General features: G+C 72.7%; 42 protein-coding genes and 2 riboswitches (1 of these 44 running past the window's edge). Of the genes, 22 read left to right on the top strand and 20 right to left on the bottom strand.

Translation table 11 applies throughout. The features are described from left to right. Positions 1-166 precede the first annotated feature (166 nt). The 11 genes from ABD292_RS19985 to ABD292_RS19935 all read right to left on the bottom strand — a co-directional run bounded on the left by ABD292_RS19985 (position 167) and on the right by ABD292_RS19935 (position 9282). On the bottom strand, positions 167-436 hold the full coding sequence (locus ABD292_RS19985) for a hypothetical protein (protein ID WP_344209292.1): 270 nt from the start codon (positions 434-436) through the stop codon (positions 167-169). Continuing rightward, entirely contained in the window at positions 433-1266 is an 834-nt protein-coding gene (locus ABD292_RS19980) for a toxin glutamine deamidase domain-containing protein (protein WP_344209290.1), read from the bottom strand. The genes ABD292_RS19985 and ABD292_RS19980 overlap by 4 nt, the downstream gene beginning before the upstream one ends. A gap of 92 nt (positions 1267-1358) precedes the next feature. Beyond that, on the bottom strand, positions 1359-1616 hold the full coding sequence (locus ABD292_RS19975; protein WP_344209288.1) for a Txe/YoeB family addiction module toxin: 258 nt from the start codon (positions 1614-1616) through the stop codon (positions 1359-1361). After that, positions 1613-1873: a type II toxin-antitoxin system Phd/YefM family antitoxin gene (locus ABD292_RS19970; protein WP_344209286.1), complete on the bottom strand. Its 261-nt coding sequence runs from the start codon at positions 1871-1873 to the stop codon at positions 1613-1615. The genes ABD292_RS19975 and ABD292_RS19970 overlap by 4 nt, the downstream gene beginning before the upstream one ends. Before the next feature lie 47 nt (positions 1874-1920). Next, positions 1921-3297 (bottom strand): L-serine ammonia-lyase, encoded by a 1377-nt coding sequence (locus ABD292_RS19965; RefSeq protein ID WP_344209284.1) that lies wholly within the window; start codon positions 3295-3297, stop codon positions 1921-1923. A 58-nt stretch (positions 3298-3355) separates the two neighbouring features. Then, positions 3356-3745: a glycine cleavage system protein GcvH gene (gene gcvH / locus ABD292_RS19960; protein ID WP_344209282.1), complete on the bottom strand. Its 390-nt coding sequence runs from the start codon at positions 3743-3745 to the stop codon at positions 3356-3358. Then, positions 3742-4827, bottom strand: coding sequence for a glycine cleavage system aminomethyltransferase GcvT (gcvT, locus tag ABD292_RS19955; RefSeq protein WP_344209280.1), 1086 nt, complete (start codon positions 4825-4827; stop codon positions 3742-3744). The genes gcvH and gcvT overlap by 4 nt, the downstream gene beginning before the upstream one ends. 34 nt (positions 4828-4861) lie before the next feature. Next, positions 4862-4956, bottom strand: a riboswitch (glycine riboswitch). Then, positions 4957-5054, bottom strand: a riboswitch (glycine riboswitch). 54 nt (positions 5055-5108) lie between these two features. Beyond that, positions 5109-5801, bottom strand: a complete 693-nt coding sequence (locus ABD292_RS19950) for a gamma-glutamyl-gamma-aminobutyrate hydrolase family protein (protein ID WP_344209278.1) — start codon at positions 5799-5801, stop codon at positions 5109-5111. Positions 5802-5811: 10 nt separating this feature from the next. Next, positions 5812-6576: a 3-oxoacyl-ACP reductase gene (locus ABD292_RS19945; protein WP_344209276.1), complete on the bottom strand. Its 765-nt coding sequence runs from the start codon at positions 6574-6576 to the stop codon at positions 5812-5814. Positions 6577-6580: 4 nt separating this feature from the next. Beyond that, a complete protein-coding gene (locus ABD292_RS19940; protein ID WP_344209274.1) occupies positions 6581-7921 on the bottom strand; it encodes an aldehyde dehydrogenase family protein in 1341 nt (446 codons plus the stop codon). Between the two features lie 2 nt (positions 7922-7923). After that, the gene (locus ABD292_RS19935; RefSeq protein WP_344209272.1) at positions 7924-9282 is read right to left on the bottom strand and encodes a glutamine synthetase family protein; all 1359 of its coding nucleotides are present in this window, start codon (positions 9280-9282) and stop codon (positions 7924-7926) included. Positions 9283-9352: 70 nt separating this feature from the next. Between ABD292_RS19935 and ABD292_RS19930 the strand changes: the two genes are divergently transcribed. Genes ABD292_RS19930 through ABD292_RS19920 form a run of 3 tightly spaced genes read left to right on the top strand, consistent with a single transcriptional unit; the run spans position 9353 to position 11260 of the window. Next, entirely contained in the window at positions 9353-10111 is a 759-nt protein-coding gene (locus tag ABD292_RS19930) for a FadR/GntR family transcriptional regulator (protein WP_344209270.1), read from the top strand. A gap of 52 nt (positions 10112-10163) precedes the next feature. Then, entirely contained in the window at positions 10164-10922 is a 759-nt protein-coding gene (locus ABD292_RS19925) for a hypothetical protein (protein ID WP_344209268.1), read from the top strand. Then, a complete protein-coding gene (locus tag ABD292_RS19920) occupies positions 10919-11260 on the top strand; it encodes a hypothetical protein (protein ID WP_344209266.1) in 342 nt (113 codons plus the stop codon). Before ABD292_RS19925 ends, ABD292_RS19920 begins: the two co-directional genes overlap by 4 nt. Here the strand turns inward: ABD292_RS19920 and ABD292_RS19915 are convergent. The 3 genes from ABD292_RS19915 to ABD292_RS19905 are packed head-to-tail and all read right to left on the bottom strand — an operon-like array spanning position 11227 to position 13543. Next, complete coding sequence (locus tag ABD292_RS19915) at positions 11227-12018, bottom strand: SGNH/GDSL hydrolase family protein (RefSeq protein ID WP_344209264.1); 792 nt, start codon at positions 12016-12018, stop codon at positions 11227-11229. The two genes, ABD292_RS19920 and ABD292_RS19915, sit on opposite strands and share 34 nt — an antisense overlap. Then, positions 12018-12593, bottom strand: coding sequence for a PadR family transcriptional regulator (locus ABD292_RS19910; protein ID WP_344209262.1), 576 nt, complete (start codon positions 12591-12593; stop codon positions 12018-12020). The genes ABD292_RS19915 and ABD292_RS19910 overlap by 1 nt, the downstream gene beginning before the upstream one ends. A gap of 59 nt (positions 12594-12652) precedes the next feature. Continuing rightward, positions 12653-13543 (bottom strand): hypothetical protein, encoded by an 891-nt coding sequence (locus tag ABD292_RS19905; RefSeq protein WP_344209260.1) that lies wholly within the window; start codon positions 13541-13543, stop codon positions 12653-12655. Between the two features lie 141 nt (positions 13544-13684). On the opposite strand from ABD292_RS19905, the gene ABD292_RS19900 reads away from it, so the two are divergent. Beyond that, positions 13685-14197 (top strand): SigE family RNA polymerase sigma factor, encoded by a 513-nt coding sequence (locus ABD292_RS19900; protein ID WP_344209258.1) that lies wholly within the window; start codon positions 13685-13687, stop codon positions 14195-14197. Continuing rightward, the gene (locus ABD292_RS19895) at positions 14184-14930 is read left to right on the top strand and encodes a hypothetical protein (RefSeq protein ID WP_344209256.1); all 747 of its coding nucleotides are present in this window, start codon (positions 14184-14186) and stop codon (positions 14928-14930) included. The genes ABD292_RS19900 and ABD292_RS19895 overlap by 14 nt, the downstream gene beginning before the upstream one ends. A gap of 5 nt (positions 14931-14935) precedes the next feature. Here ABD292_RS19895 and ABD292_RS19890 read toward each other — a convergent pair whose 3' ends face one another. The 3 genes from ABD292_RS19890 to ABD292_RS19880 form a co-directional block, all read right to left on the bottom strand. After that, a complete protein-coding gene (locus ABD292_RS19890; protein WP_344209254.1) occupies positions 14936-16357 on the bottom strand; it encodes a nickel/cobalt transporter in 1422 nt (473 codons plus the stop codon). Then, complete coding sequence (locus ABD292_RS19885) at positions 16354-17550, bottom strand: tetratricopeptide repeat protein (protein WP_344209252.1); 1197 nt, start codon at positions 17548-17550, stop codon at positions 16354-16356. The genes ABD292_RS19890 and ABD292_RS19885 overlap by 4 nt, the downstream gene beginning before the upstream one ends. Positions 17551-17699: 149 nt before the next feature. Then, entirely contained in the window at positions 17700-19076 is a 1377-nt protein-coding gene (locus ABD292_RS19880) for a DUF4331 domain-containing protein (protein ID WP_344209250.1), read from the bottom strand. 265 nt (positions 19077-19341) lie between these two features. Between ABD292_RS19880 and ABD292_RS19875 the strand changes: the two genes are divergently transcribed. The 16 genes from ABD292_RS19875 (at position 19342) to ABD292_RS19800 (ending at position 38723) form a co-directional block, all read left to right on the top strand. After that, positions 19342-21069, top strand: a complete 1728-nt coding sequence (locus ABD292_RS19875; protein ID WP_344209248.1) for an ABC transporter ATP-binding protein — start codon at positions 19342-19344, stop codon at positions 21067-21069. A 64-nt stretch (positions 21070-21133) separates the two neighbouring features. Beyond that, the gene (gene hutU / locus ABD292_RS19870; protein WP_344209246.1) at positions 21134-22783 is read left to right on the top strand and encodes a urocanate hydratase; all 1650 of its coding nucleotides are present in this window, start codon (positions 21134-21136) and stop codon (positions 22781-22783) included. 80 nt (positions 22784-22863) lie between these two features. Further along, positions 22864-23736, top strand: a complete 873-nt coding sequence (locus ABD292_RS19865) for a MurR/RpiR family transcriptional regulator (protein WP_344209244.1) — start codon at positions 22864-22866, stop codon at positions 23734-23736. 61 nt (positions 23737-23797) lie between these two features. Further along, positions 23798-24484: an SDR family oxidoreductase gene (locus tag ABD292_RS19860; protein WP_344209242.1), complete on the top strand. Its 687-nt coding sequence runs from the start codon at positions 23798-23800 to the stop codon at positions 24482-24484. A 26-nt stretch (positions 24485-24510) separates the two neighbouring features. After that, complete coding sequence (locus ABD292_RS19855; protein ID WP_344209240.1) at positions 24511-25701, top strand: allantoate amidohydrolase; 1191 nt, start codon at positions 24511-24513, stop codon at positions 25699-25701. After that, positions 25692-27017, top strand: coding sequence for a formimidoylglutamate deiminase (locus ABD292_RS19850; protein WP_344209238.1), 1326 nt, complete (start codon positions 25692-25694; stop codon positions 27015-27017). Before ABD292_RS19855 ends, ABD292_RS19850 begins: the two co-directional genes overlap by 10 nt. Positions 27018-27067: 50 nt before the next feature. Next, complete coding sequence (hutI, locus tag ABD292_RS19845; protein ID WP_344209236.1) at positions 27068-28255, top strand: imidazolonepropionase; 1188 nt, start codon at positions 27068-27070, stop codon at positions 28253-28255. A 67-nt stretch (positions 28256-28322) separates the two neighbouring features. Then, complete coding sequence (locus ABD292_RS19840; protein ID WP_344209234.1) at positions 28323-29264, top strand: sigma-70 family RNA polymerase sigma factor; 942 nt, start codon at positions 28323-28325, stop codon at positions 29262-29264. Positions 29265-29387: 123 nt separating this feature from the next. After that, positions 29388-30149: an MOSC domain-containing protein gene (locus tag ABD292_RS19835; protein ID WP_344209232.1), complete on the top strand. Its 762-nt coding sequence runs from the start codon at positions 29388-29390 to the stop codon at positions 30147-30149. Positions 30150-30310: 161 nt separating this feature from the next. Beyond that, positions 30311-31621 (top strand): ammonium transporter, encoded by a 1311-nt coding sequence (locus ABD292_RS19830; RefSeq protein WP_344209230.1) that lies wholly within the window; start codon positions 30311-30313, stop codon positions 31619-31621. After that, the gene (locus ABD292_RS19825) at positions 31618-31956 is read left to right on the top strand and encodes a P-II family nitrogen regulator (RefSeq protein ID WP_329583889.1); all 339 of its coding nucleotides are present in this window, start codon (positions 31618-31620) and stop codon (positions 31954-31956) included. The genes ABD292_RS19830 and ABD292_RS19825 overlap by 4 nt, the downstream gene beginning before the upstream one ends. A 96-nt stretch (positions 31957-32052) precedes the next feature. Beyond that, positions 32053-34278, top strand: coding sequence for a [protein-PII] uridylyltransferase (locus ABD292_RS19820; RefSeq protein WP_344209227.1), 2226 nt, complete (start codon positions 32053-32055; stop codon positions 34276-34278). A gap of 149 nt (positions 34279-34427) precedes the next feature. Beyond that, positions 34428-37334 carry a sensor histidine kinase gene (locus ABD292_RS19815; protein WP_344209225.1) on the top strand — a complete coding sequence of 969 codons (2907 nt, stop codon included), beginning with the start codon at positions 34428-34430 and terminating at the stop codon, positions 37332-37334. Between the two features lie 21 nt (positions 37335-37355). Next, entirely contained in the window at positions 37356-37778 is a 423-nt protein-coding gene (locus ABD292_RS19810; RefSeq protein ID WP_020546575.1) for a roadblock/LC7 domain-containing protein, read from the top strand. Positions 37779-37804: 26 nt separating this feature from the next. Further along, positions 37805-38167, top strand: a complete 363-nt coding sequence (locus tag ABD292_RS19805; RefSeq protein WP_091093418.1) for a DUF742 domain-containing protein — start codon at positions 37805-37807, stop codon at positions 38165-38167. Then, on the top strand, positions 38148-38723 hold the full coding sequence (locus tag ABD292_RS19800) for a GTP-binding protein (RefSeq protein WP_329583880.1): 576 nt from the start codon (positions 38148-38150) through the stop codon (positions 38721-38723). Before ABD292_RS19805 ends, ABD292_RS19800 begins: the two co-directional genes overlap by 20 nt. Positions 38724-38727: 4 nt before the next feature. On the opposite strand, the gene ABD292_RS19795 is transcribed toward ABD292_RS19800, so the two are convergent. After that, a complete protein-coding gene (locus ABD292_RS19795; protein ID WP_344209221.1) occupies positions 38728-39516 on the bottom strand; it encodes an ABC transporter permease in 789 nt (262 codons plus the stop codon). Further along, on the bottom strand, positions 39513-40463 hold the full coding sequence (locus tag ABD292_RS19790; RefSeq protein ID WP_344209219.1) for an ATP-binding cassette domain-containing protein: 951 nt from the start codon (positions 40461-40463) through the stop codon (positions 39513-39515). Before ABD292_RS19790 ends, ABD292_RS19795 begins: the two co-directional genes overlap by 4 nt. A 79-nt stretch (positions 40464-40542) precedes the next feature. Here ABD292_RS19790 and ABD292_RS19785 point away from each other — a divergent pair, with 79 nt between their 5' ends. Beyond that, positions 40543-41307, top strand: a complete 765-nt coding sequence (locus ABD292_RS19785) for a TetR/AcrR family transcriptional regulator (protein ID WP_344209216.1) — start codon at positions 40543-40545, stop codon at positions 41305-41307. Here ABD292_RS19785 and betA read toward each other — a convergent pair. Beyond that, a protein-coding gene (gene betA / locus ABD292_RS19780) for a choline dehydrogenase (protein ID WP_344209213.1) crosses the window boundary here: on the bottom strand, positions 41300-41947 show its end. Its footprint extends 978 nt past the window's final position; 648 of the gene's 1626 nt are visible here — the last part of the coding sequence; its start codon lies beyond the right edge, outside the window — the gene reads right to left on this strand; the stop codon is at positions 41300-41302. The genes ABD292_RS19785 and betA overlap by 8 nt on opposite strands.

Below are 41947 nucleotides of genomic sequence, written 5' to 3'. Positions count from 1 at the left end.
GGCGCACCCGCGGCTGCGCGGGGGCGGCGCGGCCCCCGGTGGGGGCCGCGCCGGCGACTCGCAGAGGATGGCGGCTTCGAGCCGTGGCGCGACTCGGCGGGGGGGTGGTCGCGCCGAGCCGTGGCGCGACTCAGTGAGCGATGGCCGTGCCGAGCCGTGGCGCGACTCAGCGGGGGATGGGGCCGGGCCAGAGCTCGGCGACCGTCTCCGGGTCGAGGAGCGGCCGGGGGGCCACCTCGCCGGTCGTCTCGTCGATGACGACACACGCGCCGCCGATCGTCTCCGGCAGCCGGGCCGGGTCGTCGGGTTCGAGGTCGCGGATCCAGGCGACGTAGCCGTCGTGGAAGCCGTACACGCCGACGGAGACGGCCTCCTCCGCCGGCAGCGCCCCGTTGACGTACTCCTCGGCCAGCGCCCTGGCCTGGTCCAGGTTCACTGCGGCCTCCCGTGCCGGTCGAGGACCACGCAGAACACCCCGGTCACCGTCAGGTAAGGGGGCTCCACCGACATGTGCCCCCGCTGGGCGTCGATCCAGATGACCTCGCCCTCGGCGTTGACCGCGTTGTAGGCGTGGCTGCCGCCGCCGGGCCAGCGCACCACGATCACCGCGCTCGCCCCGTGGCCGGCCTCCGTCAGCCGCCGCGCGATCATCGGGTAGGCGTGCCGCCCCTGCCCGGTGTACTCCAGCCGCTGCCCGACCCAGCGTTCGATCCTGGCCGTGCTGCCGCGCTCGCCGGTGAGCACGGGCCGGCCGATGCGGTCGTGCTCGGGCACCCGCGCCGCGGCCGTGGCCGGCTCGCCGTGCCAGGTGGACAGCACGGCGAGCGCGCAGTCTGCGGCGTTGGCGGCGCGGAACGGGTCGTCGGCGGGGCCGCAGCCGTTGATCAGCCTGATCCAGGTGCCGCGCGGGTCGGGGAACCGCGCCCCCGGGGGCAGGGCCTCCATGAGGTCGCGCTCCGCCTGCGGATCGGGCCTTGCCAGCCCGCCGGGCACGTCGTACGGCCGGCACTCGGCGAGCGGCGGCGGCCGGTGCGGCCGGTCGAACCAGTCGTCCCCGTCGCCCTCCGGCCTCGCCCGTGGCTCCTCACCGACACCGGGCGAGTCCTCGCCGGCCCCGAAAAGGTCCTGCTCGCCGGGGGCCGGCGCGTGCTCGTCCAGCTCGGCGGCCCGCTCGTAGTCGAGCCACCGCACCCCGTCGGCGACGACGGGGTTGTACCGCCCTTCGGGGAGGACCCAACGGACACTCGGCTTGCGCTCGCGGAACACGGCCTGCCTCCTGTCATCCCTTCGACCACCGATCGTAGATGGGTCGTCACGGAACGGAGGGGGAAAGTGCAAAGTTCCGCTGGTCAGGTCTCCTATTCGTAGTGGTAGCGGGCCTGCAGGATGACGACCTCGTCGTCCATGGGCAGGTAGACCAGTCTGTGCTCTTCGGTGATGCGCCGCGACCACGCGCCCGTCAGGGCGTACTTCAGCGGCTCGGGCTTGCCGATGCCCTCGAAGGGATCACGCAAGGCGTCCTCGATCAGCCGGTTGATCCGCTTGAGGATTTGCCGATCGGCCGTCTGCCAGTGGACGTAGTCCTCCCAGCCCCTCCCCGTGAAGGCGACCTTCACCGGGAGCCCTCGTCGTCCAGCAGTTCGTGCCTCTCGTGGCGGCCCGCGAGAGCCTCCTGGTACGACTCGATCAGTCGACGGGCGTTGGCCGGCGAGCGAAGCAGGTAGGCCGTCTCCCGGAGCGCCTCGTATTCCTCGGCGGCGACCAAGTAGGCGTTTCCGCTCTTGGACACGATCTCCACGGCGGTGCGGTCGTTGTTGACCTCTTCGATGAGCGGGAACAGGCGTCGGCGGGCCTCGCTGGCGGTGATGGACATGACCCTCCCTCTGAGTGGTACAGCTTTACGGTACCACTCAGAGGTCGTCAGCACTCGATGACGTTGACGGCGAGGCCGCCGCGGGAGGTCTCCTTGTACTTGTCGAGCATGTCGCGGCCGGTGTCGCGCATGGTCTTGATGGCCTTGTCCAGGGCCACGTAGTGGCGGCCGTCGCCGCGCAGGGCGATGCGGGCCGCGGTGATGGCCTTGTTGGAGGCGACGGCGTTGCGCTCGATGCACGGGATCTGCACGAGGCCGCCGATCGGGTCGCAGGTGAGGCCCAGGTTGTGCTCGATGCCGATCTCGGCGGCGTTCTCCACCTGCTCCGGTGTGCCGCCCATGACCTCGGTCAGCCCGGCGGAGGCCATCGAGCAGGCCGAGCCCACCTCGCCCTGGCAGCCGACCTCGGCCCCGGAGATGGAGGCGTTCTCCTTGAACAGCACGCCGATCGCGGCGGCCGTCAGCAGGAAGCGGATCACGCCCTCGTCGTCGGCCTGCGGGACGAAGCGGGTGTAGTAGGTGAGCACGGCCGGGATGATGCCGGCCGCGCCGTTGGTGGGGGCGGTGACGATGCGGCCCCCGGCGGCGTTCTCCTCGTTGACCGCCAGCGCGAACAGCGTCACCCAGTCCATCGCCTGGAGCGGGTCCTTCTCGGGCGACTCGGCCTGGAGGCGGCGGTGGAGCTGGTTGGCGCGGCGCTTGACCTTGAGCCCGCCAGGCAGCACGCCCTCGCGGGAGATGCCTCTGCGCACGCACTCCTGCATGACCCGCCACAGGTTGAGCACGCCCGCGCGGATCTCCTCCTCGGTGCGGCCGAACGCCTTCTCGTTCTCCATCATCAGCGCGGAGATCGACAGGCCGGTGTTGGAGCAGTGCTTGAGCAGCTCCTCGCCCGTGGTGAACGGGTAGGGCAGCACGGTGTCGTCGGGCTTGATGCGGTCGGCGCCGGTGGCGTTCTCGTCCACGACGAAGCCGCCGCCGACCGAGAAGTAGACCTTCTCCCGCACGGTTCCGCCGTCCGCGTCGTAGGCGGTGAAGCGCATGCCGTTGGGGTGCTCGGGGAGGGAGATCTTGCGTTCGAAGACGAGATCCTCGCCCACGACGAACGGGATCTCGCGGCGGCCGTAGAGATGGACGGTGCCGGAGGCGCGCATGGCGGTCAGGCGCTCGTCGACGGTGTCGACGTCCACCAGCTCCGGCTTCTCCCCGGACAGGCCCAGCAGGACGGCCTTGTCGCTGCCGTGGCCCTTGCCGGTCAGGCCGAGCGAGCCGTACAGGATGGCCTCGACGCGGGCCACCCGCTCCAGCAGGCCGTCCTCGTGCAGGCCCCGGGCGAACTTGTGCGCGGCCGCCATCGGGCCGCCCGTGTGCGAGCTGGAGGGCCCGATGCCGATCTTGAAGAGGTCGAAGACGCTGATCGCCATTGATGTGCGCCCTTCATGGGACGGAAGCCGGGGCCCGGGCGGGGCCCCGGCGGGGAAATCAGGACTCGCCGGAGGTGAGGGCGGTGTACTCCTCGGCAGAAAGCAGGTCCTCGGGCTCGCCCTCGATGCGCACCCGGAACATCCACCCTTCCCCGTAGGGGTCGCTGTTCACCAGGGCCGGGGTGTCGGCCACGTTCTGGTTGACCTCGACCACCTCGCCGCCCACGGGCGAGTAGATCTCGCTGACGGACTTGGTGGACTCCACCTCGCCGATCGAGTCGCCGGCCGCGACGCTCGCGCCGACCTCGGGGAGCTGCACGTAGACGACCTCACCCAGGGCCTCGACGGCGAAATCGGTGATGCCCACGGTGACGGTCAGGCCGTCGTCCAGCCCGGCCACCCACTCGTGTTCCTTGGTGTAGCTCAGCTCGTCAGGGATGTTGCTCACTTCTTCCTCCTGTAAAAGGGCAGCTCTACGAGGTCCACGGGTTCTTGGCTGCCCCGGATGTCCACTGCCAGGCCTTCACTCGCGCCGGTGTCGACGTAGGCCATCGCGATGGGCTTGCCCAGGGTGTGGGAAGGCGCGCCGCTGGTGACCTCGCCGACGACGGCGCCGTCCTGCGTCACCGGGTAGCCGTGCCGCGGCACCCGGCGGCCCCGCGCGACCAGGCCGACGAGGCGGCGTCCCGGCTGGTCGTCCTTGACCGCCTCCAGCGCCGCTCGTCCGACGAAATCGCCGGGCTTGTCGAATTTCACCACTCTGCCCAGTCCCGCGTCGAACGGGGTCAGCTCCGCGCCGAGCTCGTTGCCGTACAGCGGCATGCCGGCCTCCAGCCGGAGCGTGTCGCGGGCGGACAGGCCCGCGGGCGCGAGCCCGTACGGCTCCCCGGCGGCGGTGAGCGCGTTCCAGAGCGGCACGGCGTCCTGGTTGGCGACGAAGAGCTCGAAGCCGTCCTCGCCGGTGTAGCCGGTGCGGGCGATCAGCGCCTCGCGGCCGTCGACCAGGCCGGGCAGGCCGGCGTAGTACTTGAGCCCGGCGAGGTCGGCGTCGGTCAGCGTGGCCAGGATCTCCTGCGCGCGGGGGCCCTGGACGGCGATGAGCGCGTAGCGGTCGGAGCGGTCCTCGACCGCCGCGTCGTACGCCTTGGCCCGCTCCTGGAGCTCCTGGGCGACCTTCTGGTAGTTCGAGGCGTTGGCGACGACCATGAACTCCTCGTCACCGAGCCGGTAGACGATGAGGTCGTCGAGCACCCCGCCCCGCTCGTCGACGATCATGGTGTACCTGGCCCGGCCGGTGGCGAGCGCGGACAGGTGGCCGACCAGCGCGTAGTCCAGCGCCTCGGCGGCCTGCGGGCCGGTCACGAAGATCTCGCCCATGTGGGAGAGGTCGAACAGCCCGGCCGCCTCGCGCACGGCCTTGTGCTCGGCGGACTCGCTGCCGTACCGGAGGGGCATGAGCCAGCCGGCGAAGTCGGTGAGGGTGGCGCCCAGGCTCTCGTGGACGTCGCGTAGCGGTGTCGGTCGGGACATGTGTCGCACCTCAGGACAGGAGTGGATGCCAGCATCCTCCCCCTCTGTCATCGATGCCTGAGAGCTTCGCCCGATTTTTGCCGGACTTTCACCTTCGGCGAGGCCAAGAGCCTGCTTTCCAGAGGCCACCTCGTCCGTGCGGTCCTTTGCCTTGAGAGGTTCGCGGGGAGGGCTTGCTCCTTCAGGGACCCTGACCGGCTGTCAGAGTGCTCTCCCGCACGGTTTCGACGGTGATGTCCGCCAGCCTAGTGGGGGTACGGGGCATTTGTCGCCTACGGGTCTCAGCAGGCCGCGACCAGCGCCTCGAACAGCGCGCCGTCCTCGGCCTCCTCCGGATGCCACTGCACGGCCATCGCGAACGCCGCCCCCTCCAGCTCCACCGCCTCGACCGTGCCGTCCTCGGCGGTCGCGGTCACGGTCAGGCCGGGGGCGAGCCGGTCCACGGCCTGGTGGTGGTAGTGCGGGACCGTCACCGGCTCCGTGCCGAGCGCCTTGGCCAGGCGGCTGCCGGGCACCGGCGTCACCGGCAGATGGCCGAACACGCCCGGCCCCGGCGCGTGCCCCGTGTGCCCCGCCACGTCCGGCAGGTGCTGGTGGAGGGTGCCGCCGAGAGCCACGTTGAGCACCTGAAGGCCACGGCAGACCCCCAGGTACGGCAGCCCGGCGTCCAGCGCCCCCGCCAGCAGCGCGAACTCCGCCTCGTCGCGGAAAGCGCGGACGTAGCCGGTGCGCTCGTGCGGCCGGGCGCCGTACCTGGCCGGGTCGATGTCGCCGCCGCCGGCCAGGACGAGCCCGTCGAGACCGCGCAGCGCCCCGGCGGGCTCGCCGGCCGGCGGCAGCACGACGGGCTGGCCGCCGGCCCGCACGACCTGCTCGACGTACAGGTACGGCAGCAGCGCCACGGTCACGTCCGTCCAGACCGTGAACGTGGCGGGCTCCACGTAGGAGGTGATCCCGATCAACGGGCGACGCACGACGGACCCCCTAGAGCGGCGTCACGTAGGCGCCGCTGATGCCGCCGTCCACCAGGAACTGGCTGGCCGTGATGAAGGAGGAGTCGTCACTGGCCAGGAAGGCGACGGCCGCCGCGATCTCCGACGCCTCGGCGAAGCGCCCGAGCGGCACGTGCACCAGCCGCCGCTGCGCCCGCTCCGGGTCCTTGGCGAACAGCTCCTGGAGCAGCGGCGTGTTCACCGGTCCGGGGCAGAGCGCGTTGACCCTGATGCCCTCGCGGGCGAACTGCACGCCGAGCTCCCGCGACATCGCCAGCACCCCGCCCTTGGAGGCGGTGTAGGAGATCTGCGAGGTCGCCGAGCCCATCACGGCCACGAACGACGCGGTGTTGATGATCGAGCCCTTGCCCTGCCGCCGCATGTACGGGATCGCGTGCTTGCAGCACAGGTAGACGCTGGTGAGGTTGACCTCCTGGACCCGGCGCCAGGCGTCGAGCCCGGTCTCCAGGATGGAGTCGTCGTCGGGCGGCGAGATGCCGGCGTTGTTGAAGGCGACGTCCACACTGCCGTAGGTCTCGTGCGCCGTGGCGAACACCCGCTCGACGTCGTCCTCGCGGGTCACGTCCGCCTCGACGAACAGGCCGCCGACCTCGTCCGCGGCCTTGACGCCCGCCGCCGCGTCGATGTCCACGCAGACGACCCGCGCCCCCTCCTCGGCGAACCTGCGGGCCGTGGCGAGCCCGATGCCGCTGCCCGCGCCGGTGATGACCGCGACCCGATCCTGCAACCGCTGCACTTGCTCACTCCCAGGAGATGAAGACGTTCTTGGTCTCGGTGAACGCCGCGAGGGCGTCCGGGCCGAGCTCCCGGCCGAGGCCGGACTGCTTGAAACCGCCGAACGGGGTCCAGTAGCGGACCGACGAGTTCGAGTTGACCGACAGCGCGCCCGACTCGACCGCGCGCGCCACGCGCAGCGCCCGCCCGACGTCGCGGGTCCAGATCGAGCCGCTCAGCCCGTACGGCGTGTCGTTGGCGACGCGGATCGCGTCGGCCTCGTCCGTGAAGCGGGCCACCGACACGACGGGACCGAAGATCTCCTCGGTGAACGCGGGATCGGTCACCTCGGGCGTCAGCACGGTGGCGGGGAACCAGTAGCCCTTGCCCGCCGGGCACTCGCCCTGGAGCCAGGGGTCGGAGACGAACCCGCGGACCCGTTCCCGGTGCTCGGCGCTGATCAGCGGGCCCATCTCGGTGGCCTCGTCGAGCGGGTCGCCGACCCGGACGGCGCGTACGGCGGGGGCGAGCAGCGCCATGAACTCGTCGTACACCTCGGCCTGCACCAGCAGCCGGGAGCGGGCGCAGCAGTCCTGGCCGGCGTTGTCGAACACCGCGTACGGCGCCGCCGCGGCCGCTTTGGCGAGGTCGGCGTCGGCGAAGACGATGTTCGCCGACTTGCCGCCCAGCTCCAGCGTCACCCGCTTGACCTGGGCCGCCGCCTTGGCCGCGATCTCCTTGCCGACCTCGGTCGAGCCGGTGAACACGATCTTGGCGACGTGCGGGTGCTCCACCAGCCGGGCCCCCGCGACCTCCCCTGCCCCAGGCAGCACCTGGAGCACCCCCTCGGGGAGGCCCGCCGCCAGGGCCAGCTCGGCCAGCCGCAGCGCGGTCAGCGGGGTCTGCTCCGCGGGCTTGACGACGACGGTGTTGCCCGCGGCCAGCGCGGGGGCCACGCCCCACGACAGGATGAGCATGGGGAAGTTCCACGGCACAATCACGCCCACCACGCCCAGCGGCTCCTGGAAGGTGACGTCCACGCCGCCGGGCACCGGGATCTGCTTGCCGTGGTTGCGCTCGGGCGCGGCGGCGTAGAAGTGCAGCACGTCGCGGACCGCGCCGGCCTCCCAGCGGGCGTTGCCGATGGTGTGCCCGGCGTTGTCCACCTCCAGCCTGGCCAGTTCCTCGGCGTGCTCGCCCACCAGGTCGGCGAAGCGCCGCAGCAGCCGCGCCCGGTCGCCGGGTGCCACCGCGCGCCAGGACGGGTACGCCTTCCTGGCACGCTCCACGGCCCGGTCGACCTCGGCCGCGTCGGCGAACTCGACGTCGGTGATGACGTCCTCCGTCGCCGGATTGACGATCTTCATGCTCACATCCGTTCGAAACCGCGGAACAGCTCCCAGTCGGTCACCGCCGCGTCGTAGGCGGCCAGCTCCACCCGCGCGTTGTTCGCGTAGTGCCCGACCACGTCCTCGCCGAACGCCTCACGCGCCGGCTTCGACCCCTCGAACAGGGCCAGCGCGTCGCGCAGCGTCGCCGGCACGGTGTCGGCGCCGGAGTCGTAGGCGTTGCCCGCGTACGGGTCCTCCAGCGCCAGCTCGCCGTCGATGCCGTGCAGCCCGGCCGCGACCAGCGCGGCGACCGCGAGGTACGGGTTGACGTCGCCGCCCGGCACCCGGTTCTCGATGCGCAGCGAGAGCCCGTGGCCGACCAGGCGCAGCGCGCACGTCCGGTTGTCCAGGCCCCACTTGACGGCCGTCGGCGCGAAGCTGCCGGGGACGAAGCGCTTGTAGGAGTTGACGTTGGGGGCGAGCAGGAGGGTCAGCTCGCGCAGGCAGGCGAGCTGGCCGGCGATGAAGCGGGCGCCGAGCCGCGACAGGCCGTGCGGCCCCTCGCCGGCCATCACCGGCTCGCCGCTCGTGGAGCGGAGCGAGATGTGGATGTGGCAGGAGTTGCCCTCGCGCTGGTTCGGCTTGGCCATGAAGGTGATCGCCCGGCCCTCCTGGGCGGCGATCTCCTTGGCGCCGTTCTTGTAGATCGCGTGGTTGTCGCAGGTCCTGAGCGCCTCGTCGTAGCGGAAGGCGATCTCGTGCTGGCCCAGGTTGCACTCGCCCTTGGCGGACTCGACGTACATGCCGGCGCCCTCCATGTCGCGCCTGATGCGGCGCAGCAGGGGCTCGACGCGGGCGGTGCCGAGGAGCGAGTAGTCCACGTTGTAGAGGTTGGCGGGGGTGAGATCGCGGTAGGCGCGTTTCCAGGCGTCCTCGTAGGAGTGGTCGTAGACGACGAACTCCAGCTCGGTCCCGACGTAGGCGACCAGGTCCCGCTCGGCCAGGCGGGCGAGCTGGCGGCGCAGGATCTGGCGGGGCGAGGCGGTCACGTCGCCGCCGTCCTCCCAGGCCAGGTCCGCCATCAGCATCGCGGTCCCCTCCTGCCAGGGCACCCGGCGCAGGGTCGCGAGATCCGGCTTCATGACGAAGTCGCCGTAGCCCCGGTCCCAGGACGACATGGCGTAGCCGGAGACCGTGTTCATGTCGACGTCCACGGCGAGCAGGTAGTTGCAGCCCTCGGAGCCGTGGTGCAGCACCTCGTCCAGGAAGTAACGCGCCGAGAGCCGCTTGCCCTGCAACCTGCCCTGCATGTCGGCGATGGCGAGGAGCACCGTGTCGATCCGGCCCGCGCTCACCTCGTCGCGCAGCTCGTCCACGCTCAGGAAGCCTTCGTGCACGTTCAGGTCGCTCCGATCTGGCCTGAGGCGCTTTCCCGTTGATTGGGCTAGTCTCAGACCATTGATGTGCATGGTGGATCGTCTGTCAAGACCCGAGGACATGTTGGACGAGTCGGCGCGACTGATGACGGTGCTGCGCCCGGTCCGGGCCGGCAACGCCTTCGAGGAGACCGTGGAACGGCTGCTCCAGGCCATCAAGCTGGGCGTGGTGCCGCCGGGCGGCAAGCTGCCCCCGGAGCGCGAGCTCGCCGTGCGGCTCGGCATCAGCCGGGTCACCCTGCGTGAGGCGATCCGCGCCCTGTCCGACGCCGGCTACCTCGACGTGCGCAGGGGCCGCTACGGCGGCGCGTTCGTCACCTACGAGCCGCCCGCCCCCGACGCCCGCGAGCTGCGCCAGGCCGTCGCCGAGATGGGCCACGACGACCTCGCCGACGCCCTGACCTTCCGCCTGGCCGTCGAGTGCGGCGCCGCCCAGGTGCTGGCCGGCATGGAGCTCGCCGGCGAGCGGCGCGCCCTGCTCCTGCGTCGGCTCGCCGAGCTCAACGAGGCGTCACTGGAGGACTACCGCCGCCTCGACACGGCCTTCCACCTGTCCATCGCCGAGCTGACCGGCTCTGCGCTGCTCGCCACGGCCTGCGCCGACGCCCGCTCCCGGGTCAGCGACCTGCTCAACGCCATCCCGATGCTCCAGGTCAACCTGGACCACGCCGCCGTCCAGCACCGGGCCATCGTGGACGCCATCCTCGCGGGCGACCCCGAAGCGGCCCGCCGCGCCATGACCGAGCACCTGGAGGGCACGGCCGCGTTGCTGCGGGCGTTCCTGGCATGACGGAAGACGCGTCACGGTAGGGGCGATCGCCTCGTACCATCGTTTTAAGGTTATGGGGGATTGGTTTCAGCACACCATCGTCGCCACGGGACGGCTCTCGCTGTTCTGTTTCTTCGTCATGCTCATCGTGGCGTTCATCGCGACCCGCATCAACGTCCGGCTGATCAGGGCCAAGGTCGGCTGGTTCCGTGACGTCAACGTGGGCGAGATGCACATCCACCACGTCGTCTTCGGCGTCGTGCTGATGCTCGTCGGCGGCGTCACGCAGATCGTCCTCGCGCCCACCTCGCAGGTCGGGCACGCGGTGGCGGCGGGCGTCTTCGGGGTCGGCTCGGCGCTGGTCCTGGACGAGTTCGCGCTGATCCTGCACCTGCACGACGTGTACTGGGAGGAGGAGGGGCGGACCTCGGTGGACGCGGTCTTCATCGCGGTCGCCGTCACCGGCCTGCTGCTCATCGGCCTCCGGCCGCTCACCTGGGACTACGGGACGCCTCTCGTCAATCCGGCCGTGCTCATCGTGGGCAACCTGGTGCTGGCCGTGATCACCCTGCTCAAGGGGAAGATCTGGACCGGCATGGCCGGGCTGTTCGTGCCGCCCATGCTGCTGGTGGGCGCGATCCGGCTGGCCCGGCCGGGGTCGCCGTGGGCGCGCTGGGTCTTCGCCCGGCGCTCGCCGCGCAAGATGGCGCGGGCCCTGCGCAGGGAGGAGAAGTGGCGGCGGCCGGCGATCCGGGCCAAGATCGCCTTCCAGGAGTTCCTGTCCGGGCGGCACGACCTGCCGTCCACGCGACGCGCACGCCGGCGCACGTGAACGCGGACGAGATCGGGCTCGCGGTGCGGGCGCTGCACGAGCGCGGCCACGCGGGCGACCTCGTCGAGGTCGCCGCCGCACGCCCCCTCTGCTCCTTCCGAGAGCTGGAAAGCCTCGGCAGGCGGCACCTCGAATCCTTCTCCGTGCACGAGCTGGCCGACCGGCTGGAGTTCGCCGAGCTCATCGCCGACGAGGAGTTCGAGGCGTACGGGCTGGACGAGGAGGGCGTGCGGGCGGTCCGGCGCTTCGCCAGGGAGTGGCTGGAGGACATCAGGCTGCGCCGGGCCGACGACGGCGACGTGGACTACGACGCCGAGGACGTCCCCGGCGTCGACTGATCCACCGGGGTGAGCAGGGGCCGCTTGGCGGTGCGGCCGTCGCCCGAGGAACGGCCGCGCAGGCGCCGGCCGATCCACGGCCCCGCGAACGCGCCCAGCCAGCGGGCCTGCTCCGCCGCCGTCCGCCAGGCCGGCACCGCCGGCAGGAGCGGGAACGGGTCCATCCACGTGCCGTCGCTGCCCGGCAGCTCCAGGGCGTGGGCCACGGAGGCGGCGATGCGGGCGTGCCCCTCCGGGCTGGCGTGCAGCCGGTCGGGGCTCCACATCCGGGCGTCCTCGACGAACCGCATCCCGAAGGTGTCCACCAGCGTCACCCCGTGCCGGGCGGCGGCGTCCCTGATCCGCGCGTTCAGCGCGAGGACGCGCGGCAGCAGCGGACGGGCCAGCGGCATGATCGCGCCGATGTCGGGGAAGGTCACGCTGACCACCCGGGCCCCGGCGGCGGTCAGGGCCGCGAACATCTCCTCCAGCGCCTGCGCCACCCGCGCGGGGTCGAAGCCCGGCCGGATGATGTCGTTCATGCCGGCCATGACCGTGGCCAGGTCGGGCCGCAGCGCGAGGGCGGCCGGCAACTGCTCGTCGCGGATCTGGCCGGCCAGCCTGCCCCGGACGGCGAGGTTGGCGTAGCGCAGCTCCGGGTTCGCGCCGGCCAGGATCTCGGCCAGGCGGTCGGCCCAGCCGCGGTGGCCGCGCAGGTCGTCGCCGTCGCCGAGCCCCTCGGTCTGGCTGTCGCCGAGGGCGACGTAACGGGCGTACATCAGGGCTGCTCCTTCCTGACGCGGGCGGCGCGCTCCTCCAGCGCGCGGGCGGTGTCGAGAGACCAGTCGCGGATCTCCCGCTCCAGCCTGCAGCCCGCCAGGCACGAGAGGTAGGGCCCGACGCGCTCGCCCTCGCGCAGGAACGTCTCCTCGTCCAGGTCGCCGCGGAAGTGCAGCAGCGTGCGCTCGAACAGGGCCAGCTTGGCGGCGGCCGCCGCGGCCCGCTCGCGGAGCTGGGCGATGACGGGGGCGGGGTCGAGGGCGTCCACGGCGTGCACCCGCACCACCAGGTCGTCGCGGAGCAGCAGCGGCTTGGGCGGGGCGGCGGCGAAGGCGGCCAGCTCGTCGAGGCCGGCGCCGGTGACGCTGAACACCCGCTTGTTGGGGCGGCCCCGCTGGACGACCTCGCGGCCCGCCACCAGGCCGTCGGCCTCCAGCTTGGCCAGCTCGGCGTAGAGCTGCTGGGGGGAGGCGTACCAGAAGTCGGCGACGCCGACGTCGAAGATCTTGGTGAGCTGGTAGCCGCTGTGCTCGCCGCTGAGGAGGGCGGCGAGGACGGCATGGCGGAGGGCCATCGTCACTCATGCCCATGAGTAGTCATGGGCATGACTATAGGCAGGGCGGGCGCGTGACGCTAGGGCAGGGCGGGGACGGCGGGCGGGTCGTTGGTCCAGCCGACCTTCACCAGGGTCTCGGTGTGCTCCTTGCCCGGGACCTGCTTGCCGTCGTTCAGTGCCTTCTGCTCCCGCGACAGCAGCAGCATCGTGCCGGTGTCCACGATCAGCCTGGTCCTGGCCGAGGACTTGGTCTTCTTGTCCGCCCTGTCGATCAGGACCACGGCGCCGGATCTGCCCAGCGTGTCCTTCGCGAGGCCGTCCGCGCGGACGCCCGGCATCGTCAGCAGCGCCTGGTAGGCGGCGGCGCGGACCTCCTTCGTGACGGGAAGGGAGTGCAGGAGGTACGGCAGGGTCCCCGCGACCCAGCCGTCGAGGGCGTAGTCCGGCACGCGGCTGGCCTGGCCCGCCCTTCTGAGCCAGTCCTTCAGAACTGCCGGGTCCGCGGGCAGGCGCTGGACCTCGTCGTACGTCAGGTGCTGCCCCCCGAGGAAGAAGTAGTTCTGATCCCGTACGGGGCCCGTGCTGCCCTTGGCGGGCGCGGCGGACAGCTTCACGGTCTTGCCGTCGATCGACTCGCTCCACTTGGACGGGGAGCCGTCACGCTGCCACGCCTTCCTGTCCGCCGCGCTCTTCGGCAGCGCCCCGAGCTCCCGGTACCCGTACCACGTTTTGCCGTCGGGCGCCTGCCAGGTCTCCGAGACCCGCCGCTGGACCAGCGCGTAGGAATCCGATTTGGAGCCGAACCGCCAAGGGTGGGTGAGCGTCATCAGCGACCTGGAGTGCCAGTAGGCGCCCTCGGGCGGAGCCGCCGCGGCCGCCCCCGGCGCGCCCAGGAGGGCGGTGGCGCCCATGGCCAGGCCGACGCCCAGGGAGACCAGCGGCCGGATCGGCGCGGTCGCGAGCTTCATAGGGATCCTCCGTGAATTCGACGTGATGATCTCCAATACGCCTGGGACCGCCAGAACGTTGCCCGCGAGACTTTCTTCGCCGGCGGGCAACGCCGGGGACGGCCGGGGCGTATTAGGAGGCGTGAAATCGGACAGACAGCCATGAGCGGCGCGGAGCGCGACTTCAGCGCCTTCGTGGCCGCGCGTGCCACAAGTCTGCTGCGGGTCGCCTATCTCGCCTGCGGCGACGAGACAGAGGCCGAGGACCTGCTGCAGACGGCGCTGGAACGCACGTACAGGAGCTGGGACCGGGTGCGCTACGACAACCCCGAGCCCTACGTACGCCGCGTCATTGTCAACGCGGCCATCAGCCGCGCCCGCCGCCGGGCGATCCTCAGCATCATCCCGACGCACCGGCCGCCGGAGCGACCGGCCCGCGTCACCGACGTCGACCTGCGCCACGTGCTCATGGAGGCGCTGCGCGCCCTGCCGCCCCGGCAGCGCGCGGTGGTCGTCCTGCGGTACTGGGAGGACCTCAGCGAGGCGGAGACCGCCGAGGTGCTCGGGTGCTCGGTCGGCACCGTCAAGAGCCAGGCGTCGAAGGCCATGGCCAAGCTCCGTTCGGCGCTCGGCCGCGAAGCAGCGGAAGGAGTGATCAGGAATGCCCGCGCTTGAGGAGGAGCTCCGCCAGATCATGGCGGACGAGACCGCGAGACTGCACGCCGCGCCCGACCTGGCGGAGCGGGTCATGCGCGCCGCCGGCGGCAGGCGGACGAGGATCAGGGGCGTGGCGCTGGCCGCGACGGCCGCCGTCATCGCCGCCGCGCCCATCGGGTACGTGACCTTGGGTTCGACGGCCACGAGCGGCGAGCCCCCGGCGGTGGTGGAGCCCACGACCGCCACGACGCTGGAGCCGCCCGCCATCGACGACACCCCGCCGATCCCCTCCGACCCGCCGGAGCTCGGCGACCTGGGGGACGGGAAGGCGTTCAGGCACGTCAAGGTGGGATATCTGCCCGACGGGCTGAGATGGTCGCACTGGTCGGTGGACTTCGGCGACAGCTATTCGACTTCGTACAACTTCGACGGCGACAAGAACGGCTTCTACTGCGTCCAGATCTACATGTACGAGGACGCCGCCGTCCAGGAGCTCGACGAGCGGATCCAGCGGCTCCGCGACGAGGGCGACGGCGAGGAGGTGACCATCGGCGACCGCACCGGCTACCTCGTCGTCCAGGAGGTGGGCGAGGACGGCATGAAGGGCACCCCCACGCTCTTCCTCAGGATGGGCGACCGGCAGCGCGCCGAGATCATGTTCAGTCCCTCGTACGTCAAGGAGTTCTCCGGCGCCGAGGCCGTCGACGCCGAGCTGAGGAGGATCGCGGAAGGGCTCACCTCGACCCTGTGACCCGCTCAGAGCGCGACGGCCGAGCGGAGCGCGAGGCCCGCGCCGAGCAGCACGACCATCGCGGCGGTGCCCAGCGGGGCCAGGCCGGACACGCGGGCGGCCAGGCGTCCCGAGGCGGCCCGGCGTTCCAGGCGGTCCACCAGCTTGACCAGCAGGAGGCCGGTGACGGTGAGGGTGGCGGCCATGCCGACGCCGTACGCCGTCACCAGCGCGACGCCGAACCAGGTGCGGCCGAGGGCGATCGCGCCGAGCAGCACGATCAGCGCCGACGGGCTCGGCACCAGGCCGCCCGCCACCCCGAGCCCCACGAGCCCGGCCCGCCGCCCATGACCGTGCCCGTGCCCGTGTCCGTGTCCGTGCCCGTGTCCATGTCCGTGATCGTGTCCGTGCCCGTGCCCAGTGCGGGGGCGGCGGGCGTTCAGGAGGAGGCGGACACCGATGACGGCGATCAGCGCGCCGCCGGCCACTCCCAGCCAGGACAGCACCGTCTCCCCGGCGAGGGTGGTGAAGGCCGTCAGCGCCAGCCCCACCACCAGCACCCCGGCCGTGTGCGTGGCCGTCACGGTGGCCCCCACCACGACCGCGTCGCGCGGCCGGCCACGGCGTCCCGCCAGGTACGCCGCCATCACCGTCTTCCCGTGCCCGGGGATCAGCGCGTGCCCGGCCCCCAGCACCACGGCCAGCCCGACGGCGAGCAGCCCGAGCGGGAGCGTCAGCGCGTCCGAGCCGATCAGGCCGGTGAACGTCCGGTCCAGGGCGGCGAACGCCTCCCCGACGGGCCCGCCGGTCGCGAGGCCGCCGGGCGCGGTGCCGCTCCCGCCCGTGGCGGGCCCGCCCGCCGAGGCCGTGAACGTGGCCGTCCGCTGGTCGAGCGGGCCGGACAGCAGGTCCTCCGGGTAGGCGCGCAGCTCGTCGCTGACGCTCGCGGCCGGCACCGTGGAGCCGCTCAGCCGTACGCCGTCGCCCGCCGCGCTGATCTCCCGCCAGCCGATCCTGTCCTGCTCGAAGGCGTCGGTGAACTCCACCGGGCCCGAGGCCCGGACGGCGGCCGTGAGGCGGCAGGTCAGGCGGCTGGTCCGCAGCCCGCCCAGGCCGGGCGCGTACGCGAACCCGGCCTCCGACACCCGCCACGGCACCGCCGTCCCCGCCACGACCAGGCGTTGCGCGGCGGCCAGCGCGGCGCAGCGGCGGCCCGCGTAGCCGGCGTCCACGGCGGGACCGGCCTGCAGGGTCGGCAGCTCGGCCAGGTCGACGACGGCGAGGTTGCCGATCCCGCCGGGCGTGACCACCAGCCCGTTGTAGTGGTTGACGGTGAAGTTGCCCAGCGGGTGCGCCGCGGCCGGCCCCGCGAACAGCGCCGGCAGCAGCAGGCCCGCCAGCGCGGACAGCAGGACGAAGCGGATCACCCTGGAGCGGATCGCCTTCATGAGAGCCTCGCGAGGGACGGCAGGGACGGGTCGAAGCCGGGGTCCACGCGCGCGGGCCGGCCGAGGGCGCGCTCGATGCGGGCCCGGTGATAGCGGATGAGCGGGTTGTTCCAGCCGGTCGCGGTGGCCCGCTCCGCGTACTTCAGCGCCTCCTTCGGCTCACCGGCCCGGAACAGCGCCCAGGCGAGGGCGTCGGCGGCGACGAGGTTGGGGTGGCGGGCGTACTCGGCCCGCGCGTACCGGACGGCCCGCTCCGGGTCGCGGTGGTCGGCCTCGAACTCGGCCGCCGTCAGGTCGTCGCCCACCCCGGCCGCCGCGAGCAGCCGCCGCTGGGCGTCGAGCAGCGTCCAGTCCGGCCGCAGCCCGGCCTTGAGCTGGACCTCGCCCTGCTCGACCAGGTACTGGGGGAGCGGCAGGCGGGTGACGACCCGCTGGTAGAGGTCGAGCGCCTGGCGGAGGTCGCCGCCGAGCGCGCTCGCCCTGGCCTGGCCGGCGAGCGCCGGGGTGAAGGAGGGGTCGGCCTGGAGGGCGCGGGCGTACCAGCTCCTGGCGGTGGCGAGGTCGCCCGTGTGGAGGGCCAGCTCGCCCAGGTAGTGGCGGACGTAGGCGAGGTCGGCGGGCAGCCAGGCGTCCTCGTGCGCGTACTCCAGGTAGCGGCGGGCGCCCTCCTGGTCGCCGCGCAGCTCGGCCGCGTACGACGCGCGGGCGAACGCCGCCACCCCCGGCTGCAGCTCCAGCATCCGGTCCACGGCCCGCGCGGCCCCCTTCAGGTCGCCGAGCTGGGTGCGGGCGTCGGCCAGCACGCCGTGGGCCGCCGCGCTGTACGGGTTCGCCGCGACCGCCTTCCCCGCCAGCCGCGCCGCCTCGGCGAACTCGTGCCGGCCCGCGGCGAGGGCGGCGCGCGCGGTGAGCACGGCGTCGTCGTCGGGGGCCAGCCCGGTCGCGGTGCGGGCGGCGCCCTCCGCCTTGACGTAGTAGGAGGGATCGCCGGTGACGCGGGCCTGGTCGACGTACTGGGAGGCGAGCTCGGCCCAGCCCCGGTGGTCGCGGGGGAGGCGCTTGAGCCGTTCCTGGAGGGTTTCGAGCGGCTGCGCGGCCGTGGCGGGTGGCGCGGCGGACGGGGCCGCGGAGAAGGAGGCGATCGTGAAGATCATCGTCCCGAGGAGGACGAGACCGGCGAAAAACGTGCGCATGACGGCAGCTCCGGGGTCGGACGGTGCGGGCCGGCCGGCCGTGACGGGGAGCGCGGCCGGCCGGCCCGCGAGGGCGGCGGACGACGGGAGAGGAGCCCGCCGCCCCGGACGGCCGGCCGGCTCGGGGAGGGTGCCGGCCGGTCGGGGACTCATCGCTGGTTGACGGCCCCGTTGGAGGGCAACGGGATGTACGGGAACGTCTGCAGCGACGGCTTGTCGTTCCTGTCCACTTTGTCCGTCAGGCCGGGCACGAGCTTGCCGCTCAGCGCGGCGCCCGCCACGGCCTGCAGCTCGATGTCGACGACGTCGTCGATGAGCCGGCGGCCGTTCGGGAAGCCCTGGAGGTCGCCGCCGAGCACGCCGAGCCGGTTCGGGTCCTTGCTGGGCGGGATCGACATGTTGAGTCGCAGCATCTCGGACGGCCGCAGCCGGCCGGCGTCCTTGTTCAGCACCTGCGAGTTCAGGTCGGCCTTGATGGGGCCGGTCCGCTTGGCGACGCCGGTCAGGAAGATCTGGAACAGGTCGTCGCGCGGGGTGGCGGGGGCCTTGATGCCGTAGACGGCCTGGAGCAGCCGGGCCACCTCCGGGTCGTTGACCCGCTTGACCAGCGGAGCCACGTCGGCGTCGCCGGACGGGTCGAGGGCGTTGTAGGCGTCCTTGAGCCCGGCGGGCGCGACGACCTCGTTCACCAGCGGGTTGCACAGGCGCGAGACCTGCACGTACTTGTGGCCGTTGAACTTGTCGGTGGTCGAGCAGACGCCGATGACCGGGTTGCGCTCGGGGTCGCCCTTGAGCGCCAGGTCCTTCTGGGGCACCTGGATGCCGATCGTGTTGACGTTGTAGCCGCGGGTGGTGTCCTGGCCGACCTCCGACAGGTCGCCGCCGTAGAGGAAGTCGAACACGCGCAGGTCGAGGAAGAACGCCTCGTCCGACTGGCCGGCGAACGTCCGGCCGCCGCCCGGCACGCCGGCGATGGACTGGGCGCGCAGGGCGCCGTAGTCGGGCATCGAGGCGGGGCCGAGGTTGCTGGGCGCGGCGATGCCGTTCGAGACCAGGGTCCTGGTGCCGTGGGGCGTGACGCGCTTCAGCGTGTAGCGCTGGCGGTAGAGCAGGTCCGGGTCGTTCAGCGAGGTGACGGGGCCCTTGTTGGCGAGGAAGGTGTCGTTGCCGCGTCTGTCCTCGTCGCGGAACGTCCACTGGTAGGTGATGTCGGTCCTGGCGTCGCCGTCGTTGTCGATCTTGATGTTGTAGCGGGCGGCGGTGTCCCAGGGGTAGAAGTTCGGGCCGCCGTGGGGCTCCTGGAACGGGATCCAGTTGGCCAGCAGCGTCACGGTGCCCGGCTTGTCGGGGCTGACGAACGCGTACACGTCGGTGTTGTCGACCTGGGGCATCCCCAGGATCTTCGGGGCCTCCCGGTGCGAGGAGGCGGTGCCGGGGTCGGTGCGGAGCGCGGCCATCGACGACGCGGCGACCGCTGCGGCGAGGCCGAGTCCGACCAGAGCGCGCCGGGTGATCCGGAGCTCCATGGTGGTCCTTTCGCAGGTGCTGTTCCGGTGCTGAACCGGTTGCTGTTCCGGTGCTGGTTCGGTGCTGTTCCGGTGCTGCGAGGTCCGGCCGGGTTCCTCGACGGCCTATTCGTCCGCCGGGTGCGCGCGGATGTCACGAGTTCCTTCTCCTCCTCAAGGAGGAGAAGTCAACCGAAGTTGACATACTTAGGTCGTCAATTTAGGTTGACCCTGCCCGGGCGGTGCGGATCGCGCCGCTTCGTTCGTTGCGCACAGTGGAAAGTTCATGGAGGGGGATGCCGTGCTCAAGGAGTTATTGGCCTACGTCCGCCCGTACCGGAGGATCCTGTTCCTCGGCGGGTTCCTGGGGCTGATCGGCTCGGTCGCGGGGCTCGCGATGCCGCTGCTGGCCAAATACGTCGTGGACGCCTTCGGCTCGAACGGGTCGATGGCCGGGCCGCTGCTCGGGTTGACCGCCGCGGTGCTGGTCGGCGCGGTCGTCTCGGCGAGCGGCAGCTACCTGATGGAGCGCACCGGCGAGGGCATCGTGCTCGGCGCCCGCCGCAAGCTCGTGGACCGGATGCTCCGGCTCAAGGTCGCCGACGTCGACCGGCTCAAGCCCGGCGACCTGCTCTCGCGGGTGACCGGCGACACCACGCTGCTGCGCGCGGTGCTCACCAACGGCATCGTCGAGTCCATCAGCGCGGTGTTCATGCTGGTCGGGGCCATCGTCATGATGGCGACCATGGACGGCGTGCTGCTGCTCGTCACGCTCGGCGTCATCGTGGTCGTCGGCGGGCTCGTGGCGCTGATCATGCCGCGCATCCAGCGGGCCCAGGCGCAGGCCCAGGAGGCCGTGGGCGAGATGGGGTCCGTGCTGGACCGGGCGCTGCAGGCGTACCGGACGGTCAAGGCGAGCGGCGCGGAGGACCGGGAGATCGCCGAGGTCGGCGAGGCCGCCACCCGGGCCCGCGACCGGGGGCTGCAGGTCGCCGTCTGGACCTCGCTCGCCGGGGTCGCGACCTTCATGGCGGTGCAGATCGCCTTCCTCGCCGTGCTGGGGGTCGGCGGGGCCCGGGTCTCCTCGGGGGCGCTGGAGGTCTCGTCGCTGATCGCGTTCCTGCTCTACCTGTTCTACCTGGTCTCGCCGATCGGGCAGCTCGTCCAGGGCGGCGTGCAACTTCAGCAGGGTCTGGCCGCGATGCAGCGGATCAAGGAGATCGAGGGGCTGCCGGCCGAGCCCGCCGAGCCCGCCGAGCCGACCGGCGACGGCCGCGAGCCGGTCGGCGTCACCTTCCAGGACGTGGTGTTCCGCTACGGCGAGGACCGCCCGCTCGTCCACGACGGGGTCACCTTCGAGGTGCCGCCCGGCGGCCTCACCGCGCTGGTCGGGCCGTCGGGGGCGGGCAAGTCCACCGTGTTCGGCCTCATCGAGCGCTTCTACGAGCACCAGGGCGGCACGATCACCGTGGGCGGCAGGGACATCCGCGACTGGCCGCTCGGCGAGCTGCGGGCCGCGCTCGGCTACGTCGAGCAGGACGCCCCCGTGCTCGCCGGCACCCTCCGCGAGAACCTGCTCTTCGCCGCCCACGACGTCACCGAGGACGAGCTGGCCCGCGCCATCGCCCGCACCCGCCTCGACGACCTGGTGTCCCGCCTTCCCGACGGCCTGGAGACGCCGGTCGGGCACCGCGGCGTGCTGCTGTCCGGCGGCGAGCGCCAGCGCGTCGCCATCGCCCGCGCGCTGCTGCGCAGGCCCCGGCTGCTGCTGCTCGACGAGGCCACCTCGCAGCTCGACGCGGTCAACGAGCTGCGGCTGCGCGAGGTCATCGCCGAGGTCGCGCGGGAGACGACCGTGCTGGTCATCGCCCACCGGCTCTCCACGGTCACGGGCGCCGACCGGATCGTGGTGATGGAGGCGGGCGGCGTACGGGCCGTCGGCACGCACGCCGACCTGGTCGGCGAGGACGACCTCTACCGGGAGCTGGCGGCCACCCAGTTCCTCGTGGGGTGACGCGCGCCGCTGCGTTGTAGTCTGCGGGTGACAAAGATGAATGTGTTCATTCAGGAGGGTCACGATGGGCCGCAGCGTGCGCGCGCCGCGAGGCACGACGATCACCGCCAAGGGCTGGCCGCAGGAGGCGGCGCTCCGGATGCTCCAGAACAACCTCGATCCCGAGGTCGCCGAGCATCCGGAGCAGCTCGTCGTCTACGGCGGGTCCGGACGGGCGGCGCGTGACTGGGCGTCGTACGACGCGCTCGTCAGGACGCTCACCACGCTGGAGGGCGACGAGACCCTGCTCGTGCAGTCGGGGCGGCCCGTCGGCGTCTTCCGCACCCACGAGTGGGCGCCCCGGGTGCTCATCGCCAACTCCAACCTGGTGCCCGACTGGGCGAACTGGGAGGAGTTCCGCCGCCTGGAGGCGGCCGGGCTCACCATGTACGGGCAGATGACCGCCGGGTCGTGGATCTACATCGGCACGCAGGGCATCCTCCAGGGCACGTACGAGACGTTCGCCGCGGTCGCCGCCAAGCGCTTCGGCGGCTCGCTGGCCGGCACCGTCACGCTCACCGCCGGTCTCGGCGGCATGGGCGGCGCGCAGCCGCTCGCGGTCACCATGAACGGCGGCGTCGCCATCTGCGTCGACTGCGACCCGCGCTCGGTCGCCCGCCGCATCGAGCACCGCTACCTCGACGTCGAGGCCGCCACTCTGGACGAGGCGCTGCGCCTGGCCGAGGAGGCGCGGGCCGCCCGCCGGCCGCTGTCCATCGGGCTGGTCGGCAACGCCGCCGACGTCCTGCCCGAGGTGCTGGCCCGCGGCGCCGAGATCGACATCGTCACCGACCAGACCTCGGCGCACGACCCGCTGATGTACCTTCCGGCCGGCGTCGCCTTCGAGGACATGGCCGCCGAACGCGACAAGGACCCGGCCGGCTTCACCCGGCGCGCGCGGGAGTCGATGGCCCGCCACGTGGCCGCCATGGTCGGCTTCAAGGACGCGGGGGCCGAGGTCTTCGACTACGGCAACTCCATCAGGGGCGAGGCGCGGCTGGCCGGCTACGAGCGGGCCTTCGACTTCCCCGGGTTCGTGCCCGCCTACATCAGGCCGCTGTTCTGCGAGGGCAAGGGCCCGTTCCGGTGGGCGGCGCTGAGCGGCGACCCGGCCGACATCGCCGCGACGGACCGGGCGATCCTGGAGCTGTTCCCCGACAACGAGCCGCTCGCCCGGTGGATCCGTACGGCGGGGGAGAAGGTGCGCTTCCAGGGGCTGCCGGCGCGCATCTGCTGGCTCGGCTACGGCGAGCGCAACCTCGCGGGCGAGCGCTTCAACGACATGGTGGCGTCGGGCGAGCTGCGGGCGCCGATCGTCATCGGCCGCGACCACCTGGACAGCGGATCGGTGGCCTCCCCCTACCGCGAGACCGAGGCGATGGCCGACGGCTCCGACGCGATCGCCGACTGGCCGCTGCTCAACGCCCTGCTCAACACCGCCTCCGGGGCCGCCTGGGTGTCCATCCACCACGGGGGCGGCGTCGGCATCGGGCGCTCCATCCACTCCGGCCAGGTGACGGTGGCCGACGGCACGGCCCTGGGGCGGGAGAAACTGAGCCGCGTCCTCACCAACGACCCGGGCACGGGGGTGATGCGGCACGTGGACGCCGGCTACGAGCGCGCCGCCGAGGTCGCCGACACCCGCGGCGTCCGCATCCCCATGCGCGAGTCCTGACCCGGGCCCTCCCGTGGAATGAGCCCCGCGGAATGAGCCCTGCGGGATGAGAACGAAGGGCGGGAGACGTTGGAGGAGGCGTGGCGGACGGATATCTCGGCGGACTCGACGTGCTGCTCAACGGCCGCAGGCTGTCCCCGGTGCAGCGCAGGATCGCCCACTACCTCAGCGAGAACCTCGACGAGGCCATCTTCCTGTCCAGCGTCGAGCTGGCCGAACGGGCCGGCGTCAGCCAGCCGTCGGTCACCAGGTTCGCCATGGTCCTCGGCTTCGGCGGCTACCCGGAGCTGCGCCAGGCGCTGCGCCCGCTCGTGCTGGGCAGCACCGGCACGGGAGAGCCGCAGGAGAGCCTGCTGCGCGGCGCGATCGACGTCGAGATCCGCAACCTCGCCGTCGTGCGCGAGCGCCTGAGCGCGTTCCCGCTGAAGGAGCTGGGCGAGCAGCTGGCCGCCACCGAGCCGCTGCCGGTGGTCGGGCTGCGCGTCTCGTGCGGCCTGGCCACCACCTTCGCCGACTACGCCCGCCGCATCCACCCCGACGTACGCCTGCTCACGCACGGCGGCTCCGAGCTGGCCGACGGCCTGCACGCCTGCCGCCGCGCGGGCGCGGAATGGCTGGTGGCCGTGGTGCTGCCGCGCTACCCGCGCGAGGCCGTGCAGGCCCTCGAATACGCCGAGAAGCTCGGCTACCGGGTGGCCGCGATCACCGACAAGCCCGGCTTCCCCGCGGAGGTGGTGCTGGACGCGCCCGTCGGCGACCGGCTCGTGTTCGACTCGCACGCGGCCCCGCTGCTGCTGGCGATGGCCCTGGTGGAGGCCATGGCCGACGCGGCGCCGCTGCGCACCAGGGCCCGCCTGGAGGAGTACGAACGCATGACCGACGAGACCGGCACGTTCCTCCCCGGCGACCCGCCACCGCCCCTCGCGGGCAGCGACGGGCACCTCACCGGATGACCCGCCGCCGGCCGCACGGGAGGCGCGGCCGGCGGGCGGGCGGGTCAATATGCTGATCTCCATGACTGAACGACCGACGGCGCTGGTCACCGGCGCTTCCCGAGGTGTCGGCGCGGCCGTCGCCAGGGCTCTCGGGCCCACTCACCACGTCATCCTGGGCGGCCGGGACGAGAGCGCGCTGGCCGCCGTGGCGGCGGAGCTGCCCGACGCGCGGCCGTGGCCGGTGGAGCTGACCGGGGTCACCGAGGCCGACGTGGCCGGCGTCGAGCGGCTGGACCTGCTCGTGCACAGCGCCGCGATCACCCGCATGGGGCTGATCGCCGAGCAGCCGGCCGCCGTGTGGCGGGAGATGTTCGAGGTCAACGTCGTCGCCGTCGCCGAGCTGACCCGGCTGCTGCTGCCCGCGCTGCGGCGCGCCAAGGGGCAGGTGGTGTGCGTCAACTCCGGCGCGGGCCAGCGCGCGAACCCGCACTGGGCGGCGTACGCGGCCAGCAAGTTCGCGCTGAAGGCGTTCGCCGACGCGCTGCGGCAGGAGGAGCGCGACGTGCGGGTCACGACCGTCTACCCGGGCCGGATCGCCACCGACATGCAGCACCAGGTCCGCGCGTACGAGGGCGGCCCGTTCGAGGCCGACAAATACCTGACCGCCGAGAGCGTGGCGCGTGCCGTGATGGCCGCGGTCAACGCCGGGCCGGACGCCCATCTCACCGAGCTGACGCTGCGTCCCGCGGCCGGCCCGGTCAACTGAATGGATCCATTCACTACAGTGGGGCCATGCTCGAACCACTCACGCACATAGGACGAGACGCGGCGACCGGCGGCTACGTCAGGGACGCCTGGTCGCCGGCGGACATGGAGCTCCGGGAGTGGTTCGCGGGTGAGGCCGCCCGGCGCGGCCTCGACCTGCGGGAGGACCGCAACGGCAACCTGTGGGCCTGGTGGGGCGACCCGTCGCGGAGCCCCGGCGTCGTGACCGGCAGCCATCTCGACTCGGTGCGCCAGGGCGGCGCGTACGACGGCCCGCTCGGGATCGTCTCCGCCTTCGCCGCCCTCGACCTGCTGAGGGAGCGCGGCCTGTTCAAAGAGTGCGGGACCCCAGGCAGGCCGCTCGGCGTGGTGTGCTTCACCGACGAGGAGGGCGCCAGGTTCGGCGTGCCGTGCATGGGGTCGCGGCTGCTCACCGGGGCGATCAGGCCGGAACGGGCGCTGGCGCTCACCGACGACGACGGCGACACCCTCGCCGACGTCCTGAAGAGGGCGGGGCGCAGGCCGGAGTCGGTCGGCCGCGACGACGAGACGCTGGCCGGCGTCGGCGCGTACGTGGAGCTCCACGTCGAGCAGGGCCGCGGCCTGGTCGCCCACGGACGCCCGGTGGGCGTGGCCGCCGCCATCTGGCCGCACGGCCGCTGGCGCTTCGACTTCCGGGGCCGGGCCGACCACGCGGGCACCACCAGGCTCGCCGACCGCGACGACCCGATGCTGCCGTTCGCCCGCATGGTGCTGGCCGCCCGGGCGGCCGCCGAGCGGCGGGGGGTGGTGGCGACGGTCGGCAAGGTACGCGTCCGTCCCGGCAACGCCAACGCCGTCCCCGGCCACGTCGCCGCCTGGCTGGACGCCCGCGGCCCGGCCGAGGACGACGTCCGCGCCCTGGTGGCCGAGCTGGCCGAGCTGGCCGGGGGCCACGAGGTGAGCGAGGAGTCCTGGACGCCGGTCGTCGGCTTCGACCCGGCGCTCAGGGACCGCCTGGCCCGGGTGGTGGGCGGCGGCGGCACGCCCGCGCCCGTCCTGCCCACGGGGGCCGGGCACGACGCGGGCATCCTGGCGGCGGCGGGGGTGCCGGCCGGGATGTTGTTCGTCCGCAATCCCACCGGCGTGTCCCACAGCCCTGAGGAGCATGCCGAGCAGGCAGACTGCGAGGCGGGAGTGGTGGCGCTGGCGGACGTGCTGGAGGATCTGTGTCGCTGACGTACTGGTGCGAGCAGGCATGGCTGCCCGACGGCGTCGCCGAGGGCGTGCTCGTCGTCGTCGAGGGCGACCGCATCACCAGGATCGGCCAGGGGCCGCCGCCGCCCGGGGCCGAGCGGCTGGCCGGGCTCACCGTCCCCGGCCTGGCCAACGCCCACTCCCACGCCTTCCACCGGGCGCTGCGCGGCGTCGCGCAGGAGGGCAAGGGCGACTTCTGGACCTGGCGCGAGCGCATGTACGAGGTGGCCGCCCGCCTCGACCCCGACTCCTACCTGCGCCTCGCCACCGCCGTCTACGCCGAGATGGCGCTGGCGGGGGTGACCTGCGTGGGCGAGTTCCACTACCTGCACCACGGGCCGGACGGCACGCCGTACGACGACCCCAACGCGATGGGCCACGCCCTCGTCCAGGCCGCCCGCGCGGCCGGGCTGCGCGTGACGCTGCTCGACACCTGCTACCTGACCGGCGGCATCGGCGCCCCCCTGTCCGGCCCGCAGGTCCGCTTCGGCGACGGCGACGCCGAGCGCTGGGCGGCCCGCGCGGACGCACTCGCCGCCGCCTACGAGGGGCAGCCCGACGTGGAGATCGGCGCGGCCGTGCACTCGGTCCGCGCGGTGCCGCCCGAGCAGATGCCGCACGTCGCCGAGTTCTCCCGCCACCACGCCGCGCCGCTGCACGCGCACGTCTCCGAGCAGCGGGCCGAGAACGCGGCCTGCGTCGAGATGTACGCCGCGACCCCGGTCGGCGTGCTGCACGAGCACGGCGTCCTCGGGCCGCGCTCGACCGCCGTGCACGCGACCCACCTCACCGACGTGGACGTGGAGCTGCTCGCCCAGTCGGGCACGGCGGTGTGCATGTGCCCCACGACCGAGCGCGACCTCGCCGACGGCATCGGCCCGGCCCGCGAGCTCGCCGACCGGGGCGCGGCGATCACCCTCGGCTCCGACAGCCACGCCGTCGTCGACCTGTTCGAGGAGGCCAGGGCGGTCGAGCTGGACCAGCGCCTCGCGAGCGGCCGGCGCGGCCACTGGAGCGCCGCCGACCTGCTGTCCGCCGCGACCTGCGCGGGCCACATCTCGCTCGGCTTCCCCGACGCGGGCCTGCTCGTCCCGGGCGCCTGGGCCGACCTCGTGTCCGTACGCCTCGACAGCGTGCGCACGGCGGGCGCGACCGGGCTGGAGGCCGTGGTGTTCGCGGCCACGGCCGCCGACGTGCACTCCGTCGTCTCCGGCGGGCGGCGGGTGGTTACCGAGGGACGGCACGTGCTCGGCGACGCCGGCGCGCTGCTGTCCGAGGCCATCAGAGCCCTGCGCTGACCACACCCGACCCATCGAGAACCCGACCCATCGAGAATCGGAGCCCTGCCATGACCGCGACCCTGTTCGACGGGATCGGGCTGCTCTACACCGGCGACCCCGAACGCGAGGAGATCCAGGACGCGGCGCTGCTCGTCGAGGACGGCGCGGTCACCTGGCTGGGCCCGGCGGCCGAGGCCCCGGGAGGCGCCGACGAGCGCGTGGACGTGGCCGGGCGGGCCGTCATCCCCGGCTTCGTCGACTCCCACGCCCACCTGATCTTCGCGGGCGACCGCACGGCCGAGTTCCAGGCCCGCATGTCCGGCGAGCCGTACACCGGCGGCGGCATCAGGACCACCGTCGCCGCCACCCGCCGCGCCGGGGACGCCGAGCTGGCCACGCACGCCCTCGCGCTGGTCCGCGAGATGGCGAGGCAGGGCACCACCACGGTCGAGATCAAGAGCGGCTACGGCCTGACCGTCGAGGACGAGCGCCGCTCCCTGGAGCTCGCCACCGCGCTCACCGACGAGACCACCTTCCTCGGCGCGCACGTCGTGCCGGAGGGCGTGGACGCCGACGACTACACACGGCTGGTCGCCGGGGAGATGCTGACGGCGTGCGCGCCGTTCGCGCGGTGGGTGGACGTCTTCTGCGAGCGCGGGGCCTTCGACGGCGACCAGACGCGGGAGATCCTGACCGCCGGCCGGCGGGCCGGGCTCGGCGTGCGGGTGCACGCCAACCAGCTCGGCGAGGGGCCGGGGGTGCGCATCGCCTGCGAGCTGGGCGCGGCCTCGGCCGACCACTGCACGCACCTCACGGCGGCCGACGTGGACGCGCTCGCCGGGTCGGGGACGGTGGCGACGCTGCTGCCGGGGGCGGAGTTCTCGACGCGCTCGCCGTACCCTGACGCGCGCCGGCTGCTCGACGCCGGGGTGACCGTGGCGCTCGCCACCGACTGCAACCCGGGGTCGTCCTACACCTCGTCGATGGCGTTCTGCGTGGCGCTCGCGGTGCGCGAGATGCGGATGACGCCGCTGGAGGCGATCCGGGCGGCCACGTACGGCGGGGCGCGCGCGCTGCGGCGCACGGACGTAGGCTGGTTGCGTCCCGGCGCCCGCGCCGACCTGGTCGTGCTCGACGCCCCGTCCTACGTCCACCTGGCCTACCGTCCCGGCGTCCCCCTGGTCCACCAGGTCTTCCAGGGTGGTCTCCTCCTTCAGGAGGACATCCAGAACCCTCCCTCGGTCGTAGCGCTTTAGGGAATCTTTGCCCGGTGCCGCTCGTTGGCCGGGTATAGGACGCAGCTGCGGAACGAGGTGCCAGGGGATGGCAAGGCCTACGGGGAGTCGCACGCAGGAGCAGCACGTCGCGGACCGCGATCTGCTGGGGACGTACCTGGCCGAGATCGGCCGCGTCCCGCTGCTCACCGCGGAGGAAGAGGTGGAGCTCGCCAAGCGGATCGAGGCGGGACTGTTCGCGGAGCACCTGCTCGACAGCGGGGGCTCGGAGCCGCGCATCGGGGACGCGGCGGACGAGGAGCTGGAGCGGCTGGCCATCTCGGGCCGGCGCGCCAAGGACGAGTTCATCCAGGCCAACCTGCGCCTGGTGGTGGCGGTGGCGCGGAAGTACTCCGGCCGGGGGATGCCGCTGATCGACCTGGTCCAGGAGGGCAATCTGGGCCTGGTGCGGGCGGTGGAGAAGTTCGACTACCGGCGGGGCTACAAGTTCTCCACCTACGCCACGTGGTGGATCAGGCAGTCGGTGGGGCGGGCCATCCACGAGCAGGCGCGGCCGGTGCGGCTGCCCACGCACGCGGGGGAGCAGATGACCCGGCTCATGCGGGTGCGGCGTGACATGCTCGCCGAGTTCGACGTCGAGCCGACCGACGACGACCTCGCCGACATCCTCGAACTGCCGATCGAGCGGGTGCGCGAGCTGCGCCGCTGGGCCTCCGACCCGGTGTCGCTGCAGCTCGGCGTGGGCGACGAGGACGAGACCGAGCTGGGCGACATGATCGCCGACGAGACGTGGGCCGACCCCGAGCAGCAGGCCATCGACATCCTGGAGCGCGAGCGGCTGGACCAGTGGCTCACCGGGCTGGAGGGGCCGACGAGCGAGATGCTGCGCTGGCGTTACGGCCTGGTCGACGGCCGCGAGCACACGCTGACCGAGGTGGGGGAGCGTTACGGCATCGGCCGTGACCGGGCCCGCCGCATCGAGCGCGACGCCCTGGCCCGCCTGCGCAAGATGGCGACCGCCGCCGCCTGACCCGCCGCCTGACCCGCCGCCTGACCCGCCGCCGCCTGACGGCCACCTCGGCCTGACGGCCACCTGATCCGGTGACGGTCGTGCCCGGCTTCCTGATGGGGGCCGGGCCCTAGGCTGGGTCGCGTGCACCTCCAGACTTTGCGCCGCTATCCGGTCAAATCGCTGCTCGGCGAGGAGCTCGCGGAGAGCGAGGTGGACGAGCGCGGCCTGGCGGGCGACCGGGCGCGGGCGGTGCTCGACGTCGCCACCGGCAAGATCGCCAGCGCCAAGAACCCCCGGCTCTGGCGGGACCTGCTCACCCTGGACGGCGCGGCCCCGCCCGGCGACGAGGAGCTGTCGCGGCTGCTCGGGCGCGAGGTGCGGCTGATCGACGTGCCGCCGGAGGGCGCCGAGCTGGAGCGGTCGGTGCCGGAGCGGGTGCTGGCCGAGGGCATCGAGGCGGAGGTCCCGTACACGGTGGGCACGCTGGGCGCGGGCGCGCCCCCCGGCACGTTCTTCGACTTCGCGCCGATCCACCTGATCACGACCGCCGCCCTGGACAGGATCGGCGCGCTCGGCCCGCGCGGACGGGTCGAGGCCGCCCGTTACCGGCCCAACCTCGTCATCGCGACCGAGGGAGAGGGCTTCCCCGAGAACGACTGGGTGGGCCGGCGGCTGCGCGTCGGCGCGGACGTGGTGCTGGAGGTCATCGTCGCCAGCCCGCGCTGCGCCGTGCCCACGCTCGCGCACGGCGCGCTGGAACGCGATCCCGACGCGCTGCGCACGGTCGCCAGGCACAACCGGGTGCCGGTGTTCGGCACGGACCCGCAGCCCTGCGCCGGCGTGTACGCCCGCGTGGCGCACCCCGGCCGGATCAGGAAGGGCGACCCCGTACGCCTCGGCTGACCGCCGATTGCGCATCTCCCTTTTCAAACAGGTGAGACGTCCGAAACGCGGCGGAAACACCTGTGTGGCGAGTTTCACAGATGTGAAACACACCTGGTCGTGGCACGAAACCCCGGGCGAACACGCTGTGGCCACACGTCACACGTAAGGAGGGTCGCTTCGTGAAGATCGACGGCGGCACCACTGCCTGGATGATCGTCGCCACCGCCATGGTGTTGCTGATGACTCCCGGCCTCGCGTTCTTCTACGGCGGCATGACCAGGGCCAAGAGCGTCCTGAACATGATGATGATGTCGTTCGGCGCCATCATCACCGTGTCCATCACCTGGATGCTGTTCGGTCACTCGCTCGCGTTCACCGACAACCCCAGCTCGGCACTCAACAACTTCGTCGGCGGATTCGACGCACTGGGTCTGCAGAGCCTGGTGGACACCGCCACCAAGGACGACGGCACCGGCATGCCGAGCCTCATCTTCTCCGCCTTCCAGATGACGTTCGCCATCATCACGGTCGCCCTGATCAGCGGCGCGATCGCGGACCGGGCGAAGTTCGGCGCGTGGATCCTCTTCACCGTCGTGTGGGCCACGGTGGTGTACTTCCCGGTGGCGCACTGGGTCTGGGGCACCGGCTGGCTCAACACCATGGGCATCGAGGACTTCGCGGGCGGCACGGTCGTCCACATCAACGCCGGCGCGGCGGCCCTCGCCCTGGCCCTCGTGATCGGCAAGCGGCAGGGCTGGCGCAAGGAGCCGATGCGGCCGCACAACCTCACCCTGGTCCTGCTCGGCGCGGGCCTGCTGTGGTTCGGCTGGTTCGGCTTCAACGCCGGCTCCGAGCTGGCCGTCGACGGCACCGCCGCCCTGGCCTTCATGAACACGCAGGTCGCCACCGCGGTCGCGGCCGGCGCCTGGCTCGTGGTCGAGAAGCTGCGCGACGGGCACGCCACCAGCCTCGGCGTCGCCTCCGGCGCGGTCGCCGGTCTGGTCGCCATCACCCCGGCGTGCGGTTTCGTGGACCCGTGGGCCGCGATGGTCATCGGCCTGCTGGCCGGCGCGATCTGCGCCTTCGCCGTCGGCCTGAAGTACAAGCTCGGCTACGACGACTCGCTCGACGTGGTCGGCGTCCACCTGGTGGGCGGCGTCATCGGCGCCGTCGCGCTCGGCTTCCTGGCCGCCTACCCCTTCCTCGACCAGCAGAGCGAGGGCCTGTTCTACGGCGGCGGCTTCGGCCAGCTCGGCCTGCAGGTGCTCGGCCCGATCGCGGTCGGCGGCTACTCCTTCGTCCTCACCTGGATCATCGGCAAGATCATTGACAAGACGGTGGGCTTCCGGGTGCCCGCCGAGAACGAGGTCACCGGCATCGACGTCACCACGCACGCCGAGACCGGGTACGACCTCGGCACGGTCTACGCCTCGGGCGTGGCCTCCTCCAACGGTCCCACGGCTCCCGCTCCCAAGAAGGTGGACGCATGAGGCTCATCACCGCGATCATCAAGCCCTTCAAGCTCGACGACGTCAAGGCCGCGCTGGAGCAGTTCGGCGTCAAGGGCATGACCGTCAGCGAGGCCAGCGGCTACGGCCGCCAGCGCGGCCACACCGAGGTCTACCGCGGCGCCGAGTACCAGGTCGACCTGGTGCCCAAGGTTCGCCTGGAGGTCCTCGCCGAGGAGGACGACGCCGAGGACGTGATCGACGTCATCGTCAAGGCCGCCCACACCGGCAAGATCGGCGACGGCAAGGTCTGGTCCGTGCCCGTGGACACCGTGATCCGCGTACGCACGGGAGAGAGGGGCCCGGAGGCCCTGTGATGTTCCGGAGGAGCTCCGACAACGGCGTCGGAGCGGGACACAGGGTTCGCCGGGCGGAGCCCGGCAGGCGGGGCACTGAGGTGAGGGGGCACTGAGGTGAGGGGAGAGGCCCGTTCGTACGCCGCGGCCCGCAAGGAGCGGACCGCGGACACCGACCGCTGGCTCAAGGATCTCTTCCGCACGGCGAGCGACGGCGACCACGTCTCACTGGTCGCCGTCGGCAGCCTCGGAAGGGGCGAGCCGGCTCCCGGGAGCGACCTCGACCTGGTCCTGCTCCACAACGGCCGCCCGGACGTCGCCAGGATCGCCGACCGGATCTGGTACCCGATCTGGGACTCCTCGGTCGGTCTCGACCACTCGGTCCGCACGGTCGAGGAGGCCGTCGCGGTCGCCCGCCAGGACCTCAAGGCCGTGCTCGGCCTCATCCAGGCCCGCCACGTCGCGGGCGATCCCGAGCTGACGAGGAAGGCCAGGGAGGCGGTGCTCGCCGAATGGCGGGCCGACTCCCGGCGCCGGCTCGGCGAGCTGCGGGAGGCCGCCGACCAGCGCGCCCAGGTCAGCGGCGAGCTGGCGTTCCTGCTCGAACCCGACCTGAAGGACGGCCGCGGCGGGCTCCGCGACGTCCAGGCCATGCAGGCCGTGGCCGCGGCCTGGGTCGCCTCCGCGCCCGGCCCCCGGGCCCGCGAGGCCCACGAGTTCATCCTCGACGTGCGCCACGCGCTGCACGTCGTCACCGCCCGCGGCACCGACCGGCTGGTCCTGCAGGAGCAGGACGCCGTCGCCGGGCTGCTCGGCCTGCTCGACGCCGAGGCGCTCATGCGCCGCCTCGCCGAGGCCGGCCGCACCGTCTCCCACGCCTTCGACGCGACCTGGCGCACGGTTGACAGACTCCTGTCAGGTCCGGCCCCGCGCGGCCGCCGCCCGCTCGCCGACGGTGTGGTCGAGCACGGCGGCGAGGTCGTGCTCGCGAGGGGCGTCAACCCGCGTACGGACCCCGTCCTCGTGCTGCGCGCGGCGGCCGCCGCGGCCGACTCCGGGCTGCCGATGGCGCCCGCCACGGTGTCCGTTCTCGCAGCTCAGTCGCCTCCCATGCCGGTGCCGTGGCCCGAGGAGGCCCGCGACGCGCTGGTGTCGATCCTCGGTGCGGGCCGCGCCGCCGTGCCCGTCTGGGAGGAGCTGGACCAGGCCGGGATCATTGTCAAGTTGCTTCCTGACTGGGAGCGCGTACGCCACCGCCCGCAGCGCAACCCGATCCACCGCTTCACCGTCGACCGGCACCTCATCGAGGCCGCCGCCAACGCCGCCGGCCACACCCGCGAGGTCTCCCGCCCCGACCTCCTGCTGATCGCGGCGCTCCTGCACGACGTCGGCAAGGGCTGGCCCGGCGACCACTCGGCGACCGGCGAGGTCGTGGTGCGCGACATCGCCACCCGCATCGGCCTGCCGCCGCGGGACGTCGAGACGCTGGCCACCGTCGTACGCCACCACCTGCTGCTGCCCGAGACCGCCACCCGCCGCGACCTCGACGACCCGGTCACCATCGAGAAGGTGGCCGCCACCGTCGGCAGCCGCGAGGTGCTCGACCTGCTGGCCGCGCTCGCCGTGGCCGACGGCAACGCGACAGGACCGGCCGCCTGGAACTCCTGGAAGGCCGGGCTCGTCGCCGACCTCGTCCGCCGGGTGCGGTCGGTGCTGTCCGGCTCGCCGCCGCCGAAACCGCCCACCCTGTCGCCCGAGCAGGCCGCGCTGGCCCGGCACGGCGGCGGCGCGGTCCGCGTGGCCGGCGGCAACGTCACCGTCGTCGCCCCCGACCGGGTGGGGCTGCTGTGGAGCGCGGCCGGCGTGCTGTCCGCGCACCGGCTCATCGTGCGCTCCGCCTCGTCGGCCTCCGCCGGCTCCACGGCGGTGATCGAGTTCTCCGTGGTCCCCGAGTACGGCTCCCCTCCCGACCCGGCGACCCTGGAGTCCGATCTCCGCCTCGTCCTTGCCGGCCGTCTTGACATCGAGCAGCGGCTGGCGCGCCGCACGCGGGCCGTGCGACCGCCCCGCGTACCGGTGGCCCCACCTCGGGTGACGCTGGTCGACGACGCCTCCGCGACGGCCACCGTGGTGGAAGTCAGGGCCCATGACAGGCCGGGGCTGCTGTGGCGGATCGGGCGGGCGTTCGGGGAGTGCGGTCTTGACGTCCGGGCCGCTCGCGTGGAGACTCTCGGCGCGGAGGCGGTGGACGTCTTCTACGTGGTTGATCGCGCCGGTCGCCCCCTCAGCGACGACGCGCAGCGGGCACAAGTCCGCGATCACGTGCTCGCCGCACTGCGATAACCGGCAGCGCACGGCTGTCGGTCACCACTGTAACGATTGTGTCCGAATTGCCGGTTGTGACACTTGCTCGGATACCTTGTGGACCGGCTTCATGGTTTGGGCGGCTTTGGAGCACATCACCACGGGATGATTGAGGGGTAGCGGAACCAGTGACTACGGGGAACTCCGTCAGCGGCTCAGCCGCGCCGCGTGAGCGCGGCGGACGGTCGCTGTCGCGCTTCGGACTGCGCAACTGGCGTGTGCGCTGGCGCCTCACGGCGCTCATCCTGGTCCCGACCGTGGCCGCCGTCGTGCTGGGCGGCTCCCGCGTGGTCGAGTCGGTGCAGAGCATCGCCGACTACGACCGTACGGCCACCGCCGCCGAACAGGCGGGCCACATCCGCGACCTGCTGCAGGCGATCGGGCTGGAGCGTGACACCGCGGGCTGGATCGGGGCCAGCCGCGCGATGAAGAAGACGCTCGCCACGCCGCTCACCCAGCGCAAGGCCGCCGTCGACGGCCTCGCCGCCCAGGTGCGCACCGATCTCGACGCCATCGACGACTCCTACGGCCCCCGCGCCGTCAGGGCCGCCGACCGGGCGAAGTCCGTCCTCGCCCGCCTGCCCCGCATCCGCGCCGAGGGCCAGACCAACACCGCCCAGTACGACACCCTGACCGACAGTCTCCTCGCCCTGCACGACGAGCTCGGCCTGCTGTCGGACGACTCCCTGACCGTCGGGCAGTTCCGCGCGCTCAGCGCGCTCGCCGCGGCCAAGGAGGAGGTCTCCCGCCAGCGCGTCCAGCTCCTGCAGGCCAGCTACGACACCGCCAAGGTGGACGCCAAGACGGTCGAGCAGTTCATCACCTCCAACGCCCGCCAGCTCAGCGACATCAGCACCGTCGGCGCCGAGGCCGGCGCCGAGATCGGCCTCGACCTGTCCAAGTCGCTGGCCGCCAAGCCCGAGTACGTCAACGTCCAGCTCACCAAGTCACGCGCGATCACGCTGGCCAGCGGCCGGGCTCCCGGCGTGCGCATCACCGACAACCTGATCTCCGCCCGCGCCAGCCGGCAGGAGTGGTTCGACCAGAACCAGATCGTGATCGACGTCCTGCACGGCGTCGAGAAGGACCTCGCCGACAAGGTCAACCTGCGCAGCCAGGAGCTGCGCAGCTCCGAGATCCGCAACGCGATCATCGCCGGTGTCATGATCGTAGCGCTACTTCTGCTCGTGCTGCTCCTCACCGTCGCCATCGCCCGGTCCATGGTCACCCCGCTGCGCCGGCTGCGCACCGAGGCGCTGGAGATCGCCGGCTTCCGCCTGCCCGACGTGGTGCGCCAGCTCCGCGTCAACGGCGAGGCCCAGGTCGGCGAGGTGCGCCCCATCGGCGTCGAGGGCAACGACGAGATCGGCGACGTGGCCCGCGCCTTCGACCAGGTGCACCGGCAGGCCGTGCGCCTCGCGGGCGAGGAGGCCGAGCTGCGCGGCAACATCAGCTCGATGTTCGTCAACCTCTCGCGCCGCACGCAGACGCTGGTCGAGCGGCAGATCTCGCTCATCGACGGCCTGGAGAAGGGCGAGCAGGACGGCGCCAGGCTGGCCGACCTGTTCAAGCTCGACCACCTCGCCACCCGCATGCGCCGCAACTCCGAGAACCTGCTGGTCCTCGCCGGCCACGAGGCCACCAGGCGGCGCAGCCAGCCGGCCAAACTGGTCGACGTCGTGCGCGCCGCGCTGTCGGAGGTCGAGGGCTACGAGCGGGTCCAGGTGCGGGTGAACCGCGGCACGTCGGTGCTCGGCAGCTGCGCCAACGACCTCGTCCACCTGGTCGCCGAGCTGGTCGAGAACGCCATCCAGTTCTCCCCGAGCAACGCGCCCGTCGTCGTCACCAGCAGCCCCATCGAGGGCGGCGGCGCGCTGCTGTCGGTGAGCGACACCGGCATCAGCATGACCGAGGAGGAGCTGGCCGAGGCCAACCGCCGCCTCGCCGAGCCGCCCGTCGTGGACGTGTCGGTGTCGCGGCGCATGGGCCTGTTCGTGGTCGGCCGCCTGGCGCTGCGCCACGGCATCCGGGTCCAGCTCAGGAAGGGCGACGGCGCCGGGCTCATCGCGATGGTGCTGCTGCCGCCCGCGCTCATCGCCGACGGCCGCGAGCAGCCGCTGCCGCAGCGGCCCGCCTTCGGCGGCGGCACCGCCCCCGCCCCCGCCGCCGGTCAGGGGTTCGGCGGGCGGCACTCGGGGCCGGCGGGCTCGGTCCCCAACGGGACGTTCCGGTCGTTCGGCAGCTTCGAGTCGATGGACGTGCCGCGCGGCCCCGCCCGCCCCGGCCCCGCCCAGCCCGGTCCCGGTGGCTACGACAGCACGCCGGGCACGCCCAGGCACGCCTACGGCACGTACGGCTCCGACCCCGCCCAGCCGGGCGTGAACGCCTTCACGGCCGACACCGACGGCGGCTCCTACCGCGGCCGGCCGCCCGCCTCCTTCGACTCCGGGTCCTACCCGTCGTACCCGAGCGGCGGCTCCCGGCCGGTCAACGGCGTCCACCACGCATCGGGAAATGGTGCGTTCCAGACGCCGCCGCCACCCGTGTACCCGACCAACGACGTGCGCAGGGCCGACCCCGCCCCGTCCGTGGACGTGTCGCCCATGGAGCCTGACCAGGAGGAATATCTGCCGATCTTCGCGTCGGTGGAGTCCGCCTGGTTCCGGCGCCCGCCGGGCGAGCAAAGCCCGGCCCCGTCGGAGACGACGGGCGGGGGTGAGGCCACGTCCGCGCAAGCCGTACCCTCTGGGGAGGAATCGTGGCGAACGGCCGCCGACGCCGGTTGGCAGGCGGCGGCCAAGGCCAGCGAGCCCAGCCTCGGCGGCATCACCGCCGCCGGGCTTCCCAAGCGGACCCCCAAGGCCAACCTGGTGCCCGGCACGGCCGCCCAGCCGTCGCCGGCGCAGCAGCAGCCGCAGGCCCCCGCGCCGCCTCCGGTCTCCGCGGACCGGATGCGCAGCCGGATGGCCAGCTTCCAGCAGGGTGTGCGACGGGGCCGCCAGGAAGTACGTCGACAGGAGGAACAGAGTGAGTAAGCGTCCCGCCGGGGAGGATGCGTGACTACGCTGAGCCATGAGGCGCACCGCTTCGACTGGCTGATCACCGACTTCGTCCGCAACACGCCCGGAGTCGCGCACGCCGTGGTCGTCTCGGCCGACGGGCTCTGCCTGGCGGCCTCCGAGGGGTTCCCGCCGGACCGGGCCGACCAGCTCGCCGCGGTCTCCGCGGGCCTGCTGAGCCTGACCGTGGGCGCCTCCCGGGTGTTCGAGGGCGGCGCGGTGACGCAGACCGTCGTCGAGATGCAGCGCGGGCTGCTGATCGTCATGGCCATCAGCGACGGCTCGGTGCTGACCGTGCTGGCGGGTCCGGATTGTGACATGGGTTTGGTGGCGTATCAGATGACGCTGCTGGTAGACAGGGCGGGACAGGCGCTCACGCCCGCCCTGCGCGCCGAACTGCAGGCAGCCAGGGCGCGGTGATGTGATGGAACTGATGGGAGCGGGCCGTGTACGGCAGTGACGGGATCGGGGAAGAAGAGCCCCTGTTCCGTCCCTATGCGGTGACGGGCGGTCGTTCCGAGCCGCGGTACCACCTCGCGATGGAGACCCTGATCTCCTCGATGTCGATCCCGGACGCCGAGATGGCTCTGCTCACCCCCGAGCAGGAGGCCATCATGCAGCTCTGCAGGACGTTCCGGTCGGTCGCCGAGATCTCGGCCCTGCTCCGCGTCCCGCTGGGCGTGGCGAGGGTGCTCGTGGCGGACATGTCCGACGAAGGGCTTGTCCGCCTGCACCAGCCACGCCTCCAGCAGGGACAGCCAGACCTCAACATGCTCGAAAGGGTGCTCAGTGGACTACGCAGGCTCTAGCCCCGGCCTCACCTCGACGAAGATCGTCGTGGCCGGGGGCTTCGGCGTCGGCAAGACGACGTTCGTGGGGGCGGTGTCCGAGATCCTCCCGCTCACCACGGAAGCGGTCATGACCGACGCGTCCGCGGGCATCGACGACCTGGGGATGACCCCGAACAAGCAGACCACGACCGTGGCGATGGACTTCGGCCGGCTCTCGCTGGACCGGGACCTGATCCTCTACCTGTTCGGCACGCCCGGACAGCACCGGTTCTGGTTCATGTGGGACGACCTGGTGAAGGGCGCGATCGGGGCCGTGGTCCTGGTCGACACCCGCCGGTTGGCCGACAGCTTCCCCGCCATCGACTACTTCGAGGAGGCGAAGCTGCCGTTCGTCGTCGGCATCAACGGCTGGGACGGGCAGTTCGTCCACTCCGACCCGGAGGTCAGGGAGGCGCTGGCGCTCTCGCCGCACACGCCGATCGTCCGCACCGACGCCCGCAACCGCGAGTCGGTCAAGGCGACGCTGATCACGCTCGTCGAGCACGTCGTACGCCTGCGCGCCGCCGTCCACTGAGCGCCTACCGGTCCAGCAGCCGGTAGCGGCGGACCGACAGGACGAAGAACACGGCGGTGATGGCCACCGGCCACGCCACGGCCATGAGCACCGGGTGCTGCGCCACCCAGGAGCCGCCGCCCCAGCCCGGGTTGCCGAAGAGCTGCCGGGCCGCGGCCACCGTGGACGACAGCGGGTTCCACTCGGCGATCGCGCCCAGCCAGCCCGGCATGGTGGCGGGGGCGACGAAGGCGTTCGACAGGAACCCGACGGGGAACTCCAGGGTCTGGACGACCACCGCCGCGCCCGGCTCGCGCGCCACCAGGCCGAGATACATCCCGGCCCACAGCAGCGAGAAGCGCAGGAGCAGCAGCAGGCCCACCGCGCCGAGCGCCCCGCCGGCCGTGGTCGGCCGCCAGCCCACGGCGAGCCCGCAGGCCAGCAGGCCGGCGAGGATCAGCGCCGAGTGGAGCAGGTCGGCGACGGCCCGGCCGACGAGCACGGCCGAGGGTGACATGGGCAGCGAGCGGAACCGGTCGGTGACGCCCTTGGCGGCGTCGGCCGACACGGCGACCATGGTGGCGCTCAGGCCGAAGAGCATCGTCATGCCGTACATGCCGGGCATGAGGAAATCGAAGTAGCCGGCTCCCTGCGGCACCCGTACGGCGCCGCCGAACAGGTAGCCGAAGGCCAGCGTGATCATGATCGGGAAGGCGATCCCGAAGACCACGGTCATCGGCTGGTTGCGCCAGTGGATCAGGTCGCGCCGGGCGACGGTCCAGCCGTCGGCCAGCGCCCATCGCAGCGTGGTCATGCGTGCTCTCCTCCGGTGCTCACGGGGGTGGCGGTCAGGGTCAGGAAGACCTCGTCGAGGGTCGGCCGCCGTACGGTGATGTCCTCGGCCTCGATCCCGGCCGCGGCCAGCGCGGCCGGGACCTCCGTGAGGGCCTTCACCCGGTCGGCCACGGGCGCGGACACGCGGCGGGCGTCGGGGTCGGACTCGACCGGCCCGCCGGCCGCGCGGGCCGCGATCCCCGCGGCCTCCGCCAGCCGCTCGTGGGCATGGATCACCACGTCCAGCCGGTCGCCGCCGAGCCGGGACTTCAGCTCGTCCGGCGTGCCCTCGGCCACCACCCGGCCCGCGTCCACGACCGCGATCCGGTCGGCGAGCCGGTCGGCCTCCTCCAGGTATTGCGTGGTCAGCAGGACGGTCGTGCCGCCGGCGACCAGCTCGCGCACCGCGCGCCAGATCTCCGTACGGCTGCGCGGGTCGAGCCCCGTCGTCGGCTCGTCGAGGAACAGCACGGGCGGCGCCAGGATCAGGCTCGCGGCGAGGTCGAGCCGCCGGCGCATGCCGCCCGAGTAGTCCTTGGCCGGGCCGTCGTGCCGCAGCCCGAACCGCTCCAGCAGCTCACCCGCCCGCGCCCGTGCCGCCGCCGCGCCCAGGTGGTGCAGGCGGCCGAACAGCTCCAGGTTCTGCCGGCCGGTCAGCAGCTCGTCCACGGCGGTGTGCTGGCCGACCAGGCCGATGTTGCGGCGCACCTCGCGCGGCCGGCGCACCACGTCGTGCCCGGCCACCTCGGCCCGGCCGCCCGACGGGCGCAGGAGCGTGGTGAGGATGCGCACGGCCGTGGTCTTGCCCGCGCCGTTGGGGCCGAGCAGGCCGCAGACCGTGCCCTCGCCCACGTCCAGGTCGAGGCCGTCCAAGGCCGTCTTGCCGCCGTATGTCTTGCGCAACCCGCGTGCCAGCACCGCCGTCATCACGCTCTCCTTCCCAAGCGTACGCCGTACCGTACAGCCTACGATTCAAAAGGGCAACCGTACGGTGTACCGTACGAAGGTGACCGTCGAACACCCGGGAAAGGGCGACCCCGCCCGCAGCCTCGCCCTCCTCTGGCGCACCAGCGAGCGGGCCAGCCGCAAGGGAAAGCCGGAGCTGAGCGTCGAGCGCATCGTGCGCGCCGCGATCGAGGTGGCCGACGCCGAGGGCCTGCAGGCGCTGTCCATGCGCCGCGTGGCCGAGCGGCTGGGCGTCGGGACGATGTCCCTCTACACGTACGTGCCGGGCAAGCCGGAGCTGTTCGACGTCATGCTCGACACGGTCTACGGCGAGACCGCCCGCCCCGACGACGTCCCCGGCGGCTGGCGGGGCCGCCTGGAGCAGATCGCCCGCGAGAACTTCGCGCTCTACCTGCGCCACCCCTGGCTGCTCCAGGTGGCCGCGAGCCGCCCGGTGCTCGGCCCCAACGTGACCGCCAAGTACGACTACGAGCTGCGCGCCGTGGACGGCATCGGCCTGAGCGACGTGGAGATGGACGCGGTGATCACCCTGATCACCGGCTTCGTGCACGGCACGGCCAGGGGGGCGGTCGAGTCGGCCCAGGTCGAGAGCCAGACGGGCCTGACCGACGAGCAGTGGTGGGCCGCGCACGGGCCCTTCTTCGCGCGCATCGCCGACACCGAGCGCTGGCCGGTCGCCACCCGCGTCGGCCAGGCCGCCGGCGAGGCCATGAACGCCGCCTACAGCCCCGAGCACGCCTTCGAGTTCGGCCTGCAGCGGGTGCTGGACGGCATCCAGGCCCTGGTCGAGCGCCGCGCTACGTAGCCCGGTAGAACTCCACCGGCTCGGGCGGCAGCGGGGTGTTGCCGAGAACGAGGTCGGCGGACTTCTCGGCGAGCATCATGACCGGCGCATAGATGTTGCCGTTGGTGACGTAGGGCATGGCGGAGGCGTCCACGACGCGCAGCCCGTCGAGGCCGTGCACGCGCATGGTGTCCGGGTCCACGACGGACAGCTCGTCGGTGCCCATCCGGCAGGTGCACGACGGGTGGAGCGCGGTCTCGGCGTCCTTGGCCACCCACCGGAGGATGTCCTCGTCGGTCTCGACCTCGGGGCCGGGGGAGATCTCGCCGCCGTCCAGGCCGTCCCAGGCGGGCTGGGACAGGATGGTCCTGGCGTGCCTGACGGCCTCCACCCACTCGCGCCGGTCCTGCTCCGTGGACAGGTAGTTGAAGCGCAGCGCCGGCTTGACCCGCGGGTCGGCCGAGGTGATGCGCACCGAGCCGCGCGCGTCGGAGTACATCGGGCCGATGTGCACCTGGTAGCCGTGCCCCCCGGCCGGGGCCGAGCCGTCGTAGCGGACCGCGAGCGGCAGGAAGTGGAACATCAGGTTGGGGTAGGTTACGTCGTCGTTGGAGCGGATGAACCCGCCCGCCTCGAAGTGGTTCGTGGCGCCGGGGCCGCG

This window comes from Nonomuraea bangladeshensis, from assembly GCF_039529455.1.
Taxonomy (GTDB): domain Bacteria; phylum Actinomycetota; class Actinomycetes; order Streptosporangiales; family Streptosporangiaceae; genus Nonomuraea; species Nonomuraea bangladeshensis.
Note: the sequence above shows the minus strand (reverse complement) of the source record. Positions and strands in the feature narration are given on the sequence as shown.

Bases quoted from the DNA above. Each gene is read 5' to 3' on its own strand.
- ABD292_RS19885 (WP_344209252.1), bottom strand. From the start codon at position 17,550: ATGCGCACGTTTTTCGCCGGTCTCGTCCTCCTCGGGACGATGATCTTC.
- ABD292_RS19880 (WP_344209250.1), bottom strand. From the start codon at position 19,076: ATGGAGCTCCGGATCACCCGGCGCGCTCTGGTCGGACTCGGCCTCGCC.
- ABD292_RS19825 (WP_329583889.1), top strand. From the start codon at position 31,618: ATGAGGCTCATCACCGCGATCATCAAGCCCTTCAAGCTCGACGACGTC.
- ABD292_RS19910 (WP_344209262.1), bottom strand. From the start codon at position 12,593: ATGGCCCTCCGCCATGCCGTCCTCGCCGCCCTCCTCAGCGGCGAGCAC.
- ABD292_RS19930 (WP_344209270.1), top strand. From the start codon at position 9,353: ATGGTGGATCGTCTGTCAAGACCCGAGGACATGTTGGACGAGTCGGCG.
- gcvT (WP_344209280.1), bottom strand. From the start codon at position 4,827: ATGTCCCGACCGACACCGCTACGCGACGTCCACGAGAGCCTGGGCGCC.
- ABD292_RS19965 (WP_344209284.1), bottom strand. From the start codon at position 3,297: ATGGCGATCAGCGTCTTCGACCTCTTCAAGATCGGCATCGGGCCCTCC.
- ABD292_RS19860 (WP_344209242.1), top strand. From the start codon at position 23,798: ATGACTGAACGACCGACGGCGCTGGTCACCGGCGCTTCCCGAGGTGTC.
- ABD292_RS19900 (WP_344209258.1), top strand. From the start codon at position 13,685: ATGAGCGGCGCGGAGCGCGACTTCAGCGCCTTCGTGGCCGCGCGTGCC.
- ABD292_RS19890 (WP_344209254.1), bottom strand. From the start codon at position 16,357: ATGAAGGCGATCCGCTCCAGGGTGATCCGCTTCGTCCTGCTGTCCGCG.
- ABD292_RS19970 (WP_344209286.1), bottom strand. From the start codon at position 1,873: ATGTCCATCACCGCCAGCGAGGCCCGCCGACGCCTGTTCCCGCTCATC.
- ABD292_RS19925 (WP_344209268.1), top strand. From the start codon at position 10,164: ATGGGGGATTGGTTTCAGCACACCATCGTCGCCACGGGACGGCTCTCG.
- ABD292_RS19795 (WP_344209221.1), bottom strand. From the start codon at position 39,516: ATGACCACGCTGCGATGGGCGCTGGCCGACGGCTGGACCGTCGCCCGG.
- ABD292_RS19875 (WP_344209248.1), top strand. From the start codon at position 19,342: ATGGAGGGGGATGCCGTGCTCAAGGAGTTATTGGCCTACGTCCGCCCG.
- ABD292_RS19905 (WP_344209260.1), bottom strand. From the start codon at position 13,543: ATGAAGCTCGCGACCGCGCCGATCCGGCCGCTGGTCTCCCTGGGCGTC.
- hutI (WP_344209236.1), top strand. From the start codon at position 27,068: ATGACCGCGACCCTGTTCGACGGGATCGGGCTGCTCTACACCGGCGAC.
- ABD292_RS19895 (WP_344209256.1), top strand. From the start codon at position 14,184: ATGCCCGCGCTTGAGGAGGAGCTCCGCCAGATCATGGCGGACGAGACC.
- ABD292_RS19855 (WP_344209240.1), top strand. From the start codon at position 24,511: ATGCTCGAACCACTCACGCACATAGGACGAGACGCGGCGACCGGCGGC.
- ABD292_RS19940 (WP_344209274.1), bottom strand. From the start codon at position 7,921: ATGAAGATCGTCAATCCGGCGACGGAGGACGTCATCACCGACGTCGAG.
- ABD292_RS19790 (WP_344209219.1), bottom strand. From the start codon at position 40,463: ATGACGGCGGTGCTGGCACGCGGGTTGCGCAAGACATACGGCGGCAAG.
- ABD292_RS19915 (WP_344209264.1), bottom strand. From the start codon at position 12,018: ATGTACGCCCGTTACGTCGCCCTCGGCGACAGCCAGACCGAGGGGCTC.
- hutU (WP_344209246.1), top strand. From the start codon at position 21,134: ATGGGCCGCAGCGTGCGCGCGCCGCGAGGCACGACGATCACCGCCAAG.
- ABD292_RS19840 (WP_344209234.1), top strand. From the start codon at position 28,323: ATGGCAAGGCCTACGGGGAGTCGCACGCAGGAGCAGCACGTCGCGGAC.